Here is a 52,250-nt window from a genome sequence, read left to right on the forward strand (position 1 = left end):
TTCAGCTTGCCATTCACCGCTCTCACTTCAGATTCTAATCCCCTCTCAAGACACAAGCTGGCTTGCCGGCGATGGGCTGCAAAGCAGCCCCTGCTTTCTCAAAGTTCGGTATTGCGGGTTTCTTTCAAGCACAGCACGGCAATCAAGCTGATCACTGCCGCCACCGACACGTAACCCCCCACCCAGCTCAACCCACCCATGCTCACCAGCTTCTGGGCAAAGAACGGTGCCGCCGAGGCCCCGACGATGCCGCCCAGGTTGTATGCCGCCGAAGCGCCGGTATAACGCACGTGGGTCGGGAACAGTTCAGGCAGCAATGCTCCCATCGGCGCAAAGGTCACCCCCATCAGGAACAGCTCGATGGCCAGGAACAGCGCCACGCCTGCGGTCGTCCCCGAAGTCAGCAGCGGCTCCATGGTAAAGCCCGAGGCCACTGCCAGCAGGCCGCCGACGATCAACACCGGTTTGCGCCCGTAACGGTCGCTGAGCCAGGCCGACAGCGGTGTGGCCAGGGCCATGAACACCACCGCGAAGCACAGCAGACCAAGGAACATCTCGCGGCTGTAGCCCAGCGTGGTCACGCCATAGCTCAGCGAGAACACCGTGGAGATGTAGAACAGCGCGTAACAGACCACCATTGCCGCTGCGCCCAGCAGGGTCGGCAACCAGTATCTGGAAAAAAGGTCGACCACTGGCATTTTCACCCGCTCGTGGCGGGCGACGGCCTTGGCGAACACCGGGCTTTCTTCCAACTTCAGGCGCACATACAGGCCCACCAGTACCAGCGCGGCGCTGAGCAGGAACGGAATGCGCCAGCCCCACTCGCGGAACTGCTCGTCGCTGAGCACCAGGGCCAGGGTCAGGAACAGGCCGTTGGCGGCCAAAAAGCCGATCGATGGGCCCAACTGCGGGAACATGCCGAACCAGGCGCGCTTGCCTTCCGGCGCGTTCTCGGTGGCCAGCAAGGCCGCGCCACCCCATTCGCCACCCAGGCCCAGGCCTTGTCCAAAGCGCAGCAGGCAGAGGATGATCGGTGCCCATACACCAATGCTGTCATAGCCCGGCAGCACGCCGATGGCCGTGGTGGATACGCCCATCAGCAGCAGCGAGGCGACCAGGGTCGACTTGCGGCCGATACGGTCGCCAAAGTGGCCGAACAGTGCCGAGCCCAGCGGGCGCGCCAGGAAGGCGATACCGAAGGTGAGGAAGGCCGCCAGCATCTGCGCGGTACCCGACCCGGACGGGAAGAACACCGGGCCGATCACCAGGGCGGCGGCAGTGGCGTAGACGTAGAAATCGTAGAACTCGATGGCGGTACCGATGAAGCTGGCGGTGGCTACCCGCGCGGGCGAGTTGGCCGGTGCGGCAGGCGCTTCGGCATAGGTGCTGCTGGTTGTCATTGAATAGGTCCCTGACAGTCTGGTCCGGCTCCATGGGGATAAGCCCCGCGGCGTGCGATGCCAAAAGGCAGGCACGGTGGCGCGGGCGCCGGAGCGTTTTGTTGTTGTGTGCGCCCGACTGACGATAGCCCAAGGGGGATAGGGGCGGGGGCGGATACTGTTCGGGGTGTGAAGCAGGACCGCAGGGCGTGTCAGTGGAGCGGACTGGCCGTGGAGCGCCGGTTGCGGGTAGCAGGCGGGACGGCGGGGCTGGGTAAGCGTGACCCGAGTATAGCTATCGGGTCACGGTCCACACCAGTACCTTGCTGGCACAATTGTCCTCTGTTTCGAGGATTTCCAGGCGATAGCGGCCGATCTTCAGGCAAACGGCGCTTTCCGGGATGCTTTCCAGCGCTTCGGTGACCAGCCCGTTGAGGGTTTTCGGCCCTCCGTCGCAGGGCAGGTGCCAGCCCAGGCTGCGGTTGATCTCGCGCAGCGAAGCAGTGCCGTCGATGACGAAGGTGCCATCGGGCTGCGGGTGCACGTGGGGGTTGTCCAGGCTGTGTTCATCCTCGAACTCGCCAACGATCTCTTCGAGGATGTCTTCCAGGGTGACGATGCCCAGCACTTCGCCGTACTCGTCCACCACCACGCCCAGGCGGCGCTGCTGCTTGTGGAAGTTCAGCAGTTGCATCTGCAGGGGCGTGCTCTCGGGCACGAAATAGGGCTCGTAGCAGGCGCCGAGCAACATCTCCAGGGTCAGCTCGGCCTTGGGCAGCAGGTGGCTGATCAACTTGGTATTGAGGATTGCTTCAACCTGGTTGATGTCGCTGTGGTACACCGGCAGGCGGGTGTGGCGGCTGACGATCAGTTGCTCGATGATGCGCTCGATCGGCTCGTCGAGGCTGATGCCGTCCACTTCGTTGCGCGGTACCAGGATGTCGTTGACGGTCATCTTGTTCAGTGACTGCAGGCCGTCCAGCAGGCCATGGCGCGGCGCTTCGTGTTCCTCATCCTCGTCGAATTCGTCGGCTTCCTGCGGATGCAGGGCCACGGCCGTGGGTTGCACCCGGAACGGACGCAGGATCAGCTTGGCAATCCCATCCAGCAGCCAGGCCAGCGGTTGCAGCAAGGTGAGGGGTACATTAAGCAGGCTGGCGCCGAGGCTGACGAACGCCTGCGGGTTGCGCCGGGCCAGGCGCCGCGGCAGGTATTCGGCAAACACCAGCAGGACGAGGGTGGCGACCAACCCGGCCAGCCAGAAGCCGTGCTCGCCGCTATGGCGCTGGCCAACCAGGCAGGCCAGGCCCAGCACCAGCAGCTTGCCCAGGCTGGCGCACAGCACCAGGGCCTGGGCCGGCAGCACGGGCTGGCCATCCTCGCCGGTGCGCAGCGCGCCATTGAGTTGCAGGCGGGCGGCATCCACCGCGGTGAACAGCGCCGACCACAACAGCGCCAGTGCCAAGGTGCCGAATAGCGGTGCGTACGGCAGGGTATCCATGGGCGGCCGTCAGATATGCAGGATGAATTCGCGAACCAGCTTGCTGCCGAAATAGGCCAGCATCAGCAGGCAGAAACCGGCCAGCGTCCAGCGGATGGCCTTGTGGCCACGCCAGCCCAGGCGGGTGCGGCCCCACAGCAGCACGCTGAACACCACCCACGCGACACAGGCCAGCAGGGTCTTGTGTGCCAGGTGTTGGGCGAACAGGTTGTCGAGGAACAGCCAGCCGGAGATCAGCGAAAGCGACAGCAGGCACCAGCCGGCCCAGAGGAAGCCGAACAGCAGGCTTTCCATGGTTTGCAGCGGCGGGAAGTTGCGGATCAGCCCGGACGGGTGCTTGTTCTTCAGCTGGCGGTCCTGCAGCAGCAACAGCAGTGCCTGAAACACTGCGATGGTGAACAGCCCGTAGGCCAGGATCGACAGCAGGATATGCGCGAGGATGCCCGGCTCTTCGTTTACCAGCGGCACCGTGCCGGGGGGCGCGAACTGCGCCAGCAGCGCGGTCACCGCGCCCAGCGGGAACAGCAGCACCAGCAGGTTTTCCACGGGTATGCGCAAGCAGGCCAGCAGGGTCAGGGCGATGACCGCCACGGCGATCAGGCTGGCGGCACTGAAGAAGTCCAGGCTCAGGCCCAGCGGGGTGATCAGCTGGAAAAACAGCGCACCGGCCTGGGCGAGTACCGCGAAGGCACCCAGCAGGGCAAGCAGGCGCTTGTCGGCCTTGCGGTTCTGGGCAAGGTAAGAGCCCTGGTAGATTGCCGCGGCTATATATAGGCCGGCGGCTATCAGGTTGGGGATGAGGCTGGGTGAGGAGAACATAAGTCCTGGTTGGCGAGCCTTAAAGAGACGGAGTTTGGCATAGATCGCGCTGGTCTAGGAAGACTGGCAGACCGCGGTGCGGCCGGTTTTGAATGTGGTGCAGACCCTGTGGGAGCGGGTTCACCCATGAAGTGGCCGGCACAGCCACCGAATATCTATCAGGCCGCCAGCAAGGTGTGCGCCGCCGCCGCACTTCGCTATAATCGCCGCCTTGCTGTGCCCGGCGGGTATGCATTCCCCCCTGGGCGCCTGACAAACCTCGGCTTTTACTGGGCCTGAAAGGATCACCATGTTCGAAAACCTGACCGACCGCCTGTCACAGACGCTGCGCCATGTCACCGGCAAGGCCAAGCTGACCGAAGACAACATCAAGGACACGCTGCGCGAAGTGCGCATGGCCCTGCTCGAGGCCGACGTTGCCCTGCCGGTGGTCAAGGATTTCGTCAACAGCGTCAAGGACCGTGCAGTCGGCACCGAAGTATCGCGGAGCCTGACCCCGGGCCAGGCGTTCGTGAAGATCGTCCAGGCCGAGCTGGAAAGCCTGATGGGCGCCGCCAACGAAGACCTCGCGCTGAACGCCGCCCCGCCCGCCGTGGTGCTGATGGCCGGCCTGCAGGGTGCCGGTAAGACCACCACCGCCGGCAAGCTGGCGCGCTTCCTCAAGGAGCGCAAGAAAAAGAGCGTGATGGTGGTGTCCGCCGACGTCTACCGCCCGGCGGCGATCAAGCAACTGGAAACCCTGGCCAACGACATCGGCGTCACCTTCTTCCCGTCCGACATCAGCCAGAAGCCGGTGGCCATCGCCGAAGCGGCCATCCGCGAAGCCAAGCTGAAGTTCATCGACGTGGTCATCGTCGACACCGCCGGCCGTCTGCACATCGACGCCGACATGATGGACGAGATCAAGGCGCTGCATGCCGCGGTCAAGCCGATCGAGACCCTGTTCGTGGTCGACGCCATGACCGGCCAGGACGCCGCCAACACCGCCAAGGCCTTTGGCGAGGCGCTTCCGCTGACCGGCGTGGTGCTGACCAAGGTCGACGGCGACGCTCGTGGCGGTGCCGCGCTGTCGGTGCGTGCCATCACCGGCAAGCCGATCAAGTTCATCGGTATGGGCGAGAAGACCGAAGCCCTCGAACCGTTCCACCCCGACCGCGTCGCCTCGCGCATCCTCGGCATGGGTGACGTGCTCAGCCTGATCGAGCAGGCCGAGCAGAACATCGACAAGGCCAAGGCCGACAAGCTGGCCAAGAAGCTGAAGAAGGGCAAGGGCTTCGACCTCGAAGACTTCCGCGACCAGCTGCAACAGATGAAGAACATGGGCGGCCTCGGCGGCCTGATGGACAAGCTGCCGAGCATCGGCGGGGTCAACCTGTCGCAGATGGGCAATGCCCAGGGCGCCGCCGAGAAGCAGTTCAAGCAGATGGAAGCGATCATCAACTCCATGACCCCGGCCGAGCGCCGTGATCCGGAGCTGATCAGCGGCTCGCGCAAGCGCCGTATCGCCATCGGTTCCGGCACCCAGGTGCAGGACGTCGGCCGCCTGATCAAGCAGCACAAGCAAATGCAGAAGATGATGAAGAAATTCTCCGCCAAGGGCGGCATGGCCAAGATGATGCGCGGCCTGGGCGGGATGCTGCCGGGCGGCGGCATGCCGAAGCTGTAACCCCTATTCCGGGGGCCTGCCGTTTGTCCGGCAGGTACCCAGAACCCCCGCTGTGGCGGGGCAATGGCCGCGGATTTCGCGGCTCAACCGGCAGATCTGGACGGCAGGGCAGGGCCTTGCCGAAAAAGTCATTTGCAAATGTCCGTGTATTCCCCGAGAATATGCGGCCTTTTGGGCACCCGTGTGCCTATTTGGCATTCAGATTTGCAGTACCAGCTGCTGTATCAACTGCAGCACCGACTATAGGAACGATGTTCACATGGTAACCATTCGTCTGGCCCGTGGCGGCTCGAAAAAGCGCCCATTCTACCACCTGACCGTGACCAACTCGCGTAACGCCCGTGACGGCCGTTTCGTTGAGCGCGTAGGTTTCTTCAACCCGATCGCTGCTGGCGCCGAAGTCAAGCTGTCGGTCAACCAAGAGCGCGTCAACTACTGGCTGAGCCAGGGTGCACAGCCGTCTGAGCGCGTTGCTCAGCTGCTGAAGGACGCTGCCAAGGCTGCTGCCTGAGTAGTATGAACGCGACGCCAGAAAAGGCTGACGACCTCATCGTCGTTGGCAAGATTTTTTCGGTTCACGGCGTTCGCGGCGAGGTGAAGGTGTATTCCTTTACCGATCCGATTGAAAACCTGTTGGATTATCCGCGCTGGACGCTTCGGCACGAAGGCAAGATAAAGCAGGTCGAGCTGGTCAACGGTCGTGGCTCCCAGAAGGGCCTGGTCGTGAAACTGAAAGGCCTCGATGATCGTGATGAAGCCCGTCTTCTGAGCGGTTACGAAATCTGCATTCCGCGGAGCCTTTTGCCCAACCTGGCTGCTGACGAGTACTACTGGTACCAGTTGGTGGGCCTGAAGGTCATCAACCAGGACGAACAACTGTTCGGCAAGGTCGATCACCTGTTGGAGACCGGTGCGAACGATGTAATGGTGGTCAAGCCCTGCGCAGGCAGCCTGGATGATCGCGAGCGTCTGTTGCCCTATACGGCGCAATGCGTGCTCGACGTCGACCTGGAAGCAGGCGTGATGCGGGTTGAATGGGACGCGGACTTCTAAACGATGGGTAACCTTCGCGTAGATGTCATCACGTTGTTCCCCGAGATGTTCTCGGCCATCACGGAGTACGGCATTACCAGCCGCGCGGTGAAACAGGGGTTGCTTCAAGTGACTTGCTGGAACCCGCGGGACTACACCACAGATCGTCACCACACGGTGGATGATCGGCCGTTTGGCGGTGGTCCGGGCATGGTGATGAAAATCAAGCCTCTGGAAGACGCCCTGGTTAGCGCCAGGCAAGCGACCGGAGCAGCGGCGAAGGTGATCTACCTTTCGCCACAAGGCCGCAAGCTGACTCAGCAGGCGGTCAAAGGCCTGGCCGAACAGGAATCGTTGATCCTGATCGCCGGTCGTTATGAAGGCATCGACGAGCGCTTTATCGAGGCTCATGTCGATGAGGAGTGGTCGATTGGCGACTATGTGCTTTCCGGTGGCGAGCTGCCGGCCATGGTACTGATCGATGCGGTTACACGGCTGCTGCCCGGAGCTTTAGGGCATGTGGATTCGGCGGAAGAAGATTCCTTCACCGACGGTCTGCTCGATTGCCCGCACTACACCCGGCCTGAGGTGTATGCGGATCAGCGTGTTCCCGACGTGTTGCTAAGTGGCAACCATGCACACATCCGGCGTTGGAGAATGAAGCAGTCCCTTGGTAGGACCTTCGAACGACGCGCCGATCTTCTGGAAAGTCGCTCGCTTTCTGGAGAAGAGAAGAAGCTGCTCGAGGAATATCTCCGCGAGCGGGACGATAGTTAAACGTATCGATGGTGGATCACGTATCCATCTTAGGAGCACAGCATGACCAACAAGATCATCCAGCAGCTCGAAGCCGAGCAGATGAGCAAGGAAATCCCGACCTTCGCACCAGGCGACACCGTTGTCGTTCAGGTTAAAGTGAAGGAAGGTGAGCGTTCCCGTCTGCAGGCGTTCGAAGGCGTCGTTATCGCCAAGCGTAACCGCGGTCTGAACAGCGCCTTCACCGTGCGCAAGATCTCCAGCGGCGTTGGTGTAGAGCGTACCTTCCAGACCTACAGCCCGCAAATCGACAGCCTGGCCGTGAAACGTCGTGGTGACGTGCGTAAAGCCAAGCTGTACTACCTGCGCGACCTGTCCGGCAAAGCCGCTCGCATCAAGGAAAAACTGTCCTGAGTGCAGTTTGCCCGGTGGCCAAGGCCGCCTAGCGAGAAAAAAGCAGCCTTCGGGCTGCTTTTTTGCGTTTTGACCCCCCGAAGATGTGATTGCCATGACTACCCGAGACCAGGAAATCCTGCGCCGCACCGAGCTGTCGGTGACCCGCGTGACCAAGGCGGTGTTCCCCAATACCACCAACCACCACAACACCCTGTTCGGCGGAACCGCCCTGGCCTGGATGGACGAAGTGTCGTTCATCGCCGCCACGCGCTTCTGCCGCCTGCCGCTGGTGACTGTGTCCACTGACCGCATCGACTTCAAGCACCCGATCCCGGCGGGCTCGATCGTCGAGTTGGTGGGGTCGGTCATCAAGGTGGGTAATACCAGCTTGCAGGTGCAGGTGGATGTGTTCGTCGAGAACATGTACCTGGATGGGCGCGAGCGGGCCATTCATGGGGTGTTCAGCTTCGTCGCCATCGACGAGGACAAGCGCCCGGTGCCGGTTTTGCCCCAGGCCTGAGTTCTCCTGCGCTGGCCCTTTCGCGGCTGAAGCCGCTCCCACAGGGATCGCGCATACCTCGAGGGGCGGTGATATCCCTGTGGAGCAACTGTCTTGTATTGCCTGTAAGGGCCCTATCGCCGGCAAGCCAGCTCCCACAGGTACTGCACTGGCCTTGAGAGCAGTGCGGTCGAGGTGGGTGGGCTTTAGCCGCGAACAGGCCAGTACAGACAACAATTATGCTGCTGTGAAACACTAAGCCATCTCCAACACCCAGCAGCCTCCGAATGCCCGCCCTGGACCACCCCCTGATCGACCAGTTCCTCGACGCCCTGTGGCTTGAAAAAGGCCTCTCCGACAACACCCGTATGTCCTACCGCAGCGACCTTGCCCTGTTCAACGGCTGGCTGCAGGAACACGGCGTCAGCTTGCCCGACGCCGGTCGCGACCTGATTCTCGACCACCTGGCCTGGCGCCTCGACCAAGGCTACAAGCCACGCTCCACGGCACGCTTCCTGTCCGGCCTGCGCGGCTTCTTCCGCTACCTGCTGCGGGAAAAACTGGTGGCCATCGACCCGACCCTGCAAGTCGACATGCCGCAACTGGGCAAGCCGCTGCCCAAGTCATTGTCCGAGGCCGACGTCGAAGCCTTGCTGCAGGCTCCGGACCTGGGCGAAGCCATCGGCCAGCGTGACCGCGCCATGCTGGAAGTGCTGTACGCCTGCGGCCTGCGGGTCACCGAGCTGGTCAGCCTGGCGCTCGACCAGGTCAACCTGCGCCAGGGCGTGCTGCGGGTGATGGGCAAGGGCAGCAAGGAGCGCCTGGTGCCCATGGGCGAAGAAGCGGTGGTGTGGTTGCAACGCTACCTGCGCGATGGCCGAGCCGAATTGCTCAATGGCCGCCCCAGCGATGTCCTGTTCCCCAGCCAGCGTGGCGAGCAGATGACCCGCCAGACCTTCTGGCATCGCATCAAGCACCATGCCCGGGTTGCCGGTATCGACAAACCGCTGTCGCCGCACACCCTGCGTCATGCCTTCGCCACCCATCTGCTCAACCATGGTGCCGATCTGCGCGTGGTACAGATGCTGCTGGGCCACAGTGACTTGTCGACCACGCAGATCTACACCCATGTCGCCAAGGCCCGTCTGCAGCAACTGCATGCCCAGCACCACCCGCGTGGATGAATGTTTTTCATGTTCCGCCGACCGGTCCTTGCAAGGCCCTTCACCGGCGGTGTGATGTGGTAGGCTTGGGCGGTTTGCACCAAGGGCCGCACGGTCACCGCGTATTTTTCCGCAGGTGGCGCCCTCCGGCCCCTGTCCGCCTTCAGGAGTTCCCATGCGCGTGACCCAGTTTTTCGCCGCCGCCGCGTTGGCGCTGGCCAGTACCTTTGCCGTTGCTGCGGCAACCGACAGCAATGCCGCTGCCGAGCAAGCCATCCGTAAGTCGTTGCAGAACCTCGAGCTGGAAGTGCCCGTCGAAAGCGTGGCCAGCAGCCCGGTCAGTGGCCTTTATGAAGTCAAGCTGCAGGGTGGCCGCGTGCTGTATGCCAGCGGCGACGGCCAGTTCGTGATGCAGGGCTACCTGTTCCAGATCCAGGACGGCAAGCCGGTCAACCTCACCGAGAAGACCGAGCGCCTGGGCATTGCCAAGCTCATCAACGGCATTCCAGCCGCCGAGATGGTGGTTTATCCTGCCAAGGGCGAGACCAAGTCGCACATCACCGTGTTTACCGATACCACCTGCCCGTACTGCCACAAGCTGCACGCCGAGGTGCCCGAACTCAACCGCCGCGGTATCGAAGTGCGCTATGTCGCCTTCCCGCGCCAGGGGCTCGGTTCGCCGGGTGACCAGCAGTTGCAGGCCGTCTGGTGTTCCAGCGACCGCCGTGTGGCGATGGACAAGATGGTCGAGGGCGAAGAAATCAAGGCCGCCAAGTGCGCCAACCCGGTCAGCAAGCAGTTCCAGCTGGGCCAGTCGATCGGCGTCAACGGTACGCCGGCGATCGTCCTTGAAAGCGGGCAGGTCATTCCGGGCTACCAGCCGGCACCGCAGGTCGCCAAGCTGGCATTGGCCAAGTAATCCAATTCAGTACGCCGTCGTCATGGGGTGACGGCATGTTTCACGGTCGGCATAGGTGTCGGCCGTTCAATGGGGAGTTCACAGTGAAACCGGTCAAAGTAGGCATCTGTGGGTTGGGGACCGTCGGTGGCGGAACCTTCAATGTACTTCAGCGCAACGCCGAGGAGATCGCCCGCCGTGCCGGGCGCGGTATTGAAGTGGCACAGATTGCCATGCGCTCGCAGAACCCGAACTGCCAGATTACCGGTACCCCCATTACCGCTGATGTGTTCGAAGTTGCGAGCAACCCGGAGATCGACATTGTCATCGAGCTGATCGGTGGCTACACCGTGGCCCGCGAACTGGTGCTCAAGGCCATCGAAAACGGCAAGCACGTGGTCACCGCCAACAAGGCGCTGATTGCCGTGCATGGCAATGAAATCTTCGCCAAGGCCCGCGAGAAGGGCGTGATCGTCGCCTTCGAAGCGGCCGTGGCTGGTGGCATCCCGGTGATCAAGGCCATCCGCGAAGGCCTGTCGGCCAACCACATCAACTGGCTGGCCGGCATCATCAACGGCACGGGCAACTTCATCCTCACCGAAATGCGTGAGAAGGGCCGTGCCTTCCCGGATGTGCTGGCCGAAGCCCAGGCGCTGGGTTACGCCGAAGCCGACCCGACCTTCGACGTTGAAGGTATCGATGCCGCGCACAAGCTGACCATCCTGGCTTCGATCGCTTTCGGCATCCCGCTGCAATTCGACAAGGCCTACACCGAAGGCATTACACAGCTGACCACTGCTGACGTGAATTATGCCGAGGCCCTGGGCTACCGCATCAAGCACCTGGGTGTGGCCCGCCGCACTGCCGAAGGTATCGAGCTGCGCGTACACCCGACGCTGATCCCGGCCGACCGCCTGATCGCCAACGTCAACGGCGTGATGAACGCTGTCATGGTCAACGGTGATGCCGCCGGTTCCACCCTGTACTACGGCGCCGGTGCCGGCATGGAGCCTACCGCTTCGTCGGTGGTCGGCGATCTGGTCGATGTGGTCCGTGCCATGACCTCCGACCCGGAAAACCGCGTGCCGCACCTGGCCTTCCAGCCGGATTCGCTGTCGGCCCACCCGATCCTGCCGATCGAAGCCTGCGAAAGCGCCTACTACCTGCGCATCCAGGCCAAGGATCACCCGGGCGTACTGGCCCAGGTGGCCAGCATCCTCTCGGAGCGTGGCATCAACATCGAGTCGATCATGCAGAAGGAAGCCGAGGAACAGGACGGCCTGGTGCCGATGATCCTGCTGACCCATCGCGTGGTCGAGCAGCGTATAAACGACGCCATTGTCGCCCTGGAAGCCCTGCAGGACGTGGTCGGCAAGGTCGTGCGCATTCGCGTCGAACAGCTCAACTAACACTAGTGCCGGCGGGCCGCCAGTGCGGCCCCGGCCCCAGCATCGAAGGTTTGCACCCATGCGCTATATCAGTACCCGCGGCCAGGCTCCGGCCCTCAATTTCGAAGACGTCCTGCTGGCTGGCCTGGCCAGTGACGGCGGCCTGTACGTCCCGGAAAACCTGCCACGCTTCACCCAGGAAGAAATCGCCTCGTGGGCCGGCCTGCCGTACCACGAACTTGCCTTCCGGGTGATGCGCCCGTTCGTCGAAGGCAGCATCGCCGATGCCGACTTCAAGAAGATTCTCGAAGAAACCTACGGCGAGTTCGCCCACGCCGCGGTTGCGCCGCTGCGCCAGCTGAACAGCAATGAGTGGGTGCTGGAGCTGTTCCACGGCCCGACCCTGGCGTTCAAGGACTTCGCCCTGCAATTGCTCGGCCGCCTGCTGGACCACGTGCTGGCCAAGCGCAACGAGCGCGTGGTGATCATCGGCGCCACCAGCGGTGACACCGGTTCCGCCGCCATCGAAGGTTGCCGCCGTTGCGACAACGTCGACATCTTCATCCTGCACCCGCACCAGCGCGTGTCCGAAGTGCAGCGCCGGCAGATGACCACCATCTTCGGCGACAACATCCACAACATTGCCATCGAAGGCAACTTCGACGACTGCCAGGAAATGGTCAAGGCCAGCTTCGCCGACCAGTCGTTCCTCAAGGGCACTCGCCTGGTTGCGGTCAACTCGATCAACTGGGCGCGGATCATGGCCCAGATCGTCTACTACTTCCACGCTGCCCTGCAGCTGGGTGGCCCGGCGCGTTCCGTGGCGTTCTCGGTGCCGACCGGCAACTTCGGCGACATCTTCGCTGGCTACCTGGCACGTAACATGGGCCTGCCGGTCAGCCAGCTGATCGTCGCCACCAACCGCAACGACATCCTGCACCGCTTCATGAGCGGCAACCAGTACGTCAAGGAAACCCTGCACGCGACCCTGTCGCCGTCGATGGACATCATGGTCTCGTCCAACTTCGAGCGCCTGCTGTTCGACCTGCACGGCCGCAACGGTGGCGCCATTGCCGAGCTGATGGCCAACTTCAAGCAGGGTGGCGGCTTCAGCGTCGAGCAAGACCGCTGGACTGAAGCGCGCAAGCTGTTCGACTCGCTGGCTGTAAGCGACGAGCAGACCTGCGAAACCATCGCCGAAGTGTTCGCCGCCACTGGTGAAGTGCTCGACCCGCACACCGCTATCGGCGTCAAGGCCGCCCGCGAATGCCGCCGCAGCCTGGACACGCCGATGGTGGTGCTGGGTACCGCGCACCCGGTCAAGTTCCCGGAAGCGGTGGAGAAGGCCGGTGTCGGCAAGGCGCTGGAGTTGCCGGCGCACCTCAGCGACCTGTTCAGCCGTGAAGAGCGTTGCACGGTGCTGGCCAATGACCTGAAAGCTGTGCAGGGCTTTGTCAGCCAGCATGGTAACCGCGGCAAACCTCTGTAACGGCGTTGCTTTCCGGGGCTGCTACGCAGCCCTTTCGCGACACAAGGCCGCTCCCACAGGAGAATCGCGCCCCCTGTAGGAGCGGCCTTGTGTCGCGATGGGCCGCAAAGCGGCCCCAAAAATCTAAGCCTTTTCCCATACCTCTATCAGAAACATCCTATTCGGCCCGCCCAGCGCAAAGCCTAAATTAGCCGGTCCTCCCACCAGGAGCGGCTCATGTACCAGCCCTATGTGTTGATCCACCAGGCTCGCCCATCCCACCAGATCCTCCTGCACCAGGCCCTCAACGCCCAGGGCATGTTCCACGTGCGCATCAGCGAAACCAGCGCAGACCTTGACGCCTGCCTGAGCGCGGATCGAAGCCCCGACCTGCTGGTCCTTGACCACGCCATGCCAACCCGGGCCGGTCTTGCCGTGCTCGATCAGCAGCAGCGAACCCGTGCTTTGCTGTTCGTCGGCCAGGCTACTCCCAAGCGCCGCAACCTCGCCCAAGAGGCCAGAAACCGGGGCCTGTGGGTGCTCGCCGAACTGCCCTGGCCGCTGTCGATGCCAAGCCTGCAGCGTGCCCTGCAAGCACTGCAGGTGCGCTCATGGCGACGTATTCAAACTGTCACCTGCGCCCCGCATGCTCACTGAAACAGTCGCGGTGTAACGAACTTTCCGCTGCGTCTGTTGGTCAGTTCCTCTATATCCCACCACGCAGCGAGTGATCCGGATGGAAAGAATCTGCAGACTGCTCAACGAAGCCCTGACCCCCTATCAAATCCACCTCGGCGTCGCCGATGCCCAGGGTAATCGTCAACTGACCATTCATGACCGCCTCGCCGGCATCACCCTGCGGCGCTCGGTCAGCGAGCGCCAATTGCAGGAACAAAGCCTGTTGATCGACCTGGTGGATGGCCTGCACCGCGACCTGCAGATCGCCGAAGGGCGTTTGCAGCCCTGTGTGATCGCGGCATTGCAGCAGCGCCAGCAACCCCATGGAACCTTTGCCTGAGTGGTTTATCAGAAACTGTAGGGGCAGCCTGGCCAGTGCTTTGCTCCGGCGCTGGCAAGGCTGTCACGGGAAGCCCCAAGGGCTTTCGCTTGGCCCCGGGCGTGTTTCCCCAGCGCCCGGGGTTTCTTTTTGGGTTGTCTGCACCGGCCCTATCGCCGGCAAGCGAACTCCCACCTCGACTGCATCAATTTCAAGCCTCGTTCCGTATCTGTGGGAGCTGGCTTGCCGGCGATAGGGCCGGTGCAGGCAATCAGTGGTCTTCGAAGAAACGCTTGCTCTCTTCCAGGTAGTCTTCTTGCAACGCCGGGTCCAGCCAGCGCGCATACAACCCCGGCAACACATCCCGACGCAAGGCAGGCAGCAGCTGGTCGATGTGCGCTATGGCTTCACGCCCCAGTTCGCTGTTCGAACAGCCCACATGCAGAAACTGGTAGCGGTTTACCCCTTTCACAGGATGAAACTGGTAGTCAGCCAGTGCCCCGCCTTGCTGCTCCACCAGGTAGCGCACTTCGGGCCAGTAGCCGAGCACCATGCGCAGGCGCCCGAGCTGTTGCATCTGCAGCAGGTTGGCGGTGGCGTCGTTGCCGTAGTGGCGGCTGAACGCGGTGTCGGGCAACTGGCGCAGGATGGCGTCGATCTGCGTGCCATAGCTGCGCTCGGCGACAACCCCCAGCTTCAGCGGGGTCTTGCTCAGCAGGCCATGCAGGTCTATCTCCTGGCCGTCGAGGTAAGGTGCCACCAGCGCCTCGCTGTCCTTGCGCAGCACCAAACCTCCACTGAGCACGCCCAGGGAGGGCACGGAAAACCGCACATATTCTGCGCGGTCGGGTGTCCACAGCAGGGTTGGATCGCAGGTGAAGCTCTTCGGGTCCTGCAGCATCTGGATGCCGCGGGCGCGGTTGACCCGCACGATGCTATGGTCGTACTCGGGCATCTGCCTGATCAGCAGGGGCAGCAATTGGTCGATCACCCCTTGGCCTTTTTCCGGCCCTTCGAAAATGGTGAAAGGCGGTAGGTCGCGCACCAGCCAGAAGATGCGCTCCTTGGCGCTGGCTGGCTGCAGCATCAATGCAGGCAGCAGCCCGCAAAGCAGGACCAGGTGGCGTAAGCAACGGGCAGCGCACATGGACAAGGGCCGTGCCGGGGTCAGACCGTGCCTGCTGCGCGCAGGCTGGCGATGGCCGCGGTGTCGTAGCCCAGGCTGCCGAGCAGTGTCTCGGTGTGTTCACCCAGCGCCGGGCCAACCCACTCGGTGGAGCCGGGGGTGTCCGACAGCTTGGGCACGATGCCCGGCATGCGGAACGGCTTGCCGTCCGGCAGTTTGGCCTGCAGGAACATTTCGCGTGCCAGGTACTGCGGGTCGTTGAACATGTCCTCGGCCGAATAGATGCGGCTGGCCGGTACTTCGGCGTTGTTCAGTGCTTGCATCAGCTGCTCCAGCGGCAGGCTGTTGGCCCAGCGGTCGATTACCCCGTACAGCTCGTCACGGCGCAGGTCGCGGCCATCGTTGGTGGCCAAGGTCGGGTCGTCGGCCAGGTCGTTGCGGCCGATGGCTTGCATGAAGCGCTTGAAGATTGCATCGCCGTTGGCGCCGATCTGCACATGCTTGCCGTCTGCGCTGGTGTGGATGGAGGAGGGCGTGATGCCCGGCATGATGTTGCCGGTACGTTCGCGGATAAAACCGAACACATCGAACTCCGGGACCATGCTTTCCATCATGGCGAAGATCGCTTCGTACAGGGCCACATCCACCACCTGGCCCTGGCCGCCGTTGACTTCCCGGTGCCGCAGCGCCATCAATGCGCCGATCACCCCCCACAGGGCAGCAATCGAGTCACCGATGGAAATGCCCGTGCGCACTGGTGGGCGGTCGTCGAAGCCGGTGATGTAGCGCAGGCCGCCCATCGACTCGCCCACGGCGCCGAAGCCTGGCTGGTCTTTCATCGGCCCGGTCTGACCAAAGCCCGACAGGCGCACCATTACCAGGCGCGGGTTGAGTGCGTGCAGCACGTCCCAGCCCAGGCCGAGTTTTTCCAGCACGCCCGGGCGGAAGTTCTCGATCAGGATGTCGGCCTCGGCCAGCAGGCGCTTGAGAATCTCGCGGCCCTCGGGGTGCTTGAGGTTGAGGGTGAGCGATTGCTTGTTGCGAGCCTGCACGAACCACCACAGCGAGGTGCCCTCGTACAGCTTGCGCCATTTGCGCAACGGGTCGCCGCCATCGGGCGATTCGACCTTGACTACCTCGGCGCCGAATTCGGCGCAGATGCGCGAGGCGAACGGGCCAGCGATGAGAGTGCCGAGTTCGACAACTTTGAGACCGGCGAGGGGTTTGCTGGGCGTAGTCATGGGGCATCCGTGGCAGCTGGGCAGATGCGTGGTTTTATCATAGGTCCGAAGCGGCAGATACTGCTGCGGGGCAACGAAGGGCAGTATCGGTTAGACTGTGTCACTTTTTCTCTGCGCAAGAAGCCCGTCGACCATGGCCCAGCCGTCTACCACCTACAAATTCGAACTGAACCTGACCGACCTCGACCGCGGCGTGTACGAAAACGTCCGTCAGACCATTGCACGCCACCCTTCGGAAACCGAAGAACGCATGGCCGTGCGCCTGCTGGCCTACGCCCTGTGGTACAACGAAAACCTGTCGTTCGGCCGTGGTTTGTCTGATGTGGACGAGGCGGCGCTGTGGGAAAAGAGCCTGGACGATCGCATCCTGCACTGGATCGAAGTGGGCCAGCCGGACGCCGACCGACTGACCTGGTGCTCACGTCGCACCGAGCGCACCAGCCTGCTGGCCTACGGCAGCCTGCGCGTATGGCAGAACAAAGTGGTAGACGCGGTCAAGGGCCTGAAGAACCTGAGCATCGCCGCCGTGCCGCAGGAGGTGCTGGAAACCCTTGCCACCGACATGCCCCGTACCATCAAGTGGGACGTGATGATCAGTGAAGGCACCTTGTTCGTCACCGACGACCGTGGCCAGCACGAAGTGCAGCTGGAGTGGCTGCTTGGTGAGCGCGGCTGAAGCACCCCATGCGTATCGAACCTCGCCCGCTGCCGCCGACCCTTCCATTCCTGGGTAATCTGCCACCCTTGCTGACCCGCCTGTACGCCGCGCGCGGCGTGCAGAGCGAGGCCGAGCTGGACAAAAGCCTCGCGCGCCTGCTGCCGTACCAGCAGCTCAAGGGCATCGAGGCCGGCGTGGACCTGCTGGTCGAGGCTATCGACCAGCGCCAGCGCATCCTCATCGTCGGCGACTTCGATGCCGACGGCGCCACTGCCAGTACTGTCGGCGTGCTGGGCCTGCGCCTGCTGGGCGCGGCCCACGTCGACTACCTTGTGCCCAACCGCTTCGAATACGGTTACGGGCTGACCCCGGAAATCGTCGAGGTGGCGCTGCAACGCCAGCCGCAACTGCTGATCACCGTGGACAACGGCATTTCCAGCGTCGACGGTGTGGCTGCCGCCAAGGCCGCCGGGCTCAAGGTGCTGGTCACCGACCACCACCTGCCGGGCGCGGAGTTGCCCGACGCCGACGCCATCATCAACCCCAATCAGCCGGGTTGCAGTTTCCCGAGCAAGGCACTGGCCGGGGTAGGGGTGATCTTCTATGTGCTGATGGCCCTGCGTGCGCGCCTGCGCAGCCTGGGGCGCTACGAAACGCAGCCGCAGCCGAACATCGGCGAATTGCTCGACCTGGTTGCCCTGGGCAGCGTCGCAGACGTGGTGCCATTGGATGCCAACAACCGCATCCTGGTGCACCAGGGTCTCGAGCGCATTCGCGCCGGGCGCGCCCGGCCGGGGCTCAAGGCCATTCTTGAAGTGGCCCGTCGCGATCACCGGCGCATCACCTCGACCGACCTCGGCTTCATCCTGGGCCCGCGGCTGAACGCTGCCGGGCGCCTGGACGACATGAGCCTGGGCATCGAATGCCTGCTGTGCGAAGACGCGGCCCTGGCCCAGGACATGGCCCAGCAGCTGGATGACCTGAACCAGGACCGCAAGTCCATCGAACAGGGCATGCAGCGCGAGGCCCTGGCCCAGCTCAAGGACCTGCCTGTCGAGTCGATGCCATATGGCCTGTGCCTGTTCGATGCCGACTGGCACCAGGGGGTTATCGGTATTCTGGCTTCGCGCCTGAAGGAGCGTTACCACCGGCCGACCATCGCTTTCGCCGACGCTGGCGAGGGCATGCTCAAAGGGTCGGCGCGTTCGGTGCCGGGGTTCCATATTCGCGATGCGCTGGATGCCGTGGCGGCGCGCCACCCGCAACTGATCAGCAAGTTCGGCGGCCACGCGATGGCGGCGGGATTGTCGTTGCCTGAGGCCAATTTCCCTGCATTTGCCGAGGCGTTCGATGAAGAAGTACGACGCCAGCTGCGCGAAGAGGACCTGACCGGTCGGCTGTTGTCCGACGGCAGCCTGGCGGTGGAGGAGTTCCACCTCGACCTGGCCAAGGCCCTGCGCCATGCCGGGCCCTGGGGGCAGCACTTCCCTGAGCCGCTGTTCCATGGCGTGTTCCAGCTGGTGGAGCAGCGCGTGGTAGGCGAGCGGCACCTGAAGGTGGTGCTCAAGAGCGAGTGCGGTTCGGTGCGGCTGGATGGCATTGCCTTTGGCATTGACCGCGAAGTGTGGCCGAACCCGACGGTGCGTTGGGTCGAGTTGGCGTACAAGCTGGATGTGAACGAGTTCCGTGGTAATGAAAGTGTGCAGTTGATGATTGCCCACATGGAGCCGCGCTGACTGCAATTCCGGGGCTGCTTTGCAGCCCATCGCCGGTGAGCCAAGCGCGATCCCTGTGGGAGCGGGCATGCCCGCGAACACCGGCAAAGCCGGTGCCATCCACTGAGTCGCCTTCTTCGCGGGCACGCCCGCTCCCACAGGGCCTTCGGCGGGCTTGAGACTTGTGCTGTACCTGTGGGAGCTGGCTTGCCGGCGATCACCGGCGAAGCCGGTGCCATCCACCGCGTCGCATTCTTTGCGGTTAAAAGCTATCAGCTGAGCTCAGATAGCTTTTTTCGCTGCCGGTTTTGCCAGTGCATCACACCTGCTGCGCCAAACGAGGCCAGGCTAAGCAGTGAGAAAAACACAGTTCCCTCCAAAAGTGCGCGATTGTATATTTCGATCACATACTCCTTGAGGGATGGCTCATACAGGACTTCGTTATCGGTCGATAGCCGCCTGACGATTGGTCCGGACAAAGCATCCTCGATCTCGACGAAGAGTGGTGTTTTCTTATTGATGTTGGCAGCATCATAACGCGTTTTTTGAGCATATATCCGACGTCTGGTAACTTGTCCGCTTGGCTCTTTGTATGCAATACGAAAAGTGTAAAGCGACTTGTCGTAATCCCAGGTTTCAGGTGCAGATGCAAGCGCTGCTCTAACGCTTACCCAAGGAGCGGTTACAGGCTCTGGTGCTTCTTTCCACACTGTAAGGTGTGCGAGTGCAAGACAGGCAAAAAAAGTGCCTACGAATAACAGGGATGTTACCCGTTGAGCCGGATCCAAAGCACGCATCATTTGGAGCCACGACGACCAAGTCAGCATCGGAAAGAATCTCTCGGCTCGATTTGTTTAACGGTATTTGTCTTGCTGCGGAGCGGAGCAACAGGCATATTTGTCTTGACCTCCACCTATTATAGTGGTGATCGAGGGGGTTGGCCCTGTCGGTACTTGCCCATTAATGCTTTCGATTCCTATTGTTATCGAAGCTCCCCCTCCATTTGCAGGAGGGTTAGGAGGTGCAATAGGTGGGTTGACGCCTCCCGGCTGTATTATTGGCTGATCGATAGTGAATGATTCTAAGGTTCTGGTGTCCAGTTTGATCTCCAAGGTGTCCGGGTTCCACGTGATAACTTGTATTAGTCCCCCAAAATGCTCATGTATAGATTGTGCGTCTGTTATTGTCAGATTCGGCGCCAGTATCGGATTCGCGGTCTCTTTCGTTATGTCGTGTTTAATGAGTGCGTCGATTATAGGAGTGATTGTTTTTTGGATTTTTTCTGCCAGTTCCGAATTGTAAGTTCCAATTAGGCTAGCTCCCAGTGATATGGCGGTGAAAGTGAGTGCGGCCCAAGGTGCAGCTATTAGTATTGCGAAACCCGCAACGACGCCTGCTACATTACCTACAAGGCTGACGTAGTCTCCTATATTAGGTTCGTCGTTAGGTTGGTATTCGGCAACAATTTTCAGAAAGGTTACCGTGCCCGCCAAAGTGTTGGTAACGATATTTATAAACGGAACTGCGCCTGCAGTCATTTGCGTAACTGACAGTACAGAAGCAATTGCGCTGGTTGTCTGGGCACCCTGTACTACAAGTGTGAAACCCTGCTTGTCAGTGTTGAACTGATCGTGAACTGCGGCGGCTGCGCCTGCTTGGAACCCAGGCCTCCCCACCCTATCCACCATGGCGACGAATATCTCGACCCGTTTAGTCATATTTTAAAATCCTTGTTTATTGTCTTGAAAGCAATGGTGGTGCGCAGACGGTCGCAGTCTATGGTTGGTGATTTAGCTCGGTGCGGCATTTCACCGTCGAAGATTGCGATACGCCTTGGCTTGGGTAACGCCGCGGCGATAACGTCCGTCTTGGCGTCATTGCAGAATAAAAGCTCACCTCCCCACGTCGTAGCCCAGTAGTCGTTACAGAAGAGCACTGCGGTATACCCCGGCTCGCCTGGCAGGTTATCTCGGTGAATCGGGCTGTCCTGCCCGAAGGTTTGGCCGTTTGCATACACGCCGATCAGTCTGGAGTTTTTCATATGCACAGCACATAGACGTTTCCAGATGTTGATGAGGAATCCCCAGCGCTCGTTTGCAACCAGTTCTTGCTCACAACATTCCAGTGATTCACGCTTGCTTCCTGCAATGAAAAAATGCCAGCAGGGGCGAGCGAAGGGCGTGGAGTTTACTGGCCAGTCGTATCTCCATAGGGTATGTGAGAATGCGTTGTTGAGTTTGGCTTGTTCATCAGATGTAATAGCATCGTCTAGAATGCTTACATCTCTAGATGTAAATTGTCTCGTCATTTTCTATGTCTCAAGTTTTGTACATGCCTTGAAGGCTCTTGCCCAAGTAGTGCTGGCTGACGCAGTGAGACATTAGTGACTTGGTGTTGTGGGGGGCGATAGGATGTGGGGCTTACCGATTGAGAAGATTTTCCGACCCGGATGTGGCTTTTGAGGAAATTGGCTGTGGGAAATTTCCTATTGCCCCGGCGCACCGGGGCGACAAGGTATACATGGGTGTGGCAACCCATTTATGTTTGGAGTAATTACTGGCCTCTAGAAAATAACAGTAACGTCAACGAGCCATACCTAACTCGGCATCATCCATCAGTGCCTTGGCCATCGCACTGAGATAGTGCGCAGCCCAGATCATCATGGGCTTCTCATCCATCAGCCCGACGATGGTCAACTCCCGCACATAGCCCATCAATTCCGAAGCCTGATCACGGGCGTCTCGGCACGGAATGCCCGCTTCGATGCGAAATAATGGGTGGGTCTGGTTTTCACCCTGAAAGAAAGTGGTCTTGCCGACGGTGAATTGGGTGTCGTCTGTCTTCATTGATTCCTCTCCTGATCATTCTGAGCGCTTTGTCGAAGGAGAAGAAATGAGGGGCGATCAGGGACTGTCTTTTTCATATCAATCACTCGTATGGTTGCTGATTGACCGCCTCTCCGATTCCACACGAAGGGTGGCAGTTGTACGCGGTGTGGAATCCAGGCTACGAGTAAACCCGGTAGGCTTTGCGGCCTTCCGCGCACAACTGCCATGACGACAGCTACTCGATAATTGATCGGGATTCCACCCCCGGCCGCTGAATGCCAGCGACCAGCAAAGGCTAGAGAGTCAGGATTCCAGTAACAATCAGACGCGAGTCGACAGGGCTTGTAGGGTATTTCCTCAGCTTAGGCTTCACCAGATCGGGATCGTAGGGATTATCTGAAATGCCTGTCAGAGTGCCTGCCTGTAGCGGCGGTCAGGGCTGCCAGGTGCCTGCCTTGAGAGTGATGTTGCCTAGGAGATCGAGCGCCGCCCGCGCGGCGCTCGATCTCGTAGGCGCCACCACTCTCGATCCAACCCCCCTCGCATCCCACCCGAAATCCCATGGAACCTCCCCCCCAACCATTCTGGTCTAGTCTGAAGTTATGACCGGACCTGGGCCAGGGATGTGCAATTGAGTGTCCGGGCCGGATCACCATTGGAGTCCTTGGGAGGTGCCCTCATGAGCCTGCTGCTCGAGCCTTACACCCTGCGTCAGCTGACCCTGCCCAACCGCATCGCCGTTTCGCCGATGTGCCAGTATTCCGCCTTCGATGGCCTGGCCAACGATTGGCACCTCGTCCATTTAGGCAGCCGCGCCGTGGGTGGTGCTGGCCTGGTAATCACTGAAGCCGTGGCGGTGACCGCCGATGGCCGCATCACCGCTGAAGACCTCGGCCTGTGGAACGACGCTCAGATCGCCCCGCTGCAACGCATCACCCGTTTCATCACCGCCCAGGGGAGCGTGCCCGGCATCCAGCTGGCTCACGCGGGGCGCAAGGCCAGCACCTATCGCCCATGGCTGGGCAAGCAAGGCAGCGTCAAGCTCGAGGAGGGCGGCTGGCAACCGGTGGGCCCGTCGAAAATCGCCTTCGACCCGCAACACACGACGCCGCACGAGTTGAACCACAACGAGATTCAGGCTGTGATCGACGCCTTTGTCGCCTCGACCGAGCGTGCCCTGAAGGCCGGTTTCAAAGTGGTCGAGATCCACGCCGCCCACGGCTACCTGTTGCACCAGTTCCTGTCGCCGCTGAGCAACCAGCGGCGCGACGAATATGGCAGTTGCTTCGAAAACCGTATCCGCCTGACCCTGCAGGTGGTCGAGGCCGTGCGCAAGGTCTGGCCTGCCGAGTTACCGCTGTTCGTGCGGGTATCGGCGACCGACTGGGTCGAGGACGGCTGGAACCCGGATGAAACCGTCGAACTGGCCCGCCGCCTGCGTGGCTTGGGCGTCGACCTGATCGACGTTTCCTCCGGCGGCACCTCGGTCAACGCCGAAATCCCCACCGGCCCCGGCTACCAGACGCGCTTCGCCGAGCGTGTGCGCAAGGAATCGGAAATTGCCACCGGCACCGTGGGCATGATCACCGAACCGGCCCAGGCCGAGCACATTCTGCGCACTGGCCAGGCCGACATCATCTTCCTCGCCCGCGAACTGCTGCGCGACCCGTACTGGCCGCTACACGCCGACGACGACCTGGGCGGCAACAAGGCCACCTGGCCAGCGCAATACCAGCGCGCCACCAGCCGGGCCAACCCGATTCACGAGTCGGATTTGCGCGACTAGGGTCTACCTGTACTGGCCTCTTCGCGGGTGAACCCGCTCCCACAGGTACATCACTAACCTCAAGGGCTGTGATGTACCTGTGGGAGCGGGCAAGCCCGCGAAGAAGGCGGCTCGGTGTTTGGCACCGGCTTCGCCGGTGTTCGCGGCGGTTCGACGCCTCGATGACCCCGCCCCTACAACGACCGCGTTGGCTTCTCAACTCAGCTATAGGCAGCTTTGCTGAGGATATCGCTTACCCACTGGTTGATACTCTTCTCTGCCAACTCGGCCTTGGCGGCCACGCTGGCATGAAGGGTAGGTTCGAGTCGCAGGCTAAGTTTGCCAGAGTAGGTCTTCTGCGGCTCGCGGCCCAGGCGTTCGCAAGTCTCAAGATAATCGTCCACGGCTTCTTCGAATGCCTGGCGCAACTCACTGATGGATTCGCCGTGAAAACCGATCACATCGCGGATACCCGCAACGTGGCCGATCAGCAACTGGTCTTCGTCGCTGTATTCGATACGAGCGGCATAGCCGCGGTAAGTCATGACATTCATGGTATTACTCCTGCCTGCTCAAGGAACTGGCGGGCGTCTCGTAGTTGGTAGGGCTTTGCGTGCCTGTCCGGATGAGGGCGGTGGAAGGTTGCCACTGCTCCATTGAGTTCAAAGCGAACCCGTGACCCTCGTCCTTCAATCACTCGGGCACCCAGGGATACCAACAGTGATTCCACTCGCGCCCACTCCAGCGTCCTGGGAACCGGCCTTTTCAGTACTGCTTCAAGTGTGGCTTGCTGATGATTATTCTTGGTATCAGATTATGATACCAGCAAGCATGGCTCAATGGATGAGCAGTAGGAGGGAGTAGATCAAGCTTGAAGGAAATGTCTGAGATGTTAACCGAGGGGCAAAGCCCCTCGGTTAACGGTTCGGTCAATGTTTGATCATCACATGCCGCACACAGGTATAGTCCTCCAGCCCATACATCGACATGTCCTTGCCATACCCCGAATGCTTCTGCCCGCCATGGGGCATTTCGCTGACCAGCATGAAGTGGGTGTTCACCCACGTGCAGCCATACTGCAGGCGCGCCGCCAGGCGGTGAGCGCGGCCGGTGTCGCGGGTCCATACCGATGAGGCCAGGCCGTAGTTGGAATCGTTGGCCCATTCCAGCGCCTGCGCTTCGTCGCTGAAGCGGGTCACCGACACCACCGGGCCGAACACTTCGTTGCGCACGATTTCGTCATCCTGCAGCGCATCGGCCAGCACCGTCGGCTCGAAGAAGAAACCGTCGCCATCAATCGCCTTGCCACCCGTCACCAGGCGAATGTGCGGCTGGGCAACCGCGCGTTGCACCAGGCCCGCGACCTTGTCGCGGTGCTGGGAACTGATCAGTGGCCCCAGTTCGGTGTCCTCGGCTTCCTGCGGGCCCGGCTTGAGGCTGGCCACTGCGGCCCCCAGGCGTTCGACGAAACGCTCGTAGATGCCATCCTGCACATACAACCGACAGGCCGCGGTGCAGTCCTGGCCGGCGTTGTAGAAGCCGAAGGTACGGATGCCGTCGATGGCGGCATCGATGTCGGCATCGTCGAACACCAGCACCGGGGCCTTGCCACCCAGTTCCATGTGCATGCGTTTCACGCTGTCGGCGGTGGCGCTGATGATGTGCGCGCCGGTGGGGATCGAGCCGGTCAGCGACACCATGCGCACCTTGGGGTGGTTGACCAGCGGGTTGCCGACTGTCTGACCGCGGCCGAAGAGGATGTTCAGCACCCCCGGTGGCAGCAGGTCCTGGGCCAGTTCGCCGAGGCGCAGGGCGGTCAGCGGGGTCAGTTCGGAGGGCTTGATCACCACCGTGTTGCCGGCAGCCAGGGCCGGGGCGATCTTCCACGCCAGCATCATCAACGGGTAGTTCCACGGCGCGATCGAGGCCACCACGCCCAGCGGGTCGCGGCGGATCATCGACGTATGGCCCGGCAGGTACTCGCCGGCTGCCGAGCCGCCCAGGCAGCGCGCCGCACCGGCGAAGTAGCGGAACACGTCGGCAATTGCCGGGATCTCGTCATTCAGCGCGGCGCTCAGCGGCTTGCCGCAGTTCTGCGATTCCAGCCGGGCCAGTTCATCGCCATGGGCTTCGATAGCGTCGGCCAGCGCCAGCAAGGCCTGCGAGCGTTCCTTGGGGCTGGTTTGCGACCAGCTGTCGAAAGCCTGGTCGGCGGCGCGCACGGCGCTGTCCACCTGGGCCTCGCTGGCTTCGTTGATCTGCGCCAGGGCACTGCCCAGCGCCGGGTTGAGCACGGTCCAGGCCGGGCCTTGGCCAGCGACCAGCTGGCCATTGATCAGCATCTGCGTTTGCATCGGGGAATCCTCCAGGGTCATTTGCCGCTGCCCGCGACGCTTTCGCCGCCACGGGTCAGGTAATAGGCGCCAAGGATTGGCAGCATGGTCACCAGCATCACCAGCATGGCGACCACGTTGGTCACCGGCACGTCGCGCGGGCGGCTGAGCTGGTTGAGCAGCCAGATCGGCAGGGTGCGTTCGTGGCCGGCAGTGAAGGTGGTGACGATGATTTCGTCGAACGACAGGGCAAAGGCCAGCATGCCACCGGCCAGCAGTGCCGAGCCTAGGTTGGGCAGGATGATGTAGCGGAAGGTCTGCCAGCCGTCGGCGCCGAGGTCCATCGAGGCTTCGATCAGGCTCTGCGAAGTACGCCGCAGGCGAGCGATCACGTTGTTGTAGACGATCACCACGCAGAACGTGGCGTGGCCGACCACGATGGTGAACACCCCGGGCTCGATCCCCAAGGTCTTGAACGCCGAGAGCAGGGCGATGCCGGTGATGATGCCGGGCAGGGCGATGGGCAGTATCAGCATCAGCGAAATGCTCTCCTTGCCGAAAAAGCTGCGCCGGTACAGCGCCGCCGAGGCCAGCGTGCCGAGCACCAGGGCGATCAGCGTGGCCAGGCAGGCCACCTGCAGTGACAGCTTGATCGCTTCCAGCACATCGGGCCGGGCGAAGGCCACGGCGAACCACTTAAGGGTAAAGCCCTTGGGCGGGAAGCTGAATGCCGCGTCTTCGGTGTTGAACGCGTACAGGAAGATGATCAGGATCGGGAAGTGCAGGAACAGCAACCCGCCCCAGGCGGCCAGGCGCAGCCCGGCCGAGGCTTTTTCAGAGTGCATCGAAGGCCCCCAGTCGCTTGACGATGGACAGGTACACCGCAATCAGCACGATCGGCACCAGGGTGAACGCAGCGGCCATCGGCATGTTGCCGATCGCCCCTTGCTGGGCATAGACCATACTGCCGATGAAGTAGCCGGGCGGGCCGATCAGCTGCGGTACGATGAAGTCGCCCAAGGTCAGCGAGAAGGTGAAAATCGAGCCGGCGGCAATGCCCGGAATCGACAGCGGCAGTATCACCTGCACGAAGGTTTGCCCAGGCCGGGCGCCGAGGTCTGCCGAGGCTTGTAGCAGTGACGGCGGCAAGCGTTCCAGCGAGGCCTGGATCGGCAGGATCATGAACGGCAGCCAGATATACACGAACACCATGAAGCGCCCCAGGTGCGAAGTCGACAGCGTGCTGCCGCCCACGCCCGGCACCGCCAGCACCGTTTGCAGCAGGGCATCCAGATGCAACTGCTGGACGAACCACTGGGCCACGCCGCCCTTGGCCAGCAGCAGGGTCCAGGCGTAAGTCTTGACGATGTAGCTGGCCCACATCGGCATCATCACCGCTATATAGAAAAACGCCTTGGTCTTGCCGCTGGTGTAGCGCGCCATGTAGTAGGCGATGGGGAACGCCAGCACCGCACTGGCCAGCGACACCGCCAGCGCCATGCCCAAGGTGCGCAGGATGATGTCGAAGTTCGACGGATTGAACAGCGCGGCGAAATTGCCCAGGGTCAGGTCCGGCGTCACCGCCATGGTGAAGTCGTCGAAGGTATAGAAGCCTTGCCACAGCAGGTTCAGCAGCGAGCCCAGGTAGATCGCGCCGAACCAGGTCAGCGGTGGGATCAGCAGCAAGGCCAGGTACAGGTTGGGGCGCCGGTACAGCAGGTTGGACAGGCCGCGCAGTGTGCTCATGTCAGCGGCCCTCGGTTTCCTGCAGCACCGTCATGGCTTCGCGGGGCCAGTGCGCCCGGACCCGTTGCCCGGGTTGCCACGCCTGTGCCTGCGCCTGCCAGCGGTCGTTGGCCTGGCTCACCGCCAGCAGCTGGCCGCTGTCCAGTTGCAGCTCGTAGCGGGTGGCACTGCCCTTGTACTGGATATCGCGCAGCTGGCCGCTGACCTGGACGTGCTGGCCGGCTGTGGCCGGGTCGCCGAGGCGGATGTGTTCGGGGCGGATGGAGAAGGGCGCGGGGCTGCCATTGAGCGCCGTGGCCAATTCGCCACGCACCACATTGGAGGTGCCGACGAATTCGGCAACAAAGGTGGTGGCCGGTTGCATGTAAAGGTTGCGCGGGGTGTCGACCTGCTCGATACGGCCGCGGTTGAACACTGCGACGCGATCGGACATCGACAGCGCCTCGGTCTGGTCGTGGGTGACGAAGATGAAAGTGATGCCCAGCTGGCGCTGCAGCTTTTTCAACTCGCCCTGCATCTGTTCGCGCAACTTCAGGTCCAGCGCGCCAAGCGGCTCGTCCAGCAGCAGTACCCGTGGCCGGTTGACCAGAGCGCGGGCCAGGGCCACGCGTTGGCGCTGGCCACCGGACAACTGCGCTGGCTTGCGCGCGCCGTAGCCGGCCAGGGCCACCATCGCCAGGGCTTCTTCGGCGCGGCTGTGGCGTTCGGCCTTGGCCACGCCTTTTACCTTCAGGCCGTAGGCAATGTTGTCCAGTACGTTCATGTGCGGGAACAGGGCGTAGTCCTGGAATACGGTGTTGACGTCGCGCTGGTAGGGCGGGACGCCCGCAGCCTCGACACCGTGGATGCGGATCGAACCGCTGGTGGGTTGCTCGAAGCCTGCGATCAGGCGCAGGCAGGTGGTCTTGCCCGAGCCAGAGGGGCCGAGCATGGAGAAGAATTCGCCATCGATAATGTCGATGCTGACCTGGTCGACGGCCTTGACCTCGCCGAAGGTGCGGGAAACCTGGGTGAACTGGACGGCTAGGGGCATGCATAGGCTCCGGACAACTGACTTAACCCTGCGCTGGCCTCTTCGCGGGTGAACCCACTCCTACAGGTTCATCACCGCCTGTAAGGGTGGCGCTTTACCTGTGGGAGCGGGTTCACCCGCGAAGAGGCCGGCACAGGCATTCAGGCAACCTCAGCGCCCACCCATGATCGCAATGTAATCCTGGGTCCAGCGGCTATACGGCACGAACTTGCCGCCCTGGGCTTGCGGGGTTTTCCAGAAGGCGATCTTGTCGAAGTTGTCGAAACCATTGGTCTTGCAGCCCTCGGCCCCCAGCAGCTCGCTGCCGGTGCAGGCCGCCGGCACCGCCGGCAACGAACCGAACCAGGCTGCCACGTCTCCCTGTACCTTCGGCTGTAGCGACCAGTCCATCCATTTGTAGGCACAGTTGGGGTGCTTGGCTTCGCTGTGCAGCATGGTGGTGTCGGCCCAGCCGGTCGCGCCTTCCTTGGGAATGGTCGAGGCCACGGGCTGCTTCTCGGCCTTCAGGCCGTTGACCATGTAGCCCCAGGAACTGGAGGCGACCACGCCTTCGTTCTTCACGTCGCTCATCTGCACCGTGGCGTCATGCCAGTAGCGGTGGATCAGCGGTTGCTGCTGGCGCAGCAGCTCCAGCACGGCCTTGTACTGCGCTTCGCTCAGCTCGTATGGGTCCTGGATGCCCAGCTCCGGCTTGGCCGTCTTCAGGTACAACGCCGCATCGGCGATATAGATCGGCCCATCATAGGCCTGCACGCGGCCCTTGTTCGGCTTGCCGTCGGGCAGGTTCTGCGGCTCGAACAGCACGCCCCAGCTGGTGGGCGCCTGCTTGAACACGTCGGTGTTGTACAGCAGCACGTTCGGCCCCCATTGGTACGGGGTGCCGTAGACCTGCTTGTCGACCACGTACCAGCCACCGTCCTGCAGCCGTGGGTCGATGTTCTTCCAGTTGGGGATCAAGGCGGTATTGATTGGCTGCACCCGCTTGCCCGCGATGAGCCGCAGCGAGGCATCGCCCGAGGCGGTGACCAGGTCGTAGCCGCCCTTGGTCATCAGGCTGACCATCTCGTCCGAGGTGGCGGCGGTCTTGACGCTGACCTTGCAGCCGGTTTCCTTCTCGAAGCCGGTCACCCAGTCGTAGGCCTTGTCGCTTTCACCGCGTTCGATGTAGCCGGGCCAGGCGACGATGTCCAGGCGGCCCTCGCCGGGGCCCAGGGCCTTGGGCGGTTCGGCAGCCTGCAGGCTGGCGCTGGCCAGCACGGCGCAGGCGGTTGCGCCGAGCAATGCGGTCTTGTGCACTGACATGGTGTTCCCTCTTATTGGAGATTTTGGTCGGGGCAGTCATCAAGCAAGCAGTGAAGCGATAGTCATGAACGTGGTGCGGTTATGCGCGGTATTGGCGATATCGAGTCTAGTTGGCTTTTTGCCAGCCAATGCAACATCCGGAAGCAAATCCCCCCGTGGCGATCGGGCGGGCAGGGCTTAACCTGACGGCTCCCTTGGCCAATGTGGAGACCGTTTGATGAATACCCGGGGATTGCTCGACCAGTTGCTCAAGTCAGGCCAGGACTTGCTTGCCAGCCAGGCTGGCAAGGGCAGCTCTGGCAAGCCAGGTACCAGTGCCGGCGGCCTTGGCAGCCTGCTTTCAGGTGCCGGTGGCGGCGCCCTGGCGGCGGGCGCCATGGGTTTGCTGCTAGGCAACAAGAAAGCCCGCAAATATGGCGGAAAGGCCCTCACCTACGGCGGCCTGGCCGCGCTCGGTGTGCTGGCCTACAAGGCCTACGGCAACTGGCAGGCGAGCCAGCAGGTGGCCGCCGCCGAGCCACAGACCGTAGACCGACTGCCGCCTGCCCAGGCCGAGCTGCACAGCCAGGCGGTACTTCGGGCGCTGGTTGCGGCGGCCAAGTCCGATGGCCATATCGACGAACGCGAGCGTGCGCTGATCGAGGGCGAGTTCACCCGCCTGGACAACGACCGCGAGTTGCAGCACTGGCTGCATGCCGAGCTGAACAAGCCGCTGGACCCGGCCGAAGTGGCCCGTGCCGCGCAAACCCCGGAAATGGCTGCCGAGATGTACCTGGCCAGCGTGATGATGGTCGACCAGGAAAACTTCATGGAACGCGCCTACCTGGACGAACTGGCCCGCCAGCTGCGCCTGGACCCGGCCCTGCGCCAGGAACTGGAAAGCCAGGTAAGGCTTGCCGCCGGCCAGTGATGGGGGCTGCGTTGCAGCCCATCGCCGGCAAGCCGGCTCCCACAGGGATCGCACATGCCCCGAGCTCATGCGGTCGAGGTGGGAGCCTGGCGTGCCGGCGATGGGCCGCACAGCGGCCCCAATGGCGTTGGGCACAAATGACCGGTCTGTCGGCAAGGTTACCTGGTTACCCCACATTTCAGCCGCATGAGCGCTGGGCGCCTGGGCTATACTTCGGCGATTTTTCCCGCTCGTTGTGATTTCCTGAGGGCTGAATGTGAAGAACTGGACCTTGCGCCAACGGATCCTGGCAAGCTTTGCCGTGATCATCGCCATCATGCTGCTGATGATCGTGGCCGCCTACTCGCGGTTGGTGACCATCGCATCCGCCGAGCAGGCAGTGGGGACCGACAGCATTCCCGGCCTCTACTACAGTTCGATGATCCGCAGTGCCTGGGTCGACAGTTACGTCACCAGCCAGCAGCTGGTGGGGCTGTCCAACCACCGCGAATTCACCTCGGCCGACACGGAGCTGTTCAAGAGCTTCCAGGACCGCCTGAAACAGCACATGGACAGCTACCAGGGCACCATTCAGGATGATGACGACCAGGCGCGCTTCGACACCTTCATCCAGATGAAAGATGCCTACCTCAAGATTGTCGACCAGGTGCTGGAAGCCTATCGACAGCGCAACTACGCCGAAGCCCAGCGGTTGATCACCGATGTGCTGACCCCGGCCTGGATCGAAGGCCGCAAGCACCTGAACGAAGTGATCGAGCACAACCGCGCCTCCGCCGACGCCGACACCAACGAGATTGTCGGCGCCGTGAGCACGGCCAAGGGCAGCATGATGGTTTCGCTGCTGCTGGCGATCATCGCCGCCGGTATCTGCGGCCTGTTGCTGATGCGCGCCATCACCGCGCCCATGCAGCGTATTGTCCATGCCCTCGACAAACTGCGCTCAGGTGACCTGAGCATGCGCCTGAGCCTGGACCGCAAGGACGAGTTCGGCGCCATCGAAAGCGGCTTCAACGAAATGGCCGAGGCCCTGGCCAACCTGGTGGCCCAGGCCCAGCGTTCGTCGGTGCAGGTGACCACCTCGGTGACCGAAATCGCTGCAACCTCCAAGCAGCAGCAAGCCACCGCTACTGAAACGGCTGCCACCACCACCGAAATCGGCGCCACCTCACGGGAAATCGCCGCCACCTCGCGTGACCTTGTGCGCACCATGACCGAAGTCACCTCGGCCGCCGATCAGGCCTCCAGCCTGGCCGGTTCCGGACAGCAGGGCCTGGCACGCATGGAAGAAACCATGCACCAGGTGATGGGCGCCGCCGACCTGGTCAACGCCAAGCTTGGCATCCTCAACGAAAAGGCCAGCAACATCACCCAGATGGTGGTGACCATCGTCAAGGTTGCCGACCAGACCAACCTGCTGTCGCTCAACGCTGCCATCGAAGCGGAAAAGGCCGGCGAGTATGGCCGCGGCTTTGCCGTGGTGGCCACCGAAGTGCGCCGCCTGGCCGACCAGACCGCCGTGGCAACCTATGATATCGAGCAGATGGTGCGCGAGATCCAGTCGGCGGTGTCGGCCGGGGTCATGGGCATGGACAAGTTCTCCGAAGAAGTGCGCCGCGGCATGTTCGAGGTGCAGCAGGTGGGCGAGCAGCTCAGCCAGATCATCCACCAGGTGCAGGCGTTGGCGCCGCGCGTGCTGATGGTCAACGAAGGCATGCAGGCCCAGGCCACCGGTGCCGAGCAGATCAACCAGGCGCTGGCCCAGCTCAGCGATGCCAGCACCCAGACGGTCGAATCACTGCGCCAGGCCAGTTTCGCCATCGATGAGCTGAGCCAGGTGGCCGCTGGCCTGCGTGGCGGCGTTTCGCGCTTCAAAGTCTGACTGCGATGAACGACTTGCAACCGCGTGCCGCGCGGGCGGTCAACGCCAAGGGGGCGTTGTACCTGCAGTTTCGCATCCGGGAGCAACGCTTTGCCCTGAGCGTGCACGAGGTGATCGAGGTGTTGCCGCGCCAGCCGCTCAAGCCGATTGCCAAGGCGCCTGCCTGGGTCGCAGGCATACTTGCACACCGGGGCTTGCTGGTACCGGTGGTTGACCTGGCGGCATTGAGCTTCGGCCAGCCGGCAGCGCAGCGCACCAGTACCCGCCTGGTGCTGGTGCACTACCGAGGCGGCCTGCAGCTTGGCCTGATCCTGGAACAGGCCACCGAAACCCTGCGTTGTCACCCCAACGAGTTTCAGCCCTATGGCGTGGACAGCGCCGAGGCCCCGTACCTGGGCCCGGTGCGTCAGGATGAGCAGGGCTTGCTGCAGCGCATTGAAGTCAACGACCTGCTGCCCGATGCCGTGCACGAGTTGCTGTACGCGGATGATCCGACAGGGATGCCGACATGAACGAACAGCATTTCTTCCGCTTCTTGCGCGAACGCATCGGCCTGGACGTGGAGTCGGTGGGCGCGCCCATGGTCGAGCGTGCGCTGCGCCAGCGCTGCGTGGCCGTGAACGCTGCGGACCTGGATGATTACTGGCTGCACCTGCAACAGTCGATGGATGAGCAACAGGCACTGATCGAAGCGGTCATCGTCCCGGAAACCTGGTTCTTCCGTTACCCAGAGTCCTTCACGGCCTTGGCCAGCCTGGCGCACAAGCGCCTGATCGAGCTGGCCGGGGTGCGCCCGCTGCGTTTGCTCAGCCTGCCTTGTTCGACCGGCGAGGAGCCCTATTCGCTGGCCATGGCCTTGCTCGATGCCGGTATCGCGCCGGGGGCGTTCATGATCGACGGCATGGACATCAGCCCCAGTTCCGTGGCCAAGGCCGGGCAGGGCGTGTACGGCCGCAATGCCTTCCGTGGCAGCGACCTGGGCTTTCGCGAGCGTTACTTCGATGCTTTGGAGGAAGGCCACCTCCTGCATGAACGGGTGCGCGAGCAAGTCAGCCTGCAGGTGGGCAATGTGCTCGACCCGGCGCTGGCCAGCCGCGATGGCCTTTACGATTTCGTGTTCTGCCGCAACCTGCTGATCTATTTCGACGTGCCGACCCAACAACGGGTGTTCGAAGTGCTCAAGCGCTTGTTGCACCCGCAGGGTGTGCTGTTCATCGGTCCGGCCGAAGGTAGCTTGCTGGCGCGATTGGGCATGCGCCCGCTGGGGATTGCCCAATCGTTCGCCTACGTGCGCCAACAGGAGGGCGGCGCCGCGCTGGCTACAACCCCGGTCCAGCCCTTGCGGCGCACGCCGTCCGCACTGGCCAAGCCAGGCTATCCGCTACCGAGCCCAGCGTCGTCGCGCCCATTGCGGGTGCTGCCTGTGGCTGCCAAGCCAGCGCCAGCGCCAGCGCGCGAGCACAAGCGCGAGGCGGCAAGCGAGTTGCTGGCCAGCATTGCCCGGCTTGCCAATGCCGGTGCCAGCGACCAGGCCCGTGGCGAATGCCAGCGCTACCTGGACCAGTTCGCGCCTTCGGCACAGGTTTACTACTGGCTGGGGCTGCTCAGCGATACCGAAGGCGATGCCCAGCAGGCACTGACCCACTATCGCAAAGCCCTGTACCTGGAGCCGCAGCACCCCGAGGCGCTGGTACACCTGGCGGCGTTGTTGGCGGCCCAGGGTGACTTGGCCGGCGCTCGGCGCCTTCAGGAGCGCGCCGCGCGGGTTGGCCGGGAGTCTGAACGATGAAGGAATCCGCGATGCAGTTGCTCGCCGAGGATGACGCGCACATCGACGATTGCTGGAACCGCATTGGCGTACACGGCGACAAGCAGTGCCCACTGCTGGAACGTCACGTTCACTGCCGCAACTGCGAGGTATATGCCGCAGCGGCCACACGCCTGCTCGACCGCTACGCGCTGATGCAGGACCATCAGGCTGCCGTGGTGTCTCCAGTCGAGGAAAGCACCGGCCGCTCCATGCTGCTGTTCCGCCTGGGCGAAGAGTGGCTGGCGCTGGCCACCGCCTGCCTGGCCGAAATTGCCCCGCTACAGGCGGTGCATTCGCTACCGCACCAGCGCTCGCGGGTATTGCAGGGGGTGGCAAACGTGCGCGGTGCGCTGGTGCCGTGCCTGTCACTGGCCGACCTGCTGGGTGTACAGGCCCGCGCTGCCGAGCAACGTGGCGGCCGGGCGGTGCCACGCATGCTGATCCTGGCTGCGGAGGGTGGCCCGGTAGTGATGGCGGTCGAGGAAATCGATGGCATTCACCGGCTCGACCCGAAGCTTCTGGGCAGCGGCCAGGATGCCTCCCGCTTCACCGCAGCGGTGCTGCAATGGCGTGGCCGCAGCGTGCGGGTGCTGGACGATCAACACTTACTGTCTGCCGTGCAGCGGAGCCTGTCATGACCCCAGAGCAAATGCGCGACGCATCGTTGCTCGAACTGTTCAGCCTGGAGGCCGAGGCGCAGACCCAGGTGCTCAGCGCCGGCCTGATGGCGCTGGAGCGTAATCCCACGCAGGCCGACCAGCTCGAGGCTTGCATGCGTGCGGCCCACTCGCTGAAGGGCGCGGCGCGGATCGTCGGGGTGGACGCTGGCGTCAGCGTCGCCCATGTCATGGAGGACTGCCTGGTGGCCGCCCAGGAGGGTCGCCTGCGGCTGAGCGCCGAGCATATCGACGCCCTGCTGCAGGGCACTGACCTGTTGATGCGCATCGCCACGCCTGGCGATGCCGGTGCGCAGGCGACTCTGCCGGTGTTCCTTGCGCAAATGGCCAACCTGCTCGACCCGGGGGCGGCAGCCGTGCCCCCCGCGCCGCCAGCCGTGCCAGCGCAGCCGGAAGCGCCGGGGCAAACCGCACAAGACGAACCTGTGCCGCTGCCTGTCGAACCCTTGGAGCCTGAGCCCGAGCCGGCCCCACGTCGCAAGGCCGGCAAGCGCACCGGCGAAGGGACGGAGCGGGTGCTGCGAGTGACCGCCGACCGCCTCAACAGCCTGCTCGACCTTTCCAGCAAGTCGCTGGTGGAAACCCAGCGGCTCAAGCCTTACCTGGCGACCTTGCAGCGTCTCAAGCGCATGCATGGCCAGGGCATGCAGGCGCTTGACGGCCTTCGCATGCAGCTGGAGGACAGTGGCCAGAGCAGCGAGGTGCTCGAAGCCCTGGCACAGACCCAGCGCCTGCTGGCGGAAACCCAGCAGATCCTGCAGCAGCAAGCTGGCGACCTGGACGAGTTCGGCTGGCAGGCCAGCCAGCGCGCACAACTGCTGTACGACACCGCGCTGGCCTGCCGGATGCGGCCGTTTGCCGATGTGCTGACCGGCCAGAGCCGCATGGTGCGCGACCTTGGCCGTTCGCTGGGCAAGCCGGTGCGGCTGCTGGTAGAGGGGGACAAGACCCAGGTCGACCGTGACGTGCTGGAAAAGCTCGAAGCACCGCTGACCCACCTGTTGCGTAACGCGGTCGATCACGGCATCGAGCTGCCCGAACGGCGGCTGCTGGCGGGCAAGGCGGAGGAGGGGGTGATCCGCCTGCGGGCCTCGCACCAGGCCGGTATGCTCAGCCTGGAATTGATCGACGACGGTGCCGGCATCGACCTCGAGCGCCTGCGCAGCAGCATTGTCGAGCGTGCCCTGTCGCCCGCCGACACGGTGGCGCGGATGAGCGAGGAAGAGTTGCTGACGTTTCTGTTCCTGCCCGGTTTCAGCCTGCGCGACAAGGTCACCGAAGTGTCCGGTCGCGGCGTGGGCCTGGATGCGGTGCAGCACATGATCCGTGAGCTGCGCGGTTCGATCGAACTGACCCAGTTGGCCGGGCAGGGTTGCCGTTTCCACCTGCAGGTGCCATTGACCCTGTCGGTGGTGCGCAGCCTGGTGGTCGAGGTGGGCGGCGAGGCCTATGCATTCCCGCTCGCTCATATCGAACGCACGCTCGAAGTGAGCGCCGAAGAGATCGTGCAGATCGAAGGCCGCCAGCACTTCTGGCACGAAGGCCGGCACATCGGCCTGGTCGCGGCCAGCCAACTGCTCAACCGCCCGGCCGGGCAAACGCAGGGGAACAGCCTGCGGGTGGTGGTGATTCGCGAGCGCGAGCAACTGTACGGCGTGGCCGTGGAGCGCCTGGTGGGCGAGCGGGTGCTGGTGGTGATGCCGCTCGACCCACGGCTGGGCAAGGTGCAGGACATTTCTTCCGGTGCCTTGCTCGACGATGGTTCGGTGGTGCTGATCATCGATGTCGAGGACCTGCTGCGTTCGGTGGAGAAACTGCTCAGCACCGGCAGCCTGGAACGCATCGAACGTGGCAGCAGCGGAGCCCGTGGCGTGGCGCGCCAGCGTATCCTGGTGGTCGACGATTCGCTTACCGTGCGTGAACTGCAGCGCAAGCTGCTCGGCAACCGCGGCTACGACGTGGCCGTGGCGGTGGATGGCATGGACGGCTGGAACGCTTTGCGTGGCGAGGACTTCGACCTGCTTATCACCGACATCGACATGCCGCGCATGGACGGTATCGAACTGGTCACCCTGGTGCGCCGCGACCAGCGCCTGCAGTCGCTGCCGGTGATGGTGGTGTCCTACAAGGACCGTGAGGAAGACCGACGGCGTGGCCTGGATGCCGGCGCCGACTACTATTTGGCAAAGGCCAGTTTCCATGACGACGCGTTGCTGGATGCTGTGGTTGAGCTGATCGGAGGTGCTCAGGGATGAAGATCGCCATCGTCAACGACATGCCCATGGCCGTCGAGGCGCTGCGCCGGGCAGTCGCCTTGGAGCCGGCGCACCAGGTGGTGTGGGTGGCCAGCAATGGTGCCGAGGCGGTGCAGCGCTGCACCGAGCAGCAGCCAGACCTGATTCTCATGGACCTGATCATGCCGGTCATGGATGGTGTCGAGGCCACCCGGCGGATCATGGCCGAAACCCCATGCGCCATCGTAATCGTCACGGTCGACCGCAAGCAGAACGTGCACCGAGTGTTCGAGGCCATGGGCTACGGCGCCCTCGACGTGGTAGACACCCCGGCGCTGGGCGCGGGCGACCCCCGTGAAGCGGCGGCGCCACTGCTGCGCAAGATCCTCAATATCGGTTGGCTGATCGGCCAGCAGCGGGCGCCCGCCGCTCGCCCGGTGGCCACGCCGCTGCGCGAGGCTTCCCAGCGCCGTGGCCTGGTGGCGATCGGCTCTTCGGCGGGTGGCCCGGCGGCGCTGGAAGTTTTGCTTCAGGGCCTGCCGGCGGCGTTTCCGGCGGCCATCGTGCTGGTCCAGCATGTGGACCAGGTGTTTGCCGCAGGAATGGCCGAATGGCTCAGCAGCGCCGCCGGGCTGCCGGTGCGTCTGGCCCGTGAAGGCGAGCCGCCGCAGCCGGGGCAGGTGTTGCTGGCCGGCACCAATCACCACATTCGCCTGCTACAGAACGGCCAACTGGCCTACACTGCCGAACCTGTCAATGAAATTTACCGACCCTCGATCGATGTCTTCTTCGAGAGTGTGGCGCGCTATTGGGCCGGCGATGCGGTGGGCGTGTTGCTTACCGGCATGGGCCGCGATGGTGCTCAGGGCCTGAAGCTGATGCGCCAGCAAGGCTTCCTGACCATTGCCCAGGACCAGGCCAGCAGTGCGGTGTACGGGATGCCCAAGGCTGCCGCGGCTATCGATGCCGCGGTAGAAATCCGCCCGCTGGAACGCATAGCCGGGCGCTTGATGGAATTTTTCGCAAAATGACGAAGTGTATTGAATCACGCCGCCAGGCCGGTAGTGATCGGGTGAACAGGTATGAATGATTTACCGATCGAAGGTTTCACGACCCCCAACGAGAACTCGGCGATGGTGCTGCTGGTCGACGACCAGGCCATGATCGGCGAGGCGGTGCGGCGTGGCCTGGCCAACGAAGAGAACATCGACTTCCACTTCTGCGCCGACCCGCACCAGGCGGTGGCCCAGGCTGTGCGCATCAAGCCTACGGTTATCCTGCAGGACCTCATCATGCCTGGCCTGGACGGGCTGACCCTGGTGCGTGAATACCGCAACAATCCGGCGACCCAGGACATCCCGATCATCGTCCTGTCGACCAAGGAAGACCCGTTGGTCAAGAGTGCAGCCTTTGCTGCCGGGGCCAACGATTACCTGGTCAAGTTGCCGGATACCATCGAGCTGGTGGCGCGCATCCGCTATCACTCGCGCTCCTACCTCACCCTGCTGCAGCGCGACGAGGCCTACCGTGCCTTGCGCGTAAGCCAGCAGCAACTGCTCGATACCAACCTGATGCTGCAGCGGCTGATGAACTCCGATGGACTGACCGGGTTGTCCAATCGCCGCCACTTCGACGAGTACCTGGAACTGGAATGGCGCCGGGCCATGCGTGAGCAGCAGCAGTTGTCGCTGCTGATGATCGACGTCGACTACTTCAAGGCCTACAACGACAGTTTTGGCCACCTGGCCGGTGACGAGGCCCTGCGCCAGGTGGCCGAGGCAATCCGCGGCTCGTGCTCGCGGCCGACCGACCTGCCGGCGCGCTATGGCGGCGAGGAATTCGTCCTGGTATTGCCCAACACCTCGCCGGGTGGGGCACGCCTGATGGCCGAGAAGCTGCGCCAGACCGTGCTCGGCCTCGGCATCCCGCACACCGCGCCGGTCCCCGACTCGTATCTGACAGTCAGCATTGGTCTGGCCACCCAGACTCCGTCCATCGGCAGCCATAGCCGGCAGCTGATCTCGGCTGCCGACAAAGGCCTGTACCAGGCCAAGAATGGCGGACGCAACCAGGTTGGTATCGCCTGACAGGGCCTCATCGCCGGCAAGCCAGCTCCCACAGGTGCAGCGCATGCCTGAGACCTGCGCTGTACCTGTGGGATAGTCCGGGGCAGGCGTTCACCTCATTCTGCCGACACCACTTCTACCGCCCGGCGGGTCTGCCGCCCTGCAGCGGACTCGGTTATACTCGCAGGCTTTTCACCGAATTCGCACGAGAGCTGCCCGCCCATGGAAATCCAACCGATCCTGAACACCATCAAGGACCTCACCGAGCGTTCCCAGTCCATTCGGGGGTATCTTTGACTACGATCACAAGCATGACCGCCTGATCGAAGTCAACCGCGAACTGGAAGACCCTAACGTCTGGAACAAGCCCGAGTACGCCCAGGCCCTGGGCCGCGAGCGTGCCATGCTGGCACAGGTCGTCGAGACCCTGGACAAGCTGTCCGGCGGCCTGGCGGACTGCCAGGACCTGCTTGACATGGCCGTCGAGGAGAATGACGAAGGCGCCGTCGGCGACGTCGTGACCGAACTGGAAGGCCTGGAAGAAAAACTGGCCCAGCTCGAGTTCCGTCGCATGTTCAGCGGCGAGATGGACATGAACAACGCCTACCTGGACATCCAGGCCGGCTCCGGTGGTACCGAGGCGCAGGACTGGGCCAACATCCTGCTGCGCATGTACCTGCGCTGGGCCGACAAGCGTGGTTTCGATGCCACCATCATCGAGCTTTCCGAAGGTGAAGTCGCCGGCATCAAGGGCGCTACCGTGCATATCAAGGGCGAGTACGCCTTCGGTTGGCTGCGCACCGAGATCGGCGTGCACCGCCTGGTGCGCAAGAGCCCGTTCGACTCCGGTGCCCGTCGCCACACCTCGTTCTCGGCGGTGTTCGTGTCGCCCGAGATCGACGACAAGGTCGAGATCGAGATCAACCCGGCCGACCTGCGTATCGACACCTACCGTTCCTCCGGTGCCGGTGGTCAGCACGTGAACACCACCGACTCGGCGGTGCGTATTACCCACGTACCGACCAACACCGTGGTGGCCTGCCAGAACGAACGCTCCCAGCACGCCAACAAGGACACCGCCATGAAAATGCTGCGGGCCAAGTTGTACGAGCTGGAAATGCAGAAGCGCAACGCCGCCTCGCAGGCGCTGGAAGACAGCAAGTCGGACATCGGCTGGGGCCACCAGATCCGCTCCTATGTGCTGGATGACTCGCGTATCAAGGACCTGCGTACCGGTGTCGAGCGCAGCGACTGCCAGAAGGTGCTGGACGGCGACCTCGACCAGTACCTGGAAGCGAGCCTCAAGCAGGGGCTGTAAACCGCATACAACCGCCGCGGTATCTGGCCTGGGCCGGTATCGCGTGCCCTGCCCGAAAGGGGCACCGAACACCTGATGGAAAGAATGACGAAATGAGCGACCTCAAGACCGAAGCGCAAGACCTGCAACAGGAAGAAAACGCCCTGATCGCCCTGCGCAAGGAAAAGCTTGCCGCCGAGCGCGCCAAGGGCAATGCCTTCCCCAATGACTTCCGTCGCGACAGCTACTGCAACGACCTGCAGAAGCAGTATGCGGACAAGACCAAGGAAGAACTGGAAGCTGCAGCGATTCCGGTCAAGGTTGCCGGCCGCATCATGCTCAACCGCGGCTCGTTCATGGTCATTCAGGACATGACCGGCCGTATCCAGGTCTACGTCAACCGCAAGACCCTGTCGGAAGAGACCCTGGCCGCGGTCAAGACCTGGGACCTGGGCGACATCATCAGCGCCGAAGGCACTCTGGCCCGTTCCGGCAAGGGCGACCTGTACGTCGAAATGACCAATGTGCGCTTGTTGACCAAGTCGCTGCGCCCGCTGCCCGACAAGCACCACGGCCTGACCGACACCGAGCAGCGCTACCGCCAGCGTTACGTCGACCTGATGGTCAATGAAGAAACCCGCCACACCTTCCGCGTGCGTTCGCAGGTGATCTCGCACATCCGCAAGTTCCTCATCGAGCGCGACTTCCTCGAAGTCGAGACGCCGATGCTGCAAACCATCCCGGGTGGTGCCGCGGCCAAGCCGTTCGAAACCCACCACAACGCCCTGGACATGGCCATGTTCCTGCGTATTGCGCCGGAGCTGTACCTCAAGCGCCTGGTAGTTGGTGGCTTCGAGAAGGTGTTCGAGATCAACCGCAACTTCCGTAACGAAGGCGTTTCGACTCGTCACAACCCTGAATTCACCATGCTCGAGTTCTACCAGGCCTACGCCGACTACCGCGACAACATGGACCTCACCGAGGAACTGTTCCGCGAGCTGGCGCAGCTGGTACTGGGCACTACCGATGTGCCGTACGGCGACAAGGTGTTCCACTTCGGCGAGCCGTTCGCCCGCCTGTCGGTATTCGACTCGATCCTCAAGTACAACCCGGAGCTGACCGCTGCCGACCTGCAGGACGTCGACCGCGCCCGCGACATCGCCAAAAAGGCCGGGGCCAAGGTGCTGGGCCACGAAGGCCTGGGCAAGCTGCAGGTGATGATTTTCGAAGAGCTGGTCGAGCACAAGCTGGAGCAACCGCATTTCATCACCGAGTACCCGTTCGAAGTGTCGCCGCTGGCCCGTCGCAACGACGACAACCCGGCTGTTACCGACCGTTTCGAGCTGTTCATCGGTGGCCGCGAGATTGCCAACGCCTACTCCGAGCTCAACGATGCCGAAGACCAGGCCGAGCGCTTCCTTGCCCAGGTGGCCGAGAAGGATGCCGGTGACGACGAAGCCATGCACTACGACGCCGACTTCGTCCGCGCCCTGGAGTACGGCATGCCACCGACTGCTGGTGAAGGCATCGGCATCGACCGCCTGGTGATGCTGCTGACCAACTCGCCGTCGATCCGCGACGTGATCCTGTTCCCGCACATGCGTCCGCAGGCCTGAGTGAATTGAACGAGCCGCCTTTCGAGGCGGCTTTTTCTTGCCTGAAGCTTTATGTTGTCAGTACCGGCCTCTTCGCGGGCACGCCCGCTCCCACAGGGACCCCACAGGTCCTTGCAGGTGTGGTTTCCCTCGGGAGCTGTTTTGCCAGCCATCATAGGCCTGCACAGGTCCTGAATGTGGTGAGGTCCCTGTGGGAGCGGGCGTGCCCGCGAAGAGGCCGGCACTGACAAAACACTGTCCATGAGGTACCCCCCCGTGACACCCGCAATGCCTCACCAGGGCGCCGCCGGCATCGCCACCGCCGTCGCCGAAAGCGTGCAATACCAAGGCCGCAAGACTGCCCGCCAAGGCAGCGAGCAGCGTCGTCAACAGATCCTCGACGCCGCCATGCGCATTGTCGTGCGCGATGGCGTGCGCGGTGTGCGCCATCGCGCCGTCGCCGCCGAGGCCGGTGTGCCACTGTCGGCCACCACCTACTACTTCAAGGATATCGAGGACCTGCTCACCGATACCTTCGCCCAGTACGTCGAACGCAGCGCCGCCTACATGGCCAAGCTGTGGGCCAATACCGAGGTGGTGTTGCGCCAGTTGCTGGCCCAGGGTGACGGCAGCCCGCAGGCGCGGGCACGCCTGGCTGAGGAGGTCGCGCGCATGACTGCCGACTACGTGCAGCGGCAACTGCTGAACCGCCGCGACTTCCTGATGGCCGAACAGGCCTTCCGCCAGGAGGCGCTGCTTTGCCCGCGCCTTGCTCAACTGGTGTGCGCCCATGAACAGATTCTGCTGCATGGCACCCGCCAATTGCTGCAGGTGGTGGGTTCGCAGCAACCGGAACAGGATGCCCAAATGTTGACGGCGATTATCAAGCAGATGGAATATCAGGGCCTGCTCAAGGATGCGAATGCGCAAGCCGATGGGCAGATGCTCGCTATGCTTAGCCGATACCTGCAGCTGGTGCTGGCATCGGCCTGAGCCGAGACCGACTTTTCAAGGAGAACCTGATGAAAGCCTGGCGTGTGGTGTTGTTGACTTTGTCATTCCTGCTGCTGGGCGGTTGTCTGGTGACCTTCCACGAGCCCTTGCCGAGCAACCAAGCAGCGCCCAAGGCCCTGCTCGGCAAGTGGAGCAGCAAGGACGCCTGGGGTGAGCCGCTGAAGCTGGTGATTAGCCGTAGCGGCGGCGATGCCTACAAGGCGGTGGCCACGGCCAAGGGCAAGGCCCCCGAGGAATACGTGTTCACCGTGTCGCGCCACGGCAACCGCTGGTACCTGTCGGCTGGCGTGCCAAAACGCCTGGGTGGCAACTTCCTGATCGGCGGTTTCGATATCGTCGATGGCAAGGAACTGGTGGTCTACAACCTGGATGTGGAACAGGTGCAGCAGGCGGTGGACAAGAAGGAACTGACCGGGCGCAGCACCGAAGTGCCGGAAGACAACGGCGACGGCGTGCTGATCGACAGCCCGTCGGCGCGGGTGCTGGCTTACCTGGACGACCCGGCCAACTCCGACCTGTTCGTTGAAGTGGCGCGGTTCCAGCGTTCCGGCAAGTAATTACCTGTGCCGTCCCGGGTCCCCTGAAGGAGCAGCCTTGTGCTGCGAAGAGGCCAGTAGGGCAAACCATTTCAGTTGCCGCTAATGGCCTCCTCGCAGCACAAGGCTGCTCCTACAGGAACCGAGGCCGGTACAGGCAAAGCAAGGCTTGGCACTTTGTTCCAATAAGGAGTCCCCGGTGGACGAATACCAGCAAACCATCCGTGCCCTGTCCGACCGCATCGTTGCGGCACAGACCCCGATCCGGGTCCTGGACGCGGTGAAGTGGGACGACAACATCCGCCAGGGCTTCCTCAAGGCCAAGGGCAAGGAGCCGCCGGCCGTCGACCGTGCCTACTACCAGTCGCGCCCGCTGGCGTTCGATTCCAGCGCGGTCAAGGCCGAGTTCCAGGGCATCGAGCGCGACATCATTCGCCAGCTCGGCCAGTTCAACCCGGTCGGGCAGATCATGAAGCGCATGTGTCGCGAATACCGCATGGTGGTGCGCATGCTCGAAGCGCGCGGCACCGAGGATTTCGGCCTGATCTCCCAGGAACTGTACGGCGCTGCTTCGGATGCCTTCCACGCCGGTGACCCGACCCTGGCCGACCTCGGCCTGATGCTGTCGGACTACCTGAACAACATCGATGGCCGTGGCGACCTCAAGGACGAACCGAAGAACCTCACCGCCAAGGAGGCTGTGGAAATCCTCCAGCACCGGTTGAACAAGGTGTTCGGCGAGGCCGAGGAAACCATTCGTGTGTTCGAGTCCGACGGTATCGTCGCCGATGCTGCGGCCGGGGCTGACTACATCAAGGTGCGTGCCGACGCCATGTTCAACTCCCGTGACGTGCGCGCCCTGGAGGTGCACGAAGGGCTGGTGCATGTCGGTACCACGCTCAACGGCCTGAACCAGCCGATCTGTACTTTCCTGGCCAAGGGCCCGCCCTCGTCGACGGTAACGCAGGAAGGCCTGGCCATCCTCATGGAGGTGATCGCCTTCGCCTCCTACCCCAGCCGCCTGCGCAAGCTCACCAATCGCACCCGCGCCATCCACATGGTCGAGGAGGGTGCAGATTTCATGCAGGTCTACAACTTCTTCCGCGAGCAGGGGTTCGAGATGGCGCAGAGCTACAGCAACGCCAGCCGGGTGTTCCGTGGGTCGGTGCCCAATGGCCTGCCATTTACCAAGGACTTGTCCTACCTCAAGGGCTTCATCATGGTTTACAACTACATTCAGTTGGCCGTGAAGAAGGGCAAGCTCGAACAGATCCCGTTGCTGTTCTGTGGCAAGACCACCCTGGAAGACATGCGTACCCTGCGACAGTTGGTCGAGGAAGGCCTGGTCGAGCCTCCCAAGTACCTGCCCGAGCAGTTCCGCGACCTCAACGCGCTGTCGGCCTGGATGTGCTTCTCCAACTTCCTCAACCACCTGAGCCTGGATCGCATTGAAGCCGATTACGCGAACATTCTCTGAGTGCTGCCGCCTGCTGGCCCTGGGTTTGATCCTGCTGGGCCTGGGCGGTTGCAGCAGCCTGCTGTTCTACCCCGAGCGTGGCCAGGCGTTCACGCCAGAGCGGGCCAGGCTCGAATACCGCGATGTCACCCTGACCACTGCTGATGGTATCCGCCTGCACGGCTGGTGGTTGCCGGCCAAGGCCGGGGTCCAGGTCAAGGGCACGGTGCTGCACCTGCACGGCAATGGCGGCAACCTGCCTGGGCACCTGGGCGGCAGCTACTGGCTGCCGGAGCAGGGCTACCAGGTATTGATGATCGATTACCGCGGCTACGGCCTGTCGCAGGGCGAGCCGAGCCTGCCTGAGGTGTACCAGGACATCGCGGCGGCCATGGCCTGGCTGGAACAGGCGCCCGAGGTAAAGGGCAAGCCGCTGGTATTGCTGGGGCAGAGCCTCGGCGGGGCCATGGCCATTCACTACCTGGCGGCCCACCCGGAGCAGCGCCAGCGTTTCAGTGCCCTGGTGTTCGACGGTGTGCCGGCCAGTTACCGTGCGGTCGGGCGTTTTGCCCTCAGCACCTCGTGGATGACCTGGCCGCTGCAGGTGCCGCTGTCGTGGCTGGTGCCGGACGGCGACAGCGCCATCCGCTCGATCGCGCAACTGAGCAGCCCGCCCAAGTTGTTCTTCCACAGCATCGACGACACCCTGGTGCCGATGGACAACGGCATTCGCCTGTACCAGCACGCGCCTGCGCCACGGGTGCTGCAACTGACCCGTGGCGGCCACGTGCAGACCTTCGCCGACCCGACCTGGCGCCAGGTGATGCTGCGTTTCCTGGACGACCCCAGCCATTTCAACGGCCTGCGGCGGCTGGCCGAAGTACCCAATTACCCTGACGAGAAGAACAAGCAATGAGTGAAGAACGCAACGCCATCCCGCTGATCCTGACCGGTGTCGGCAGCATCATCGTGACGGTGGGGGCCTTGTGGTACTACGGTTACCTGCATTTCGCCAAGCCCGAGGATGCCCTGTTGCTGCAGGACTTCACCATGCTCAAGACCATCCCAGGCGAGGACTACAAGGTCTCGCTCGACCCGGCGCCACAAGTGGCCCAATGCGTCGATGGCGTGCTGGTGTTGTTCGATACCCAGCAGAAAGGCCTGACCGGGGTGCTGGTGGACAACCGCAAGCGCGCGGTGCGTTGCATGGGCGAGGAAACCCCGCAGCAGGTGCAGTGAGCCATTATCTCTGCTGCCTGTACGCGGTCCCTGTGGGAGCGGCTTTAGCCGCGAAAGGGCCAGCACAGGCAAAAGAAAGCCCCGCGTCGAGCGCGGGGCTTGTCAGTTCAGCTAGCCAGCCTTACTGCTGTACCTGGCTCACAGAGCGCGGCGCCACCGGCTGGTTGTCGTTGGAGATGGTCACCTCCACCCGACGGTTCTGCGCACGCCCCGAATTGCTCGAGTTGTCCGCTACCGGGTACTCCTTGCCATAGCCCTGGGCGACGATGCGCGCCGGGTCGACGCCAGCACGTACCAGTGCCATGCGCACGCTGTTGGCGCGGCGCTCCGACAGGCCCTGGTTGTAGTTGGCAGAGCCTACGCTGTCGGTGTAACCCTCGACGATCACCTTGCGTTCCGGGTTCTCCTGAAGGAACTGCGCCAGCTTGGTGACGTTCGGGTAGGCGTTGCTCTTGAGTTCGGCCTTGTTGAAGTCGAACAGCACGTCACCGAAGGTGACCAGCGTGCCGCGGTCGGTCTGCTTGGCGTTGAGGCTGTCCTGCAGCTTGGCGATCTGTGCGTCGCGGGCGTCCAGCTTGGCCTGGGCGCGCTGGGCCGAGGCGTTCTTCAGTTCGCTTTCGGCGGTGCGCAGGGCAATGGTCTGCTTGGCCACCTCGACGCGCTGGTTGGTCAGGTAGGCCAACTGGTCGACCTTCTTCTCTTCTTCACGGTCCATGTAGGCCTTGTCGGCCTTGTTCAGCCAGTCCTGGGCGTCCTTGGTCTCCAGCGCGGCAACCTTGCTCGATTGCGGGTCGCTCTGCAGCGAAGAGAAGTTGGTGCGGGCCGATTCGAGGTTGGCGTTAGGGTCGTGCGAGCAGGCAGCAAGACCGACGCTCAGGGCCAGCAGGGCGGGAATCATGACGTAGTTGCGCATAGTGTTCATCCTTTGATCGTGTGCGAAGGCCGAGGGGGGCGCGGCAGGGCTCACTGAGCGCTGCGCAGGCCTTCCTCACGTACGTCCTGAACGCCCTGGCGGGCATCCTGCACGGCCTTCTGGGCCTTGGCCGCCTGGGCCTTGCGTTCGGCGAGGCGGGCGTCCCATTCGGCCTGTTCGGCCAGGCGCCTGGCGTCGTCGTACTTCTTGTCATGCATGGCGATCTCGGCCTGCTTGAACTTGTCCTGCGCCGCTTTCATTTCCACGGCGGCGAACTCGGTGCCGCCAGCGCTGACGGCGGAGTTCACGGCGGACTGGGTGACTGCATACTGCTCGGTGGGCGGGTTGCCCGCACAGCCGGCCAGAACGAGGCTGCTGCCCAGGGCCAGCGCTGCCAGCTTCAACCCGCGCACATGAGTGGATGAGGGTTTGTAGATGCGGGTGTTCTTGGTGGTCAGTTCCATTGGATCACTCCTGTTTACGACGTTGTCCGTAGCAGTCCATCGCTCGTTCCCTGACACGTGCACGCGCTTCATCTCAACGGTGCACAACGGCAGGTGTGCAGGGTTTTAGCGTGATGGCTATTGGCTGTGACTGACGCGTTTTTCGGATAGTTCAGAAAAAATCATCCTGAGCGGATAACTATTTCTGACTAATCGGTCAGTGCGATTCGCCCGGAACTTTCGCGGGGCGTAGCGATATTCCGGGCCTTTGCCAGGCCCGGAGCGGGGGCGGCGGGTTACTTCTGGCTGTCGGCTGCTGGGTTGCTCAGAGCGTGCAGATGCTGTCGCGAAAGCGACAGAAAGCGCGGAGTAGGGCCGATGTCCTCGTACAGCGGGTCGCCTTCCTCGTCGGTGGCGATGACCTGGCGGCCTTGCACATAGGGGAAGCTGGCCTCCAGTTCCTCGAGGGCTGCCGCGACCAGCTCACCGAGAAGTTCCTCGGCGGTGCGCTTGGGGTACATGTCGATCAGCGCGGCCAGGCGCGCTTCGGACTCAAGGTCCAGGTGCAGGACATGGCTCGTGGGGCTGAGGGTACCGGCGGCATTCTGTTCCCAGTGCCTGGCGAGTTCACGGATTTTCATGATGACCTCTGTTGACGCCTGAAAGGGCTGCATTGCATGGGAGTGTCGTGCTTTCACTTTAGTTTGCTTTGGCCGATCACGGCTTGCCATCGGCGCCGGGCTGTGGGCACTCTTGGTGCGAATACCGCGCGCCCTTGTGGGAGCGGGTAAAGGCTGAAAAGGGATGCAATGCGCCAGAGCCGCGCCGGAGAGAGGGCCAATGACCGATATCGATGTGCGTTTGCGTGAAGATGTCCATGTGTTGGGTGAGCTGCTCGGCGATACCATTCGCCAGCAGCATGGCGAGGCGTTCCTGCAGAAGATCGAGGACATCCGCCACAGTGCCAAGGCCGACCGCCGCAGCGCTGGCGAGCAACTGAGCTCGACCCTGGCGGACTTGGCCGATGAAGACTTGCTACCCGTGGCCAGGGCCTTCAACCAGTTCCTCAACCTGGCCAACATGGCCGAGCAGTATCAGCTGATCCGCCGCCGAGACGCCGACCAGCCCGAGCCGTTCGAGGCACGGGTGCTGCCCGAGCTGCTGGCGCGCCTGAAGCAGGCCGGGCACAGCAATGATGCCTTGGCACGGCAATTGGCCAAGCTCGACATCCAGCTGGTGCTCACCGCTCACCCCACCGAGGTGGCCCGCCGCACCCTGATCCAGAAGTACGACGCCATCGCCGGCCAACTGGCTACCCAGGACCACCGCGATCTGACCCCGGCCGAACGCGAGCAGGTGCGCGAGCGCCTGCGCCGGTTGATCGCCGAGGCCTGGCACACCGAAGAAATCCGCCGCACCCGACCGACGCCGGTGGACGAAGCCAAGTGGGGCTTTGCGGTGATCGAGCATTCGCTGTGGCACGCCATCCCCAGCCACTTGCGCAAGGTCGACAAGGCCTTGCTGGAGGCTACCGGTCTGCGCCTGCCGCTGGAGGCGGCGCCGATCCGCTTCGCCTCGTGGATGGGTGGTGACCGTGATGGCAACCCCAACGTGACCGCAGCTGTCACCCGCGAAGTTCTGCTGCTGGCGCGCTGGATGGCTGCCGACCTGTTCCTGCGCGACATCGATGCGCTGGCCTCCGAATTGTCCATGCAGCAGGCCGACGATGCCCTGCGCGAGCGGGTCGGTGACAGTGCAGAACCCTACCGTTCCCTGCTCAAGCAACTGCGCGATCGCCTGAGGGCAACGCGCGCCTGGGCGCATTCGGCATTGACCAGCAGCCAGCCGGCCAGCGCCGAGGTGCTGGTGGACAACCGCGACCTGATCGCGCCGCTGGAGCTGTGCTACCAGTCACTGCACGCCTGCGGCATGGGTGTGATCGCCGAAGGCCCGTTGCTCGATTGCCTGCGCCGCGCCGTGACCTTCGGCCTGTTCCTGGGCCGCCTGGATGTGCGCCAGGACGCCGCCCGCCACCGTGATGCGTTGAGCGAGATTACCGACTACCTGGGCCTGGGGCGTTATGCCGACTGGGATGAAGAGCAGCGCATCGAGTTTCTCCAGGCCGAGCTGAAAAACCGCCGGCCACTGCTGCCCGCGCACTTCAAGCCGCAGGCCGATACCGCCGAGGTACTGGCCACCTGCCGGGAAATTGCCGCCGCGCCGGCCGCCTCGCTGGGCTCTTACGTCATCTCCATGGCCGGTGCTGCCTCGGATGTGCTGGCGGTGCAGCTGCTGCTGAAGGAGGCCGGCCTGACTCGGCCCATGCGGGTGGTGCCGCTATTCGAGACCCTGGCCGATCTCGACAATGCCGGCCCGGTGATGCAGCGCCTGCTCGGCCTGCCAGGCTACCGCGCCAACCTGCGCGGTCCGCAGGAGGTGATGATCGGTTACTCCGACTCGGCCAAGGACGCTGGTACCACGGCAGCGGCCTGGGCGCAGTACCGGGCCCAGGAAGACCTGGTGCGTATCTGCGCCGAGCACCAGGTCGAGCTGCTGCTGTTCCACGGCCGTGGCGGCACGGTAGGCCGCGGCGGCGGCCCGGCCCACGCTGCGATCCTGTCGCAGCCACCGGGTTCGGTGGCGGGGCGGTTCCGTACAACCGAGCAGGGCGAGATGATCCGTTTCAAGTTCGGCTTGCCGGGCATCGCCGAGCAGAACCTGAACCTGTACCTGGCCGCCGTGCTCGAAGCTACCCTGTTACCACCGCCACCACCGCAGCCGGCCTGGCGCGAGGTGATGGACCAGCTGGCCGCCGATGGGGTCAAGGCCTACCGCAGCGTGGTGCGGGAGAACCCCGATTTTGTCGAGTACTTCCGCCAGTCCACCCCGGAGCAGGAGCTGGGGCGCCTGCCGCTGGGCAGCCGCCCGGCCAAGCGCCGAGCCGGTGGCATCGAAAGCCTGCGGGCCATCCCGTGGATCTTCGGCTGGACCCAGACCCGCCTGATGCTGCCAGCCTGGCTTGGCTGGGAAACGGCATTGAACAATGCCCTGGCCCGTGGCCAGGGTGAACTGCTGGCGCAGATGCGCGAGCAATGGCCGTTCTTCCGCACCCGCATTGACATGCTCGAGATGGTGCTGGCCAAGGCCGATGCACAGATCGCCGAGGCCTACGACGAACGTCTAGTGCAACCGCACCTGCTGCCATTGGGTGCGCACCTGCGCGACCTATTGTCGCAGTCGTGCAAGGTGGTACTTGGCCTTACCGGGCAGCCGGTGCTACTGGCGCACAGCCCCGAGACGCTGGAATTCATCAGCCTGCGCAACACCTACCTGGACCCGTTGCACCGCCTGCAGGCCGAGTTGCTGGCCCGCTCGCGCAGCCGCGAAGCCGCTCTGGACAGCCCGTTGGAGCAGGCCTTGCTGGTGACTGTGGCGGGTATTGCAGCCGGCCTGCGCAACACCGGCTGAGTGCAGGCCCGGGGCGTCCTGGGCAGGTGCTGCGCAGGGCATGCAAGCGGGCGAGGAGGGTGGTTGCGCCGGGCGCAACCGCCTGCCAGGCCAGCCGTAGGTGGCGCATTCCTGCAACTTTGGGACGCTTGTCTGGCTGCCGAGCGCTGTGTATCTTGAGCAGCCTTCTGACCGATTTATGGTCATACCCGATTTTCCGGACTTGGCCCTGGTCGCCGAATCCATTGAATTTCAAAAAAAAATTTGAGGAGCACGAGATGCGCGTAATTCTGCTGGGAGCTCCCGGGGCCGGTAAAGGTACTCAGGCAAAGTTCATCACCGAAAAGTTCGGTATTCCCCAGATTTCCACCGGTGACATGCTGCGTGCCGCCGTCAAGGCCGGTACCCCGCTGGGCCTGGAACTGAAGAAAGTCATGGATGCCGGCCAGCTGGTCTCCGACGAGTTGATCATCAGCCTGGTAAAGGAGCGCATCGCCCAGCCTGATTGCGCCAAGGGCTGCCTGTTCGACGGCTTCCCACGTACCATTCCGCAAGCAGAAGCCATGGTCGCTGCCGGTGTCGACATCGACGCCGTCGTGGAAATTGCCGTGGACGACGAGGAAATCGTCGGCCGCATGGCTGGCCGCCGCGTGCACCTGGCCTCGGGCCGCACCTACCACATTCAGTACAACCCGCCGAAAGTGGAAGGCAAGGACGACGAGACTGGTGAAGACCTGATCCAGCGCGATGACGACAAGGAAGAAACCGTTCGCCATCGCCTGTCGGTGTACCACAGCCAGACCAAGCCGCTGGTGGACTTCTACCAGAAGCTGTCGGCCGCCAATGGCGGCAAGCCGAAGTACAGCCACATCGAAGGCGTCGGCTCGGTCGAAGCCATCACCGCCAAGGTCCTGGCAGCCCTGAGCTGATCCAGAGCCCGACGCACCTCGACAACGGCCCCCGTGGGGGGCGGGTTCGGGTGTGGGGGGGGGTTATAACCCCCAACCCCGCGCCCCCCGGCCCCC

At 63.1% G+C, this 52,250-nt stretch carries 51 protein-coding genes; 32 read left to right on the plus strand and 19 right to left on the minus strand.

What is annotated here, in order from left to right:
- Positions 1-98: 98 nt before the first annotated feature.
- From IRZ77_RS21500 to IRZ77_RS21510, 3 genes are all read right to left on the minus strand, one after another.
- The gene (locus IRZ77_RS21500) at positions 99-1,400 is read right to left on the minus strand and encodes an MFS transporter (protein WP_196174409.1); all 1,302 of its coding nucleotides are present in this window, start codon (positions 1,398-1,400) and stop codon (positions 99-101) included.
- A gap of 274 nt (positions 1,401-1,674) precedes the next feature.
- Positions 1,675-2,880 (minus strand): transporter associated domain-containing protein, encoded by a 1,206-nt coding sequence (locus tag IRZ77_RS21505; RefSeq protein WP_196174410.1) that lies wholly within the window; start codon positions 2,878-2,880, stop codon positions 1,675-1,677.
- Between the two features lie 9 nt (positions 2,881-2,889).
- Positions 2,890-3,699 (minus strand): cytochrome C assembly family protein, encoded by an 810-nt coding sequence (locus IRZ77_RS21510; RefSeq protein ID WP_025337912.1) that lies wholly within the window; start codon positions 3,697-3,699, stop codon positions 2,890-2,892.
- A 289-nt stretch (positions 3,700-3,988) separates the two neighbouring features.
- Between IRZ77_RS21510 and ffh the strand changes: the two genes are divergently transcribed.
- The 12 genes from ffh to IRZ77_RS21570 all read left to right on the plus strand — a co-directional run bounded on the left by ffh (position 3,989) and on the right by IRZ77_RS21570 (position 13,983).
- Positions 3,989-5,365, plus strand: a complete 1,377-nt coding sequence (ffh, locus tag IRZ77_RS21515) for a signal recognition particle protein (protein ID WP_013971189.1) — start codon at positions 3,989-3,991, stop codon at positions 5,363-5,365.
- Positions 5,366-5,624: 259 nt separating this feature from the next.
- The gene (gene rpsP / locus IRZ77_RS21520) at positions 5,625-5,876 is read left to right on the plus strand and encodes a 30S ribosomal protein S16 (RefSeq protein ID WP_003259424.1); all 252 of its coding nucleotides are present in this window, start codon (positions 5,625-5,627) and stop codon (positions 5,874-5,876) included.
- 5 nt (positions 5,877-5,881) lie between these two features.
- Positions 5,882-6,418 (plus strand): ribosome maturation factor RimM, encoded by a 537-nt coding sequence (gene rimM, locus IRZ77_RS21525; RefSeq protein ID WP_196174411.1) that lies wholly within the window; start codon positions 5,882-5,884, stop codon positions 6,416-6,418.
- Between the two features lie 3 nt (positions 6,419-6,421).
- Positions 6,422-7,174 (plus strand): tRNA (guanosine(37)-N1)-methyltransferase TrmD, encoded by a 753-nt coding sequence (trmD, locus tag IRZ77_RS21530; protein WP_003252146.1) that lies wholly within the window; start codon positions 6,422-6,424, stop codon positions 7,172-7,174.
- A gap of 42 nt (positions 7,175-7,216) precedes the next feature.
- Positions 7,217-7,567: a 50S ribosomal protein L19 gene (gene rplS, locus IRZ77_RS21535; RefSeq protein ID WP_003252148.1), complete on the plus strand. Its 351-nt coding sequence runs from the start codon at positions 7,217-7,219 to the stop codon at positions 7,565-7,567.
- 94 nt (positions 7,568-7,661) lie between these two features.
- Positions 7,662-8,069, plus strand: coding sequence for an acyl-CoA thioesterase (locus tag IRZ77_RS21540; protein WP_025337914.1), 408 nt, complete (start codon positions 7,662-7,664; stop codon positions 8,067-8,069).
- Positions 8,070-8,335: 266 nt separating this feature from the next.
- Positions 8,336-9,232 carry a site-specific tyrosine recombinase XerD gene (xerD, locus tag IRZ77_RS21545; protein ID WP_046616083.1) on the plus strand — a complete coding sequence of 299 codons (897 nt, stop codon included), beginning with the start codon at positions 8,336-8,338 and terminating at the stop codon, positions 9,230-9,232.
- 154 nt (positions 9,233-9,386) lie between these two features.
- Complete coding sequence (locus IRZ77_RS21550; RefSeq protein ID WP_196174412.1) at positions 9,387-10,130, plus strand: thioredoxin fold domain-containing protein; 744 nt, start codon at positions 9,387-9,389, stop codon at positions 10,128-10,130.
- 83 nt (positions 10,131-10,213) lie between these two features.
- Entirely contained in the window at positions 10,214-11,518 is a 1,305-nt protein-coding gene (locus IRZ77_RS21555) for a homoserine dehydrogenase (protein WP_046616085.1), read from the plus strand.
- A gap of 58 nt (positions 11,519-11,576) precedes the next feature.
- Positions 11,577-12,986, plus strand: coding sequence for a threonine synthase (gene thrC, locus IRZ77_RS21560; RefSeq protein ID WP_010952565.1), 1,410 nt, complete (start codon positions 11,577-11,579; stop codon positions 12,984-12,986).
- Positions 12,987-13,202: 216 nt separating this feature from the next.
- Positions 13,203-13,622 carry an ANTAR domain-containing protein gene (locus IRZ77_RS21565; RefSeq protein ID WP_085601929.1) on the plus strand — a complete coding sequence of 140 codons (420 nt, stop codon included), beginning with the start codon at positions 13,203-13,205 and terminating at the stop codon, positions 13,620-13,622.
- 79 nt (positions 13,623-13,701) lie between these two features.
- The gene (locus IRZ77_RS21570; protein ID WP_046616087.1) at positions 13,702-13,983 is read left to right on the plus strand and encodes a DUF3509 domain-containing protein; all 282 of its coding nucleotides are present in this window, start codon (positions 13,702-13,704) and stop codon (positions 13,981-13,983) included.
- Between the two features lie 250 nt (positions 13,984-14,233).
- Here the strand turns inward: IRZ77_RS21570 and IRZ77_RS21575 are convergent, their stop codons facing one another.
- Together IRZ77_RS21575 and IRZ77_RS21580 are read right to left on the minus strand one after the other, a co-directional pair.
- On the minus strand, positions 14,234-15,109 hold the full coding sequence (locus tag IRZ77_RS21575) for a TIGR02285 family protein (protein ID WP_085601930.1): 876 nt from the start codon (positions 15,107-15,109) through the stop codon (positions 14,234-14,236).
- A 20-nt stretch (positions 15,110-15,129) separates the two neighbouring features.
- Positions 15,130-16,329 (minus strand): CaiB/BaiF CoA transferase family protein, encoded by a 1,200-nt coding sequence (locus IRZ77_RS21580; RefSeq protein WP_046616089.1) that lies wholly within the window; start codon positions 16,327-16,329, stop codon positions 15,130-15,132.
- A gap of 133 nt (positions 16,330-16,462) precedes the next feature.
- Between IRZ77_RS21580 and IRZ77_RS21585 the strand changes: the two genes are divergently transcribed.
- A complete protein-coding gene (locus tag IRZ77_RS21585; protein ID WP_013971198.1) occupies positions 16,463-17,005 on the plus strand; it encodes a YaeQ family protein in 543 nt (180 codons plus the stop codon).
- 8 nt (positions 17,006-17,013) lie between these two features.
- Positions 17,014-18,723 carry a single-stranded-DNA-specific exonuclease RecJ gene (gene recJ, locus IRZ77_RS21590; RefSeq protein WP_085601932.1) on the plus strand — a complete coding sequence of 570 codons (1,710 nt, stop codon included), beginning with the start codon at positions 17,014-17,016 and terminating at the stop codon, positions 18,721-18,723.
- Between the two features lie 251 nt (positions 18,724-18,974).
- Here the strand turns inward: recJ and IRZ77_RS21595 are convergent, their stop codons facing one another.
- From IRZ77_RS21595 to IRZ77_RS21610, 4 genes are all read right to left on the minus strand, one after another.
- Positions 18,975-19,502: a hypothetical protein gene (locus IRZ77_RS21595; RefSeq protein ID WP_173015137.1), complete on the minus strand. Its 528-nt coding sequence runs from the start codon at positions 19,500-19,502 to the stop codon at positions 18,975-18,977.
- 54 nt (positions 19,503-19,556) lie between these two features.
- On the minus strand, positions 19,557-20,420 hold the full coding sequence (locus IRZ77_RS21600; protein WP_108480358.1) for a hypothetical protein: 864 nt from the start codon (positions 20,418-20,420) through the stop codon (positions 19,557-19,559).
- On the minus strand, positions 20,417-21,010 hold the full coding sequence (locus IRZ77_RS21605; RefSeq protein ID WP_085601935.1) for a 2OG-Fe(II) oxygenase: 594 nt from the start codon (positions 21,008-21,010) through the stop codon (positions 20,417-20,419). The genes IRZ77_RS21600 and IRZ77_RS21605 overlap by 4 nt, the downstream gene beginning before the upstream one ends.
- 274 nt (positions 21,011-21,284) lie before the next feature.
- Positions 21,285-21,548 carry a DUF3077 domain-containing protein gene (locus IRZ77_RS21610; RefSeq protein WP_075043948.1) on the minus strand — a complete coding sequence of 88 codons (264 nt, stop codon included), beginning with the start codon at positions 21,546-21,548 and terminating at the stop codon, positions 21,285-21,287.
- 661 nt (positions 21,549-22,209) lie between these two features.
- Here IRZ77_RS21610 and IRZ77_RS21615 point away from each other — a divergent pair.
- A complete protein-coding gene (locus tag IRZ77_RS21615) occupies positions 22,210-23,316 on the plus strand; it encodes an NADH:flavin oxidoreductase/NADH oxidase (protein WP_085601936.1) in 1,107 nt (368 codons plus the stop codon).
- Between the two features lie 200 nt (positions 23,317-23,516).
- On the opposite strand, the gene IRZ77_RS21620 is transcribed toward IRZ77_RS21615, so the two are convergent.
- The 7 genes from IRZ77_RS21620 to ydcS form a co-directional block, all read right to left on the minus strand.
- Complete coding sequence (locus IRZ77_RS21620) at positions 23,517-23,849, minus strand: type II toxin-antitoxin system HicB family antitoxin (protein ID WP_003252175.1); 333 nt, start codon at positions 23,847-23,849, stop codon at positions 23,517-23,519.
- Entirely contained in the window at positions 23,846-24,064 is a 219-nt protein-coding gene (locus IRZ77_RS21625) for a type II toxin-antitoxin system HicA family toxin (protein WP_085601937.1), read from the minus strand. Before IRZ77_RS21625 ends, IRZ77_RS21620 begins: the two co-directional genes overlap by 4 nt.
- Positions 24,065-24,224: 160 nt before the next feature.
- The gene (locus tag IRZ77_RS21630) at positions 24,225-25,649 is read right to left on the minus strand and encodes a gamma-aminobutyraldehyde dehydrogenase (RefSeq protein WP_085601938.1); all 1,425 of its coding nucleotides are present in this window, start codon (positions 25,647-25,649) and stop codon (positions 24,225-24,227) included.
- A gap of 17 nt (positions 25,650-25,666) precedes the next feature.
- Positions 25,667-26,473 carry an ABC transporter permease gene (locus IRZ77_RS21635; protein WP_046616095.1) on the minus strand — a complete coding sequence of 269 codons (807 nt, stop codon included), beginning with the start codon at positions 26,471-26,473 and terminating at the stop codon, positions 25,667-25,669.
- Entirely contained in the window at positions 26,463-27,374 is a 912-nt protein-coding gene (locus IRZ77_RS21640; protein ID WP_046616096.1) for an ABC transporter permease, read from the minus strand. Before IRZ77_RS21640 ends, IRZ77_RS21635 begins: the two co-directional genes overlap by 11 nt.
- A gap of 1 nt (position 27,375) precedes the next feature.
- On the minus strand, positions 27,376-28,407 hold the full coding sequence (locus IRZ77_RS21645) for an ABC transporter ATP-binding protein (protein ID WP_196174413.1): 1,032 nt from the start codon (positions 28,405-28,407) through the stop codon (positions 27,376-27,378).
- A gap of 150 nt (positions 28,408-28,557) precedes the next feature.
- Complete coding sequence (gene ydcS / locus IRZ77_RS21650) at positions 28,558-29,709, minus strand: putative ABC transporter substrate-binding protein YdcS (RefSeq protein WP_046616098.1); 1,152 nt, start codon at positions 29,707-29,709, stop codon at positions 28,558-28,560.
- 217 nt (positions 29,710-29,926) lie between these two features.
- On the opposite strand from ydcS, the gene IRZ77_RS21655 reads away from it, so the two are divergent.
- The 15 genes from IRZ77_RS21655 to IRZ77_RS21725 all read left to right on the plus strand — a co-directional run bounded on the left by IRZ77_RS21655 (position 29,927) and on the right by IRZ77_RS21725 (position 46,422).
- Positions 29,927-30,619 carry a tellurite resistance TerB family protein gene (locus IRZ77_RS21655; RefSeq protein ID WP_046616099.1) on the plus strand — a complete coding sequence of 231 codons (693 nt, stop codon included), beginning with the start codon at positions 29,927-29,929 and terminating at the stop codon, positions 30,617-30,619.
- Positions 30,620-30,875: 256 nt separating this feature from the next.
- Positions 30,876-32,498, plus strand: a complete 1,623-nt coding sequence (locus IRZ77_RS21660; RefSeq protein WP_046616100.1) for a methyl-accepting chemotaxis protein — start codon at positions 30,876-30,878, stop codon at positions 32,496-32,498.
- A 5-nt stretch (positions 32,499-32,503) separates the two neighbouring features.
- On the plus strand, positions 32,504-33,010 hold the full coding sequence (locus IRZ77_RS21665) for a chemotaxis protein CheW (RefSeq protein ID WP_046616101.1): 507 nt from the start codon (positions 32,504-32,506) through the stop codon (positions 33,008-33,010).
- Complete coding sequence (locus IRZ77_RS21670) at positions 33,007-34,287, plus strand: CheR family methyltransferase (protein ID WP_046616102.1); 1,281 nt, start codon at positions 33,007-33,009, stop codon at positions 34,285-34,287. Before IRZ77_RS21665 ends, IRZ77_RS21670 begins: the two co-directional genes overlap by 4 nt.
- Entirely contained in the window at positions 34,284-34,946 is a 663-nt protein-coding gene (locus IRZ77_RS21675; RefSeq protein WP_085601943.1) for a chemotaxis protein CheW, read from the plus strand. The genes IRZ77_RS21670 and IRZ77_RS21675 overlap by 4 nt, the downstream gene beginning before the upstream one ends.
- Positions 34,943-37,240: a hybrid sensor histidine kinase/response regulator gene (locus tag IRZ77_RS21680; protein ID WP_196174414.1), complete on the plus strand. Its 2,298-nt coding sequence runs from the start codon at positions 34,943-34,945 to the stop codon at positions 37,238-37,240. Before IRZ77_RS21675 ends, IRZ77_RS21680 begins: the two co-directional genes overlap by 4 nt.
- Complete coding sequence (wspF, locus tag IRZ77_RS21685; protein ID WP_046616105.1) at positions 37,237-38,250, plus strand: Wsp signal transduction system protein-glutamate methylesterase WspF; 1,014 nt, start codon at positions 37,237-37,239, stop codon at positions 38,248-38,250. The genes IRZ77_RS21680 and wspF overlap by 4 nt, the downstream gene beginning before the upstream one ends.
- A 51-nt stretch (positions 38,251-38,301) precedes the next feature.
- Positions 38,302-39,306 carry a Wsp signal transduction system regulator diguanylate cyclase WspR gene (gene wspR / locus IRZ77_RS21690; protein WP_046616106.1) on the plus strand — a complete coding sequence of 335 codons (1,005 nt, stop codon included), beginning with the start codon at positions 38,302-38,304 and terminating at the stop codon, positions 39,304-39,306.
- Between the two features lie 201 nt (positions 39,307-39,507).
- Positions 39,508-40,603 (plus strand): peptide chain release factor 2 gene (gene prfB, locus IRZ77_RS21695; RefSeq protein WP_108480361.1). Its coding sequence is split into 2 segments (ribosomal slippage): positions 39,508-39,579 and positions 39,581-40,603, totalling 1,095 coding nucleotides; the frame shifts between segments, so codons are not numbered across the junction.
- 92 nt (positions 40,604-40,695) lie between these two features.
- Positions 40,696-42,198, plus strand: coding sequence for a lysine--tRNA ligase (gene lysS / locus IRZ77_RS21700; RefSeq protein ID WP_046616107.1), 1,503 nt, complete (start codon positions 40,696-40,698; stop codon positions 42,196-42,198).
- A gap of 267 nt (positions 42,199-42,465) precedes the next feature.
- Positions 42,466-43,170: a TetR/AcrR family transcriptional regulator gene (locus IRZ77_RS21705; RefSeq protein ID WP_196174417.1), complete on the plus strand. Its 705-nt coding sequence runs from the start codon at positions 42,466-42,468 to the stop codon at positions 43,168-43,170.
- Positions 43,171-43,199: 29 nt separating this feature from the next.
- A complete protein-coding gene (locus IRZ77_RS21710; protein WP_003258915.1) occupies positions 43,200-43,748 on the plus strand; it encodes a hypothetical protein in 549 nt (182 codons plus the stop codon).
- A 178-nt stretch (positions 43,749-43,926) separates the two neighbouring features.
- Positions 43,927-45,204 (plus strand): flavohemoglobin expression-modulating QEGLA motif protein, encoded by a 1,278-nt coding sequence (locus IRZ77_RS21715; protein ID WP_085601946.1) that lies wholly within the window; start codon positions 43,927-43,929, stop codon positions 45,202-45,204.
- Complete coding sequence (locus IRZ77_RS21720; RefSeq protein WP_046616110.1) at positions 45,176-46,099, plus strand: alpha/beta hydrolase; 924 nt, start codon at positions 45,176-45,178, stop codon at positions 46,097-46,099. The genes IRZ77_RS21715 and IRZ77_RS21720 overlap by 29 nt, the downstream gene beginning before the upstream one ends.
- On the plus strand, positions 46,096-46,422 hold the full coding sequence (locus IRZ77_RS21725; protein WP_003252219.1) for a hypothetical protein: 327 nt from the start codon (positions 46,096-46,098) through the stop codon (positions 46,420-46,422). The genes IRZ77_RS21720 and IRZ77_RS21725 overlap by 4 nt, the downstream gene beginning before the upstream one ends.
- Positions 46,423-46,543: 121 nt before the next feature.
- On the opposite strand, the gene IRZ77_RS21730 is transcribed toward IRZ77_RS21725, so the two are convergent.
- The 3 genes from IRZ77_RS21730 to IRZ77_RS21740 all read right to left on the minus strand — a co-directional run bounded on the left by IRZ77_RS21730 (position 46,544) and on the right by IRZ77_RS21740 (position 48,419).
- On the minus strand, positions 46,544-47,335 hold the full coding sequence (locus IRZ77_RS21730; RefSeq protein ID WP_196174415.1) for an OmpA family protein: 792 nt from the start codon (positions 47,333-47,335) through the stop codon (positions 46,544-46,546).
- 50 nt (positions 47,336-47,385) lie between these two features.
- The gene (locus IRZ77_RS21735; protein ID WP_085601948.1) at positions 47,386-47,799 is read right to left on the minus strand and encodes a DUF4398 domain-containing protein; all 414 of its coding nucleotides are present in this window, start codon (positions 47,797-47,799) and stop codon (positions 47,386-47,388) included.
- 275 nt (positions 47,800-48,074) lie between these two features.
- On the minus strand, positions 48,075-48,419 hold the full coding sequence (locus tag IRZ77_RS21740; protein ID WP_196174416.1) for a pilin assembly protein: 345 nt from the start codon (positions 48,417-48,419) through the stop codon (positions 48,075-48,077).
- A 199-nt stretch (positions 48,420-48,618) separates the two neighbouring features.
- Between IRZ77_RS21740 and ppc the strand changes: the two genes are divergently transcribed.
- Together ppc and adk are read left to right on the plus strand one after the other, a co-directional pair.
- The gene (ppc, locus tag IRZ77_RS21745) at positions 48,619-51,246 is read left to right on the plus strand and encodes a phosphoenolpyruvate carboxylase (RefSeq protein ID WP_046616114.1); all 2,628 of its coding nucleotides are present in this window, start codon (positions 48,619-48,621) and stop codon (positions 51,244-51,246) included.
- A 257-nt stretch (positions 51,247-51,503) separates the two neighbouring features.
- A complete protein-coding gene (adk, locus tag IRZ77_RS21750; RefSeq protein WP_046616115.1) occupies positions 51,504-52,154 on the plus strand; it encodes an adenylate kinase in 651 nt (216 codons plus the stop codon).
- The last annotated feature ends 96 nt before the right edge of the window (positions 52,155-52,250 follow it).

Source organism: Pseudomonas pudica, assembly GCF_015680405.1.
Classification (GTDB): Bacteria; Pseudomonadota; Gammaproteobacteria; order Pseudomonadales; family Pseudomonadaceae; genus Aquipseudomonas; species Aquipseudomonas pudica.

Bases quoted from the DNA above. Each gene is read 5' to 3' on its own strand.
- IRZ77_RS21500 (WP_196174409.1), bottom strand. From the start codon at position 1,400: ATGACAACCAGCAGCACCTATGCCGAAGCGCCTGCCGCACCGGCCAAC.
- IRZ77_RS21505 (WP_196174410.1), bottom strand. From the start codon at position 2,880: ATGGATACCCTGCCGTACGCACCGCTATTCGGCACCTTGGCACTGGCG.
- IRZ77_RS21510 (WP_025337912.1), bottom strand. From the start codon at position 3,699: ATGTTCTCCTCACCCAGCCTCATCCCCAACCTGATAGCCGCCGGCCTA.
- ffh (WP_013971189.1), top strand. From the start codon at position 3,989: ATGTTCGAAAACCTGACCGACCGCCTGTCACAGACGCTGCGCCATGTC.
- rpsP (WP_003259424.1), top strand. From the start codon at position 5,625: ATGGTAACCATTCGTCTGGCCCGTGGCGGCTCGAAAAAGCGCCCATTC.
- rimM (WP_196174411.1), top strand. From the start codon at position 5,882: ATGAACGCGACGCCAGAAAAGGCTGACGACCTCATCGTCGTTGGCAAG.
- trmD (WP_003252146.1), top strand. From the start codon at position 6,422: ATGGGTAACCTTCGCGTAGATGTCATCACGTTGTTCCCCGAGATGTTC.
- rplS (WP_003252148.1), top strand. From the start codon at position 7,217: ATGACCAACAAGATCATCCAGCAGCTCGAAGCCGAGCAGATGAGCAAG.
- IRZ77_RS21540 (WP_025337914.1), top strand. From the start codon at position 7,662: ATGACTACCCGAGACCAGGAAATCCTGCGCCGCACCGAGCTGTCGGTG.
- xerD (WP_046616083.1), top strand. From the start codon at position 8,336: ATGCCCGCCCTGGACCACCCCCTGATCGACCAGTTCCTCGACGCCCTG.
- IRZ77_RS21550 (WP_196174412.1), top strand. From the start codon at position 9,387: ATGCGCGTGACCCAGTTTTTCGCCGCCGCCGCGTTGGCGCTGGCCAGT.
- thrC (WP_010952565.1), top strand. From the start codon at position 11,577: ATGCGCTATATCAGTACCCGCGGCCAGGCTCCGGCCCTCAATTTCGAA.
- IRZ77_RS21565 (WP_085601929.1), top strand. From the start codon at position 13,203: ATGTACCAGCCCTATGTGTTGATCCACCAGGCTCGCCCATCCCACCAG.
- IRZ77_RS21570 (WP_046616087.1), top strand. From the start codon at position 13,702: ATGGAAAGAATCTGCAGACTGCTCAACGAAGCCCTGACCCCCTATCAA.
- IRZ77_RS21575 (WP_085601930.1), bottom strand. From the start codon at position 15,109: ATGTGCGCTGCCCGTTGCTTACGCCACCTGGTCCTGCTTTGCGGGCTG.
- IRZ77_RS21580 (WP_046616089.1), bottom strand. From the start codon at position 16,329: ATGACTACGCCCAGCAAACCCCTCGCCGGTCTCAAAGTTGTCGAACTC.
- IRZ77_RS21585 (WP_013971198.1), top strand. From the start codon at position 16,463: ATGGCCCAGCCGTCTACCACCTACAAATTCGAACTGAACCTGACCGAC.
- recJ (WP_085601932.1), top strand. From the start codon at position 17,014: ATGCGTATCGAACCTCGCCCGCTGCCGCCGACCCTTCCATTCCTGGGT.
- IRZ77_RS21595 (WP_173015137.1), bottom strand. From the start codon at position 19,502: ATGATGCGTGCTTTGGATCCGGCTCAACGGGTAACATCCCTGTTATTC.
- IRZ77_RS21600 (WP_108480358.1), bottom strand. From the start codon at position 20,420: ATGACTAAACGGGTCGAGATATTCGTCGCCATGGTGGATAGGGTGGGG.
- IRZ77_RS21605 (WP_085601935.1), bottom strand. From the start codon at position 21,010: ATGACGAGACAATTTACATCTAGAGATGTAAGCATTCTAGACGATGCT.
- IRZ77_RS21610 (WP_075043948.1), bottom strand. From the start codon at position 21,548: ATGAAGACAGACGACACCCAATTCACCGTCGGCAAGACCACTTTCTTT.
- IRZ77_RS21615 (WP_085601936.1), top strand. From the start codon at position 22,210: ATGAGCCTGCTGCTCGAGCCTTACACCCTGCGTCAGCTGACCCTGCCC.
- IRZ77_RS21620 (WP_003252175.1), bottom strand. From the start codon at position 23,849: ATGAATGTCATGACTTACCGCGGCTATGCCGCTCGTATCGAATACAGC.
- IRZ77_RS21630 (WP_085601938.1), bottom strand. From the start codon at position 25,649: ATGCAAACGCAGATGCTGATCAATGGCCAGCTGGTCGCTGGCCAAGGC.
- IRZ77_RS21635 (WP_046616095.1), bottom strand. From the start codon at position 26,473: ATGCACTCTGAAAAAGCCTCGGCCGGGCTGCGCCTGGCCGCCTGGGGC.
- IRZ77_RS21640 (WP_046616096.1), bottom strand. From the start codon at position 27,374: ATGAGCACACTGCGCGGCCTGTCCAACCTGCTGTACCGGCGCCCCAAC.
- IRZ77_RS21645 (WP_196174413.1), bottom strand. From the start codon at position 28,407: ATGCCCCTAGCCGTCCAGTTCACCCAGGTTTCCCGCACCTTCGGCGAG.
- ydcS (WP_046616098.1), bottom strand. From the start codon at position 29,709: ATGTCAGTGCACAAGACCGCATTGCTCGGCGCAACCGCCTGCGCCGTG.
- IRZ77_RS21655 (WP_046616099.1), top strand. From the start codon at position 29,927: ATGAATACCCGGGGATTGCTCGACCAGTTGCTCAAGTCAGGCCAGGAC.
- IRZ77_RS21665 (WP_046616101.1), top strand. From the start codon at position 32,504: ATGAACGACTTGCAACCGCGTGCCGCGCGGGCGGTCAACGCCAAGGGG.
- IRZ77_RS21670 (WP_046616102.1), top strand. From the start codon at position 33,007: ATGAACGAACAGCATTTCTTCCGCTTCTTGCGCGAACGCATCGGCCTG.
- IRZ77_RS21675 (WP_085601943.1), top strand. From the start codon at position 34,284: ATGAAGGAATCCGCGATGCAGTTGCTCGCCGAGGATGACGCGCACATC.
- IRZ77_RS21680 (WP_196174414.1), top strand. From the start codon at position 34,943: ATGACCCCAGAGCAAATGCGCGACGCATCGTTGCTCGAACTGTTCAGC.
- wspF (WP_046616105.1), top strand. From the start codon at position 37,237: ATGAAGATCGCCATCGTCAACGACATGCCCATGGCCGTCGAGGCGCTG.
- wspR (WP_046616106.1), top strand. From the start codon at position 38,302: ATGAATGATTTACCGATCGAAGGTTTCACGACCCCCAACGAGAACTCG.
- lysS (WP_046616107.1), top strand. From the start codon at position 40,696: ATGAGCGACCTCAAGACCGAAGCGCAAGACCTGCAACAGGAAGAAAAC.
- IRZ77_RS21705 (WP_196174417.1), top strand. From the start codon at position 42,466: ATGCCTCACCAGGGCGCCGCCGGCATCGCCACCGCCGTCGCCGAAAGC.
- IRZ77_RS21710 (WP_003258915.1), top strand. From the start codon at position 43,200: ATGAAAGCCTGGCGTGTGGTGTTGTTGACTTTGTCATTCCTGCTGCTG.
- IRZ77_RS21725 (WP_003252219.1), top strand. From the start codon at position 46,096: ATGAGTGAAGAACGCAACGCCATCCCGCTGATCCTGACCGGTGTCGGC.
- IRZ77_RS21730 (WP_196174415.1), bottom strand. From the start codon at position 47,335: ATGCGCAACTACGTCATGATTCCCGCCCTGCTGGCCCTGAGCGTCGGT.
- IRZ77_RS21735 (WP_085601948.1), bottom strand. From the start codon at position 47,799: ATGGAACTGACCACCAAGAACACCCGCATCTACAAACCCTCATCCACT.
- IRZ77_RS21740 (WP_196174416.1), bottom strand. From the start codon at position 48,419: ATGAAAATCCGTGAACTCGCCAGGCACTGGGAACAGAATGCCGCCGGT.
- ppc (WP_046616114.1), top strand. From the start codon at position 48,619: ATGACCGATATCGATGTGCGTTTGCGTGAAGATGTCCATGTGTTGGGT.
- adk (WP_046616115.1), top strand. From the start codon at position 51,504: ATGCGCGTAATTCTGCTGGGAGCTCCCGGGGCCGGTAAAGGTACTCAG.